Source organism: Microbacterium sp. oral taxon 186 str. F0373 (assembly GCF_000411455.1).
Lineage (GTDB): Bacteria > Actinomycetota > Actinomycetes > Actinomycetales > Microbacteriaceae > Microbacterium.
The window spans coordinates 122,401-178,507 of sequence record NZ_KE150457.1 but is presented as its reverse complement, the minus strand read 5'-3'; the positions used below and the strand labels follow the sequence as shown (position 1 = coordinate 178,507).

55 protein-coding genes (1 of these 55 cut by a window edge) are annotated in these 56,107 nt (G+C 69.8%); 37 read left to right on the top strand and 18 right to left on the bottom strand.

Annotated elements, in window-relative coordinates; genetic code table 11:
* The 7 genes from lysA to HMPREF1529_RS00805 form a co-directional block, all read left to right on the top strand.
* On the top strand, positions 1–1,089 hold the 3' portion of the coding sequence (lysA, locus tag HMPREF1529_RS00835) for a diaminopimelate decarboxylase (protein WP_016463321.1). The gene continues 360 nt to the left of window position 1, outside the view; the window shows 1,089 of its 1,449 coding nt (coding positions 361–1,449); its start codon lies off the left edge, out of view; it ends in the stop codon at positions 1,087–1,089.
* Entirely contained in the window at positions 1,086–2,438 is a 1,353-nt protein-coding gene (locus HMPREF1529_RS00830; RefSeq protein ID WP_005048597.1) for a homoserine dehydrogenase, read from the top strand. Before lysA ends, HMPREF1529_RS00830 begins: the two co-directional genes overlap by 4 nt.
* Positions 2,439–2,473: 35 nt before the next feature.
* Positions 2,474–3,544 carry a threonine synthase gene (gene thrC, locus HMPREF1529_RS00825; protein ID WP_016463320.1) on the top strand — a complete coding sequence of 357 codons (1,071 nt, stop codon included), beginning with the start codon at positions 2,474–2,476 and terminating at the stop codon, positions 3,542–3,544.
* Positions 3,541–4,485, top strand: a complete 945-nt coding sequence (gene thrB / locus HMPREF1529_RS00820; protein ID WP_016463319.1) for a homoserine kinase — start codon at positions 3,541–3,543, stop codon at positions 4,483–4,485. The genes thrC and thrB overlap by 4 nt, the downstream gene beginning before the upstream one ends.
* Positions 4,486–4,650: 165 nt before the next feature.
* Positions 4,651–6,717 carry a transcription termination factor Rho gene (gene rho, locus HMPREF1529_RS00815; RefSeq protein WP_016463318.1) on the top strand — a complete coding sequence of 689 codons (2,067 nt, stop codon included), beginning with the start codon at positions 4,651–4,653 and terminating at the stop codon, positions 6,715–6,717.
* 11 nt (positions 6,718–6,728) lie between these two features.
* Complete coding sequence (gene prfA / locus HMPREF1529_RS00810) at positions 6,729–7,805, top strand: peptide chain release factor 1 (RefSeq protein WP_016463317.1); 1,077 nt, start codon at positions 6,729–6,731, stop codon at positions 7,803–7,805.
* A gap of 31 nt (positions 7,806–7,836) precedes the next feature.
* Complete coding sequence (locus tag HMPREF1529_RS00805) at positions 7,837–8,241, top strand: phage holin family protein (RefSeq protein WP_016463316.1); 405 nt, start codon at positions 7,837–7,839, stop codon at positions 8,239–8,241.
* 18 nt (positions 8,242–8,259) lie between these two features.
* Here HMPREF1529_RS00805 and epsC read toward each other — a convergent pair whose 3' ends face one another.
* Complete coding sequence (gene epsC / locus HMPREF1529_RS00800) at positions 8,260–8,865, bottom strand: serine O-acetyltransferase EpsC (RefSeq protein ID WP_016463315.1); 606 nt, start codon at positions 8,863–8,865, stop codon at positions 8,260–8,262.
* A gap of 8 nt (positions 8,866–8,873) precedes the next feature.
* Positions 8,874–9,812: a cysteine synthase A gene (cysK, locus tag HMPREF1529_RS00795; protein WP_005048617.1), complete on the bottom strand. Its 939-nt coding sequence runs from the start codon at positions 9,810–9,812 to the stop codon at positions 8,874–8,876.
* 177 nt (positions 9,813–9,989) lie between these two features.
* Between cysK and prmC the strand changes: the two genes are divergently transcribed.
* The 13 genes from prmC (at position 9,990) to yaaA (ending at position 21,071) form a co-directional block, all read left to right on the top strand.
* Positions 9,990–10,871 (top strand): peptide chain release factor N(5)-glutamine methyltransferase, encoded by an 882-nt coding sequence (gene prmC, locus HMPREF1529_RS00790; RefSeq protein WP_016463314.1) that lies wholly within the window; start codon positions 9,990–9,992, stop codon positions 10,869–10,871.
* Positions 10,872–10,924: 53 nt separating this feature from the next.
* On the top strand, positions 10,925–11,620 hold the full coding sequence (locus HMPREF1529_RS00785; protein ID WP_016463313.1) for an L-threonylcarbamoyladenylate synthase: 696 nt from the start codon (positions 10,925–10,927) through the stop codon (positions 11,618–11,620).
* On the top strand, positions 11,617–12,798 hold the full coding sequence (locus HMPREF1529_RS00780; RefSeq protein WP_016463312.1) for an MraY family glycosyltransferase: 1,182 nt from the start codon (positions 11,617–11,619) through the stop codon (positions 12,796–12,798). The genes HMPREF1529_RS00785 and HMPREF1529_RS00780 overlap by 4 nt, the downstream gene beginning before the upstream one ends.
* Positions 12,795–13,331 carry a hypothetical protein gene (locus tag HMPREF1529_RS00775; RefSeq protein WP_005048627.1) on the top strand — a complete coding sequence of 179 codons (537 nt, stop codon included), beginning with the start codon at positions 12,795–12,797 and terminating at the stop codon, positions 13,329–13,331. The genes HMPREF1529_RS00780 and HMPREF1529_RS00775 overlap by 4 nt, the downstream gene beginning before the upstream one ends.
* A 45-nt stretch (positions 13,332–13,376) precedes the next feature.
* Positions 13,377–14,246, top strand: coding sequence for a F0F1 ATP synthase subunit A (atpB, locus tag HMPREF1529_RS00770; protein WP_005048630.1), 870 nt, complete (start codon positions 13,377–13,379; stop codon positions 14,244–14,246).
* A 49-nt stretch (positions 14,247–14,295) separates the two neighbouring features.
* Positions 14,296–14,529, top strand: a complete 234-nt coding sequence (gene atpE, locus HMPREF1529_RS00765; RefSeq protein ID WP_005048632.1) for an ATP synthase F0 subunit C — start codon at positions 14,296–14,298, stop codon at positions 14,527–14,529.
* 31 nt (positions 14,530–14,560) lie between these two features.
* Positions 14,561–15,097 (top strand): F0F1 ATP synthase subunit B, encoded by a 537-nt coding sequence (locus tag HMPREF1529_RS00760; RefSeq protein ID WP_005048635.1) that lies wholly within the window; start codon positions 14,561–14,563, stop codon positions 15,095–15,097.
* Positions 15,097–15,885: a F0F1 ATP synthase subunit delta gene (locus tag HMPREF1529_RS00755; RefSeq protein WP_005048637.1), complete on the top strand. Its 789-nt coding sequence runs from the start codon at positions 15,097–15,099 to the stop codon at positions 15,883–15,885. The genes HMPREF1529_RS00760 and HMPREF1529_RS00755 overlap by 1 nt, the downstream gene beginning before the upstream one ends.
* Before the next feature lie 15 nt (positions 15,886–15,900).
* Positions 15,901–17,541, top strand: coding sequence for a F0F1 ATP synthase subunit alpha (gene atpA, locus HMPREF1529_RS00750; RefSeq protein WP_005048638.1), 1,641 nt, complete (start codon positions 15,901–15,903; stop codon positions 17,539–17,541).
* A 29-nt stretch (positions 17,542–17,570) separates the two neighbouring features.
* Complete coding sequence (locus tag HMPREF1529_RS00745; protein ID WP_005048639.1) at positions 17,571–18,485, top strand: F0F1 ATP synthase subunit gamma; 915 nt, start codon at positions 17,571–17,573, stop codon at positions 18,483–18,485.
* 24 nt (positions 18,486–18,509) lie between these two features.
* A complete protein-coding gene (atpD, locus tag HMPREF1529_RS00740; RefSeq protein ID WP_005048641.1) occupies positions 18,510–19,964 on the top strand; it encodes a F0F1 ATP synthase subunit beta in 1,455 nt (484 codons plus the stop codon).
* Position 19,965: 1 nt separating this feature from the next.
* Positions 19,966–20,226: a F0F1 ATP synthase subunit epsilon gene (locus HMPREF1529_RS00735; protein ID WP_005048643.1), complete on the top strand. Its 261-nt coding sequence runs from the start codon at positions 19,966–19,968 to the stop codon at positions 20,224–20,226.
* 95 nt (positions 20,227–20,321) lie between these two features.
* Positions 20,322–21,071 (top strand): peroxide stress protein YaaA, encoded by a 750-nt coding sequence (gene yaaA / locus HMPREF1529_RS00730; RefSeq protein WP_016463311.1) that lies wholly within the window; start codon positions 20,322–20,324, stop codon positions 21,069–21,071.
* On the opposite strand, the gene HMPREF1529_RS00725 is transcribed toward yaaA, so the two are convergent.
* Positions 21,072–21,533, bottom strand: a complete 462-nt coding sequence (locus HMPREF1529_RS00725) for a DUF4282 domain-containing protein (protein ID WP_005048648.1) — start codon at positions 21,531–21,533, stop codon at positions 21,072–21,074.
* Between the two features lie 178 nt (positions 21,534–21,711).
* On the opposite strand from HMPREF1529_RS00725, the gene HMPREF1529_RS00720 reads away from it, so the two are divergent.
* From HMPREF1529_RS00720 to HMPREF1529_RS00710, 3 genes are all read left to right on the top strand, one after another.
* The gene (locus HMPREF1529_RS00720; protein ID WP_016463310.1) at positions 21,712–22,380 is read left to right on the top strand and encodes a DUF5684 domain-containing protein; all 669 of its coding nucleotides are present in this window, start codon (positions 21,712–21,714) and stop codon (positions 22,378–22,380) included.
* A gap of 187 nt (positions 22,381–22,567) precedes the next feature.
* Positions 22,568–23,356 carry a PP2C family protein-serine/threonine phosphatase gene (locus HMPREF1529_RS00715; RefSeq protein ID WP_005048651.1) on the top strand — a complete coding sequence of 263 codons (789 nt, stop codon included), beginning with the start codon at positions 22,568–22,570 and terminating at the stop codon, positions 23,354–23,356.
* A gap of 66 nt (positions 23,357–23,422) precedes the next feature.
* Positions 23,423–26,182, top strand: a complete 2,760-nt coding sequence (locus HMPREF1529_RS00710) for an FtsK/SpoIIIE domain-containing protein (protein ID WP_016463309.1) — start codon at positions 23,423–23,425, stop codon at positions 26,180–26,182.
* Between the two features lie 57 nt (positions 26,183–26,239).
* On the opposite strand, the gene HMPREF1529_RS00705 is transcribed toward HMPREF1529_RS00710, so the two are convergent.
* On the bottom strand, positions 26,240–27,265 hold the full coding sequence (locus HMPREF1529_RS00705; protein WP_016463308.1) for an asparaginase: 1,026 nt from the start codon (positions 27,263–27,265) through the stop codon (positions 26,240–26,242).
* Between the two features lie 64 nt (positions 27,266–27,329).
* Between HMPREF1529_RS00705 and HMPREF1529_RS00700 the strand changes: the two genes are divergently transcribed.
* A complete protein-coding gene (locus tag HMPREF1529_RS00700) occupies positions 27,330–28,121 on the top strand; it encodes an MBL fold metallo-hydrolase (protein WP_016463307.1) in 792 nt (263 codons plus the stop codon).
* Entirely contained in the window at positions 28,118–28,630 is a 513-nt protein-coding gene (locus tag HMPREF1529_RS00695; protein WP_005048662.1) for an OsmC family protein, read from the top strand. Before HMPREF1529_RS00700 ends, HMPREF1529_RS00695 begins: the two co-directional genes overlap by 4 nt.
* On the opposite strand, the gene HMPREF1529_RS00690 is transcribed toward HMPREF1529_RS00695, so the two are convergent.
* Entirely contained in the window at positions 28,599–29,429 is an 831-nt protein-coding gene (locus HMPREF1529_RS00690; protein WP_016463306.1) for a lysophospholipid acyltransferase family protein, read from the bottom strand. The two genes, HMPREF1529_RS00695 and HMPREF1529_RS00690, sit on opposite strands and share 32 nt — an antisense overlap.
* Positions 29,430–29,551: 122 nt before the next feature.
* Between HMPREF1529_RS00690 and HMPREF1529_RS00685 the strand changes: the two genes are divergently transcribed.
* Both HMPREF1529_RS00685 and HMPREF1529_RS00680 read left to right on the top strand, forming a co-directional pair.
* The gene (locus HMPREF1529_RS00685; RefSeq protein ID WP_232212024.1) at positions 29,552–30,469 is read left to right on the top strand and encodes an FKBP-type peptidyl-prolyl cis-trans isomerase; all 918 of its coding nucleotides are present in this window, start codon (positions 29,552–29,554) and stop codon (positions 30,467–30,469) included.
* A gap of 23 nt (positions 30,470–30,492) precedes the next feature.
* Complete coding sequence (locus HMPREF1529_RS00680; RefSeq protein WP_016463304.1) at positions 30,493–31,575, top strand: 1-deoxy-D-xylulose-5-phosphate reductoisomerase; 1,083 nt, start codon at positions 30,493–30,495, stop codon at positions 31,573–31,575.
* A 142-nt stretch (positions 31,576–31,717) separates the two neighbouring features.
* Here the strand turns inward: HMPREF1529_RS00680 and pflA are convergent, their stop codons facing one another.
* The 4 genes from pflA to HMPREF1529_RS00660 form a co-directional block, all read right to left on the bottom strand.
* Positions 31,718–32,656: a pyruvate formate-lyase-activating protein gene (pflA, locus tag HMPREF1529_RS00675; RefSeq protein ID WP_016463303.1), complete on the bottom strand. Its 939-nt coding sequence runs from the start codon at positions 32,654–32,656 to the stop codon at positions 31,718–31,720.
* Positions 32,657–32,705: 49 nt separating this feature from the next.
* Positions 32,706–34,967 carry a formate C-acetyltransferase gene (gene pflB, locus HMPREF1529_RS00670; RefSeq protein ID WP_036282581.1) on the bottom strand — a complete coding sequence of 754 codons (2,262 nt, stop codon included), beginning with the start codon at positions 34,965–34,967 and terminating at the stop codon, positions 32,706–32,708.
* Between the two features lie 579 nt (positions 34,968–35,546).
* Positions 35,547–36,242, bottom strand: a complete 696-nt coding sequence (locus tag HMPREF1529_RS00665) for a DUF1775 domain-containing protein (protein ID WP_016463301.1) — start codon at positions 36,240–36,242, stop codon at positions 35,547–35,549.
* 89 nt (positions 36,243–36,331) lie between these two features.
* On the bottom strand, positions 36,332–36,928 hold the full coding sequence (locus HMPREF1529_RS00660) for a hypothetical protein (RefSeq protein WP_232212023.1): 597 nt from the start codon (positions 36,926–36,928) through the stop codon (positions 36,332–36,334).
* Between the two features lie 83 nt (positions 36,929–37,011).
* On the opposite strand from HMPREF1529_RS00660, the gene HMPREF1529_RS00655 reads away from it, so the two are divergent.
* The gene (locus HMPREF1529_RS00655; RefSeq protein WP_016463299.1) at positions 37,012–38,322 is read left to right on the top strand and encodes a M50 family metallopeptidase; all 1,311 of its coding nucleotides are present in this window, start codon (positions 37,012–37,014) and stop codon (positions 38,320–38,322) included.
* 1 nt (position 38,323) lies between these two features.
* On the opposite strand, the gene HMPREF1529_RS00650 is transcribed toward HMPREF1529_RS00655, so the two are convergent.
* Complete coding sequence (locus HMPREF1529_RS00650) at positions 38,324–40,243, bottom strand: anthranilate synthase family protein (protein WP_016463298.1); 1,920 nt, start codon at positions 40,241–40,243, stop codon at positions 38,324–38,326.
* 230 nt (positions 40,244–40,473) lie between these two features.
* Here HMPREF1529_RS00650 and ispG point away from each other — a divergent pair, with 230 nt between their 5' ends.
* The gene (gene ispG / locus HMPREF1529_RS00645) at positions 40,474–41,604 is read left to right on the top strand and encodes a flavodoxin-dependent (E)-4-hydroxy-3-methylbut-2-enyl-diphosphate synthase (RefSeq protein WP_016463297.1); all 1,131 of its coding nucleotides are present in this window, start codon (positions 40,474–40,476) and stop codon (positions 41,602–41,604) included.
* A 98-nt stretch (positions 41,605–41,702) separates the two neighbouring features.
* Entirely contained in the window at positions 41,703–41,861 is a 159-nt protein-coding gene (locus HMPREF1529_RS16010) for a hypothetical protein (RefSeq protein ID WP_005048687.1), read from the top strand.
* A 24-nt stretch (positions 41,862–41,885) separates the two neighbouring features.
* Here HMPREF1529_RS16010 and HMPREF1529_RS00640 read toward each other — a convergent pair whose 3' ends face one another.
* Complete coding sequence (locus HMPREF1529_RS00640; RefSeq protein WP_005048690.1) at positions 41,886–43,082, bottom strand: trans-sulfuration enzyme family protein; 1,197 nt, start codon at positions 43,080–43,082, stop codon at positions 41,886–41,888.
* A 114-nt stretch (positions 43,083–43,196) separates the two neighbouring features.
* Here HMPREF1529_RS00640 and HMPREF1529_RS00635 point away from each other — a divergent pair, with 114 nt between their 5' ends.
* On the top strand, positions 43,197–43,724 hold the full coding sequence (locus tag HMPREF1529_RS00635; protein WP_005048692.1) for an Lrp/AsnC family transcriptional regulator: 528 nt from the start codon (positions 43,197–43,199) through the stop codon (positions 43,722–43,724).
* On the opposite strand, the gene HMPREF1529_RS00630 is transcribed toward HMPREF1529_RS00635, so the two are convergent.
* From HMPREF1529_RS00630 to HMPREF1529_RS00620, 3 genes are all read right to left on the bottom strand, one after another.
* On the bottom strand, positions 43,678–44,715 hold the full coding sequence (locus HMPREF1529_RS00630) for a 1-aminocyclopropane-1-carboxylate deaminase (protein WP_005048694.1): 1,038 nt from the start codon (positions 44,713–44,715) through the stop codon (positions 43,678–43,680). The two genes, HMPREF1529_RS00635 and HMPREF1529_RS00630, sit on opposite strands and share 47 nt — an antisense overlap.
* Positions 44,712–45,377 carry a GntR family transcriptional regulator gene (locus tag HMPREF1529_RS00625; protein ID WP_005048696.1) on the bottom strand — a complete coding sequence of 222 codons (666 nt, stop codon included), beginning with the start codon at positions 45,375–45,377 and terminating at the stop codon, positions 44,712–44,714. The genes HMPREF1529_RS00630 and HMPREF1529_RS00625 overlap by 4 nt, the downstream gene beginning before the upstream one ends.
* Positions 45,378–45,485: 108 nt before the next feature.
* Positions 45,486–46,277, bottom strand: a complete 792-nt coding sequence (locus HMPREF1529_RS00620) for an NADH:ubiquinone oxidoreductase subunit 4 (chain M) (protein WP_232212022.1) — start codon at positions 46,275–46,277, stop codon at positions 45,486–45,488.
* A 65-nt stretch (positions 46,278–46,342) separates the two neighbouring features.
* Here HMPREF1529_RS00620 and HMPREF1529_RS00615 point away from each other — a divergent pair, with 65 nt between their 5' ends.
* The gene (locus HMPREF1529_RS00615) at positions 46,343–48,100 is read left to right on the top strand and encodes a proline--tRNA ligase (RefSeq protein ID WP_016463295.1); all 1,758 of its coding nucleotides are present in this window, start codon (positions 46,343–46,345) and stop codon (positions 48,098–48,100) included.
* A 94-nt stretch (positions 48,101–48,194) separates the two neighbouring features.
* Here the strand turns inward: HMPREF1529_RS00615 and HMPREF1529_RS00610 are convergent, their stop codons facing one another.
* Positions 48,195–49,583: an HNH endonuclease signature motif containing protein gene (locus HMPREF1529_RS00610; protein WP_232212021.1), complete on the bottom strand. Its 1,389-nt coding sequence runs from the start codon at positions 49,581–49,583 to the stop codon at positions 48,195–48,197.
* A gap of 184 nt (positions 49,584–49,767) precedes the next feature.
* On the opposite strand from HMPREF1529_RS00610, the gene HMPREF1529_RS00605 reads away from it, so the two are divergent.
* Complete coding sequence (locus HMPREF1529_RS00605; protein ID WP_005048707.1) at positions 49,768–51,390, top strand: cellulase family glycosylhydrolase; 1,623 nt, start codon at positions 49,768–49,770, stop codon at positions 51,388–51,390.
* 57 nt (positions 51,391–51,447) lie between these two features.
* On the top strand, positions 51,448–52,503 hold the full coding sequence (locus HMPREF1529_RS00600; protein ID WP_016463293.1) for a TIGR00730 family Rossman fold protein: 1,056 nt from the start codon (positions 51,448–51,450) through the stop codon (positions 52,501–52,503).
* A 32-nt stretch (positions 52,504–52,535) separates the two neighbouring features.
* Here the strand turns inward: HMPREF1529_RS00600 and HMPREF1529_RS00595 are convergent, their stop codons facing one another.
* The 3 genes from HMPREF1529_RS00595 to HMPREF1529_RS00585 form a co-directional block, all read right to left on the bottom strand.
* Positions 52,536–53,036 (bottom strand): pyridoxamine 5'-phosphate oxidase family protein, encoded by a 501-nt coding sequence (locus HMPREF1529_RS00595; protein WP_016463292.1) that lies wholly within the window; start codon positions 53,034–53,036, stop codon positions 52,536–52,538.
* 62 nt (positions 53,037–53,098) lie between these two features.
* A complete protein-coding gene (locus tag HMPREF1529_RS00590) occupies positions 53,099–53,647 on the bottom strand; it encodes a DUF1206 domain-containing protein (protein ID WP_016463291.1) in 549 nt (182 codons plus the stop codon).
* Positions 53,648–53,691: 44 nt separating this feature from the next.
* On the bottom strand, positions 53,692–54,318 hold the full coding sequence (locus tag HMPREF1529_RS00585) for an acetate uptake transporter family protein (RefSeq protein WP_005048717.1): 627 nt from the start codon (positions 54,316–54,318) through the stop codon (positions 53,692–53,694).
* A 106-nt stretch (positions 54,319–54,424) separates the two neighbouring features.
* Here HMPREF1529_RS00585 and nusA point away from each other — a divergent pair, with 106 nt between their 5' ends.
* The 3 genes from nusA to HMPREF1529_RS16230 all read left to right on the top strand — a co-directional run.
* The gene (nusA, locus tag HMPREF1529_RS00580; protein WP_005048719.1) at positions 54,425–55,411 is read left to right on the top strand and encodes a transcription termination factor NusA; all 987 of its coding nucleotides are present in this window, start codon (positions 54,425–54,427) and stop codon (positions 55,409–55,411) included.
* A gap of 69 nt (positions 55,412–55,480) precedes the next feature.
* Positions 55,481–55,732, top strand: coding sequence for a YlxR family protein (locus HMPREF1529_RS15465; RefSeq protein WP_082230606.1), 252 nt, complete (start codon positions 55,481–55,483; stop codon positions 55,730–55,732).
* Positions 55,733–55,824: 92 nt separating this feature from the next.
* On the top strand, positions 55,825–56,107 hold a 283-nt coding region (locus tag HMPREF1529_RS16230), incomplete at its 3' end, for a translation initiation factor IF-2 N-terminal domain-containing protein (RefSeq protein ID WP_016463290.1).

The following is a 56,107-nucleotide window of genomic DNA, read 5'->3' as shown; positions in this document are numbered from 1 at the left end:
CTGGCCGTCGCGCTCGCCGCGGGCGCCGACCCCTCCCGCCTCGGCCTGCACGGCAACAACAAGTCGGTCGCCGAGCTCGAACGTGCCGTGGAGATCGGCATCGGCTCGATCGTGATCGATTCGCGCATCGAGCTGGAGCGACTCGCCGCCATCGTCGAGCACCGCGTCGCGCCGGATGCCGCACCGCAGGCGGTCCTGGTGCGCGTCAACAGCGGTGTCCACGCCGAGACCCACGACTTCCTGGCCACCGCCCACGAAGACCAGAAGTTCGGCTTCGCCCTGTCCGACGCCCCCGCGGTCGTCGCGCGCATCCGCGAGCTTCCGGGCCTGCGGTTCGTCGGGCTGCACTGCCATATCGGCTCGCAGATCTTCGGCACCCGCGGGTTCCAGGAGTCGGCCGCGCGCGTCGTCGACCTCCACGCCGAACTGCTCGCCGGCGGCGACATCCCCGTGCTCAACCTCGGCGGCGGGTTCGGCATCGCCTACACCTCCGTCGACGAGCCCACGCCGATCGCCGATCTCGCCGAGGGCATCGTCGAGGCCGTCGCGCGCGAATGCGACCTCCGCGGCATCCCCCTGCCGAGTCTCGCGTTCGAGCCGGGGCGCACCATCGTCGGACGCGCCGGCGTGACCCTCTACGAAGTCGGCACGGTCAAGCCCGTCCGCGCCAGCGACGACCTCACGCGCCTCTACGTCAGCGTCGACGGGGGAATGAGCGACAATGCGCGCCCGGCGCTCTACGGTGCGCAGTACTCCGCCCGCCTGGCCTCCCGAACCTCGGATGCCGCGCCCGCCCTCGCCCGCGTCGTCGGGCGTCACTGCGAGTCCGGTGACATCGTCGTCGACGCGGAGTATCTGCCCGGCGACGTCACGCCCGGCGACCTCCTCGCGGTGCCGGCGACCGGTGCGTACTGCTTCTCGCTGTCGAGCAACTACAACTTCGTGCCCCGTCCGCCCGTCGTCGCGGTGCGCGGCGGCGCGGCCCGCGTGATCGTCCGCGGTGAGAGCATCGACGACCTGCTGGCGCGCGATGCGGGGGTCGCGTCCCCCGCATCCCTCGTGACGTCCCCGGCTGAGGAGAACGAATGACCGACTACCGTCGACTGCGCGTGGCCCTGCTCGGAGCCGGAGCCGTCGGATCCCAGGTGGCCGACCTCCTGCGCACGCACGCGGACGAGCTCTCCGACCGTGCCGGCGCCGCCCTCGACCTCGTCGGCATCGCGGTGCGCAACCCCGACGCCCCGCGCGAGACCGACCTGCCGCGCGAGCTGTTCACCACCGACTCCGAGCAGCTGATCGTCGGCGCCGACATCGTCATCGAGCTCATGGGCGGCATCGAGCCGGCGCGCACCGACATCCTGCTCGCGCTCTCGTCGGGTGCCGACGTCGTCACCGCCAACAAGGCGCTGCTGGCCACCCACGGCCCGGAGATCTTCGACGCCGCCGACCAGGTCGGCGCCTCCGTGTACTACGAAGCCGCAGCCGCCGGTGCGATCCCGATCATCCGTCCCCTGCGCGATTCGCTGGCCGGTGACCGCGTACAGCGGATCATGGGCATCGTCAACGGCACCACGAACTACATCCTCGATCGCATGGACGCCGAGGGCAGCGAGTTCGCGGACGTCCTCGCCGACGCGCAGCGACTCGGTTACGCCGAAGCCGACCCTACGGCCGATGTCGAAGGCTACGACGCGGCGCAGAAGGCCACCATCCTCGCGTCTCTCGCGTTCCACACGGCCGTGCCCCTCGAAGCGGTGCACCGCGAGGGCATCACCGGCATCGACCGCCAGACGATCGACGCGGCTCGCCACGCCGGCTACGTCATCAAGCTGCTCGCGGTGTGCGAGCGGATCACGGATGCCGAGGCGCACTCGCCCACCGGCGAAGCCATCTCGGTGCGGGTGTATCCCGCGCTGATTCCGCGCGAGCACCCGCTGGCGAGCGTGCACGGCGCCAACAATGCGGTGTTCGTGCAGGCCGAAGCCGCCGGCAACCTCATGTTCTACGGCGCGGGTGCCGGCGGCGTGCAGACCGCGTCGGCGGTGCTCGGCGATGTCGTCTCGGCCGCCCGCCGCCACATCGCCGGCGGTGTGGGCGTCGGTGAGTCCACGCGCGCCAATCTTCCGGTCGTGCCGATCGGCCGCGTGACGACGCGCTACCAGATCACCCTCGAGGTCTCCGACCAGCCGGGCGTTCTCGCCACCGTCGCGGGCATTCTCAGCGAGGGTCGGGTCTCGATCGCGACGGTCGAGCAGACCATCGAACCGGCTGCTGAGCAGAGCCTCGTCCCCGCCGAACAGGGCATCGCGGGCATTGCGCGCCTCGTCATCGGCACCCACACGGCCCGCGAGCAGGATCTCAGCGACACCGTCGACCGTCTCGCCGCCAGTGGCGTGGTCGACCGGGTCGTATCGGTCCTCCGCGTCGAAGGCAACTGAACTCGCGGTCGCGGCACCGCAAGAAGGAGATGGAGATGGCACACGTCTGGCAGGGAGTCCTGCGCGAATACGCCGACCGGCTCGGCGTCACCGAGGCGTCCACGGTCGTGACGCTCGGCGAGGGAGGCACGCCGCTGATTCCGGCCGCCGCGCTGTCGCAGCAGACCGGCGCGAACGTCTTCATCAAGTTCGAGGGCATGAACCCGACCGGCTCGTTCAAGGACCGCGGCATGACCGTCGCGCTCTCGCGCGCCGTCGAGCACGGTGCGAAGGCCGTCATCTGTGCCTCGACCGGCAACACCTCGGCATCCGCCGCCGCTTACGCGGCCCACGCGGGCATCACCGCGGCCGTGCTGGTGCCGGAGGGCAAGATCGCGATGGGCAAGCTCAGTCAGGCGGTCGTGCACGGCGGTCGGCTGATCCAGGTGCGCGGCAACTTCGACGACTGCCTGGAGATCGCTCGCGAGCTCGCCGACAACTACCCCGTCCACCTCGTCAACTCGGTCAACCCCGACCGCATCGAGGGTCAGAAGACGGCCGCCTACGAGGTCGTCTCGCAGCTCGGCGACGCCCCCGACTTCCACCTGATCCCGGTCGGAAATGCCGGCAACTACACGGCGTACTCGCGCGGGTACCGCGAAGAGGCGGCGCGTGGCGTGGCGACCAAGGTGCCGCGGATGTTCGGCTTCCAGGCTGAAGGCTCGGCGCCTCTCGTGCGCGGCGAGGTCGTCCGCAACCCCGAGACGATCGCCTCGGCCATCCGCATCGGCAACCCCGCGTCGTGGGAGCTCGCGCTCGAAGCCCGCGATGCGACGCAGGGCTGGTTCGGCGCGATCGACGATGCACGCATCCTCGCGGCGCAGAAGCTGCTGGCCAGCACGGCCGGCGTCTTCGTGGAGCCGGCGTCGGCCATCGGCGTCGCGGGTCTGCTCGACCGTGCCGAGGCGGGCGTCATCCCCGCGGGCGCCACGATCGTCATCACGGTCACCGGCCACGGCCTGAAGGATCCCCAGTGGGCCCTGCGCAAGGCCGACGGCACCGAGGTCGAGCCCACGGTCGTCGATGCGACGACCAGTGAGGTCGCCTCCGTCCTCGACCTGGCATGACGGCCATGGCTTCGGCGGGACGTTCCGTCGCGGTACGTGTTCCCGCCACGAGCGCCAACCTCGGTCCCGGCTTCGACACGCTCGGACTCGCGCTGAGCTCGTACGACGAGTTGACCGTCACCGCGTTGGCGGACAGCGCTCTGGAGATCGTCGTGTCGGGGGAGGGGGCGGGCGAGGTGCCGACCGACGCCTCACACCTCGTCGTGCGCTCGATGGCGTACGCCTTCGAGGCCGTCGGCCGTGAGATGCCCGGCATCCGCCTCGAGGCGCACAACACGATTCCACACGGGCGGGGCATGGGATCGTCCGGCGCCGCGGTCGTTGCGGGCCTGCTGGCAGCGAAGGGCCTGCTTGCCGGCGACGTCGAGATCGGTCCCGACGCGCTCCTGCGCCTGGCGACCGAGCTCGAGGGTCACCCCGACAATGTCGCTCCCGCACTGTTCGGCGGATTGACGATCGCGTGGATGGACGAGAACGGTCCGCAGCACAAGAAGCTGCTCGTGCATCGGGGCGTTTCTCCTCTCGTGTTCGTCCCCGACTTCACGATGTCGACCGCCGTCGCTCGGGGCCTCGCGCCCCTGCAGGTGCCCCGCGAGGATGCCGTGTTCAACGTCTCGCGCTCGGCGCTGCTGATCGCGGCACTCACGCAGAGCCCCGAGCTGCTGATGGCCGCCACCGAGGACAAGCTCCACCAGTCGTACCGCGCGCAGGCGATGCCGGCGACCGACGAGCTCGTCCGTGCGCTGCGCGCGCACGGCTTCGCCGCCGTCGTCTCCGGTGCCGGACCCAGCGTGCTCGTGCTCGCCGACGGGCCGGGGCAGCGTCTGGAGGCGGCGGAGGTCGCGGCATCCGTCACGGACACCCCGTGGGAACCGCGCATGCTCGCCGTCGACGTCAAGGGTGGTACAGTGAGGAACCATACGGAGGGTGCCACGGCGTGACCGTGAATCTGGCCTCCGTCGCAATTCTGCGAACCACCGCATAACCCTCACGTTGCACCATCGCGCGTCTGAGCTAGACGTGCATGCGCGCACGAGAGCGGTAGCGCCTGTCGTGGACGGCGCGATGCGGACGGTATCCGTCCACATGCCTACGAAGGAGAACTCGTGGAGTCCCTCTCCGAGATCCAGACCGAGAACACCGAGAACGTCGAGAGCGCGCAAGCCACCGGCGTCGAGGAGAACACCGCCGAGGCGACCCCGGTCGCCGAGAGCACCGAGACCGCTGAGGTCGAGGCTCCCGCCGAGGAGTCCGCCGCCGCTGCCGCCGAGGCCGTTCAGACCGAGGCCCCCGACGTGGAGGTGCCGTCGGATGCCGAGGCTCCCGCCGCCGCCGAGGTCGAACCCGCCCCCGTGGAGGCCGAGCCCGCCCCCGTGGAGGCTGAGCCCGCTGCGGCGGAGGCGGCGCCCGTCGTCGCCGAGGAGAAGCCCGCGAAGGCTCCCCGCAAGCGTGCGCCGCGCCGCGCGAAGAGCGCCGATGTCGCGCCCGCCGAGCCCACCGCTGAGGATGCCGCCACGGACGCCGTCACCGAGGTCCCTTCCGCCGCAGAACCCGCCGCCTCGACGCCGACGGCGGCTGGCGAGACCCCGGCTGACGAGAACCCGGTAGCCGAGACCCCGGCTGACCAAACCCCGGCCTCCACCCCCGCGAACGACACCGCCGCTACCGGCGACGCGTCGGGTGCCGAGACCACGGACAGTGCCGCGACAGATGCGGCAGGCGCCGCCGACGGCACGGCCGAGGGCGAGACCCCCAGCCGCAGCCGCTCGCGCAGCCGCAGCCGCAGCCGCAACCGCGGTCAGCGCGGCGAGAACGCCCAGAACGGTCAGGGCGCGCAAAACGCCCAGAACAACGCTCCGGCCGCTCCGGCCGCCGAAGAGAGCGCAGACGGCGACGACGAGCAGGCCCAGGGCCGCGGTCGACAGCGCAACAAGCGTCGGGGCCCGGCGCAGAACGGCGACGAGTTCGAGACCGAGATCGGCGAGGACGACGTCCTCATCCCGATCGCCGGCATCCTCGACGTCCTCGACAACTACGCTTTCGTGCGCACCACCGGCTACCTGCCGGGGGCGAGCGACGTCTACGTGTCGCTCGGCCAGGTCAAGAAGTACAACCTTCGCAAGGGCGACGCCGTCGTCGGCGCCATCAAGCAGCCGCGCGAGGGCGAGCAGTCCAGCCGTCAGAAGTACAACGCGCTGGTCAAGGTCGACGCCATCAACGGCCTGTCGGTCGACGACGCCGCCGAGCGCGTCGAGTTCGGCCAGCTCACGCCGCTCTACCCGCAGGAGCGCCTGCGCTTGGAGACGGCGCCCGAGAAGCTCACGCAGCGCATCATCGACCTCGTCGCGCCCATCGGAAAGGGCCAGCGCGGTCTGATCGTCGCGCCGCCCAAGGCCGGCAAGACGATCGTCCTGCAGCAGATCGCGAACGCGATCGCGACGAACAACCCCGAGGTCCACCTCATGGTCGTGCTCGTCGACGAGCGCCCCGAAGAGGTCACCGACATGCAGCGGACCGTGAAGGGCGAGGTCATCGCCTCGACCTTCGACCGGCCCGCCGAAGACCACACCACGGTCGCCGAGCTCGCCATCGAGCGTGCGAAGCGTCTCGTCGAGCTCGGCCGTGACGTCGTGGTGCTGCTCGACTCGATCACCCGCCTGGGCCGCGCGTACAACATCTCTGCGCCCACGAGCGGTCGTGTGCTCAGCGGTGGCGTCGACGCCTCGGCTCTCTACCCGCCCAAGCGCTTCTTCGGGGCAGCCCGCAACATCGAGAACGGCGGATCGCTCACGATCTTCGCCACCGCACTCGTGGAGACCGGTTCCAAGATGGACGAGGTCATCTTCGAAGAGTTCAAGGGCACGGGCAACAGCGAACTGCGTCTGTCGCGCCAGCTCGCCGACAAGCGGATCTTCCCCGCCGTCGACGTCAACGCGTCGTCCACCCGCCGCGAAGAGATGTTGCTGAACCCCGACGAGGTCAAGATCACCTGGAAGCTGCGTCGCGCCCTTGCGGGCCTCGACCCGCAGCAGGCCCTGGAGGTCGTGCTCGGCAAGCTCAAGGAGACGAGCTCCAACGTCGAGTTCCTCTACCAGATGCAGAACGTGCAGATGAAGTCCGCGCCCGCAGCCGGCGCGGGCCACAGCAACGGGCACGACAACAGCATCCGCTGAGCGCTCTCGCCGTGTTCGAGTCCGTCCAGGCGCTGATCGACGAGCACCGCGCGGTGCAGGAGGAACTCTCCGACCCCGCGGTGCACGCCGATGCCGCGCGCGCCAAGCGCGTCAACCGGCGTTACGCCGAGCTGTCCAGGATCGTCGCGGCCCATGACGCATGGCGGGCGGCGGACGACGATCTCGCGGCGGCGCGTGAACTCGCCCGCGAGGACGCCGCCTTCGCCGAGGAGGTCCCGACGCTCGAAGAGCGGGTCGCCGCGGCGCAGGAGAAGCTGCGGCGCCTGCTCATCCCGCGCGACCCCGACGATGCGCGCGACGTGATCCTCGAGGTCAAAGCGGGGGAGGGTGGCGCCGAGTCGGCGCTGTTCGCGGCAGACCTGCTGCGGATGTATCTGCAGTACGCGGCATCCATGGGCTGGAAGACCGAGCTGCTGGAGCGCAACGAGTCCGACCTCGGCGGCTACAAGGACGTCCAGGTCGCCATCAAAGGCAGCTCGACTGATCCGGCGCAGGGCGTGTGGGCTCACCTCAAGTACGAGGGCGGCGTGCACCGCGTGCAGCGGGTGCCCGCGACCGAGTCGCAGGGACGCATCCACACCTCGACGACCGGGGTGCTGGTCTTCCCGGAAGTCGATGAGCCCGAAGAGGTGCAGATCGACGCCAACGACCTGAAGATCGACGTGTTCCGCTCCTCGGGGCCGGGCGGTCAGTCGGTCAACACGACCGACTCTGCGGTGCGCATCACGCACGTTCCGACCGGCATCGTGGTGTCGATGCAGAACGAGAAGAGTCAGCTGCAGAACCGCGAGGCGGGCATGCGCGTGCTGCGTGCGCGGCTGCTCGCCAAGCAGCAGGAGGAACGGGATGCCGCGGCATCCGACGCCCGTCGCTCGCAGATCCGGGGGATGGACCGTTCGGAGCGCATCCGCACATACAATTTCCCGGAGAACCGCATCGCGGACCACCGCACGGGCTACAAGGCCTACAACCTCGACCAGGTGATGGACGGCGCGCTCGGCCCGCTCATCGACTCGGCGATCGCCGCCGACGAAGAGGCGCGGCTCGCGGCGCTGGGCGCCGACTGATCGCGGACGAGAAGGGCGCTACGCTCGCGTCATGATCACGCTCCTGTTGCGCGCCGTCGTCTTCCTCGCATCCGCCGCGGTCGGCCTCATCGTCGCCGACATCGTGCTCCCCGGCTTCACCATCGACTGGCGGAGCCCGGTGGGGTTCCTTCTCGCGATCGTCATCTTCGCCGTGCTGCAGAGCGTCCTCGCCCCGTGGCTGGCCCGGGTGGCGCAGCGCAACGCGCCCGCGTTCCTCGGCGGCATCGGAATCGTCTCGACCTTCGTCGCGCTGGTGGTCACGGCGCTCATCCCCGGCGCCGGACTCACCATCGGCCTGCCGTGGTGGACCTGGATCGTCGCGCCGATGATCGTCTGGGTCGTCACCGCGATCGCGGCGTTCCTGCTGCCGGCCGTGCTGCTGAAGAAGAAGGTGGAGGCCCGACGCGAGGGCTGAGCCGCCGCGCCCGGTGCCTCAGATGAAGTACTCGGGCGTCGTCAGCAGCGCGCGGCTCTCTTCTCCCGCCCGGCGGGCGCGTGCCGTGGCGGGGACGCCGACGAGCACCGAATCCGCGGGAGCGTCGCGAGTGACGACCGCGTTCGCGCCGACCACCGATCCGGCACCGATCGCGATCGGGCCGAGGATCTTCGCACCGGCACCGACGGCGACGCCGTCGCCGAGAGTGGGATGCCGCTTGCCGGCGTCGCGTGTGCGTCCGCCTAGCGTGACGCCGTGGTAGAGCATCACATCGTCGCCGATCTCGGCGGTCTCTCCGATCACGACGCCCATGCCGTGGTCGATGAAGAAGCGCCGTCCGATCGTCGCGCCCGGGTGGATCTCGACGCCCGTCAGCCACCGCGTCAGCTGAGACAGGGCGCGGGCCGGGAAGCGCCAGCCGCGCCGCCACAGGGCGTGCGACAGGCGGTACGACCAGATCGCGTGCAGGCCGGAGTAGAGGACGGCGATCTCCGCCGCGCCGCGGGCCGCGGGATCGCGCAGCTTCGCGGCCGCGATGTCTTCGCGGACACGGGCGAACGCCCCGAGTCGCGGCGCGGCGGAGGAACCGATGGTGCGGGTCACGTGCGGGATCAGTCCTCGCGCAGGTGCTCGTACAGCGCGGTCGAGAGGTACCGCTCGCCGAACGACGGGATGATCACGACGACGTTCTTGCCGGCGGCCTCGGGACGCGCCGCGACCTGCAGCGCAGCCCAGATCGCCGCGCCCGACGAGATGCCGACGAGGATGCCCTCGGTGGTCGCGACCTCGCGGGCGACGCGGATCGCGTCGTCGAACTCGACGTCGACGACCTCGTCGATGACACCCTGGTCGAGGATCTCCGGGATGAAGTTCGGACCGATGCCCTGGATCTTGTGCGGTCCGGGGGTGCCCTTCGTCAGCAGCGGCGAGTCGGCCGGCTCCACGGCGATGACCTTGGCATCCGGCACCCGCTCCTTGAGGACCTGTCCGACACCGGTGATCGTGCCGCCGGTGCCGATGCCCGCGACGAAGTAGCCGATCTCGCCGTCGGTGTCGCGGAGGATCTCCTCGGCCGTGGTCTTGCGGTGGATGGCGGGGTTGGCCTCGTTGGCGAACTGCTTGGCGAGGACGGCGCCGGGCGTGGCGGCGGCGATCTCCTCGGCCTTCGCGACCGCGCCCTTCATGCCCAGCGACGGCTCGGTGAGGACCAGCTCGGCCCCGTATGCCTTCAGAAGCATGCGGCGCTCGACCGACATGGAGGCGGGCATGGTGAGGATCACCTTGTAGCCGCGCGCGGCGCCGACCATCGCCAGGGCGATGCCGGTGTTGCCGCTCGTGCCCTCGACGATCGTCCCGCCGGGCTGCAGGGCACCCGACGCCTCGGCCGCGTCGACGATGGCGATGCCCAGACGGTCCTTCACGGAGGATGCGGGGTTGTAGAACTCGAGCTTGGCGAGCACCGTGCCGGGCAGGCCCTCGCTGATGCGGTTCAGACGCACCAGCGGGGTGTTGCCGAATGCGCTCGTGATGTCGGAGTGGATGCCGGACATGGCTTGCCTTTCGTGCGGGGCGGGTGGCGCCGGATCGCGCGTTCGTGCGCGCAGTCGTCAGCGTGTCGCACCAGCCTAAGCGTCCCCTCTCATCCCGGGCTGAATGTGACGAATCTTCACGCTCGGCACGGGGAGCGGCGGCGTCGCCATTCGAGCGCGGCTAGGGTGGGAAAGCTGATGACCTCTCCGCATGCTCCCGGCTCGCCCGCCGATCTGTCCGCGCTGCTGCGCGGCGCAACGGCGACCCTCGCCGCCGCCGGTGTCCCCACGCCCGACGTCGATGCCGAGCTCCTCGCCGCCCATGCTCTTTCGCTGACGCGCGGAGAGCTGCTCGCCGCGGCCCTGCGCGGGGACCGTGCACCGGAGGACACGGCCACGTTCGACGAGCTCATCCGGCGCCGGGCGACGCGTGAGCCCCTCCAGCACCTCACCGGCGTCGCACCGTTCCGTCACCTCGAACTTCGCGTCGGGCCCGGCGTGTTCGTCCCGCGTCCCGAGACCGAGATGGTCGCCCAACTCGCGATCGACGCGCTGCGCGCCATGCCGGATGCCGAGCCGATCGCGGTCGACCTCGGGACGGGATCGGGGGCGCTCGCCCTGGCGATGGCGACCGAGGTCCCGCAGGCGCGCGTACACGCTGCAGAGAATGCCGTCGACGCCTACATCTGGGCGAAGGAGAACGTCGCGACCCACGCCCCGCAGGTGCGTCTCGCGTTCATCGACCTCGCCGACGCCTTCCCCGAGCTCGACGGGACGGTCGCGGTTCTCGTGTCCAACCCGCCCTACGTGCCGGATGCCGCGATCCCGCGCGACCCGGAGGTGCGGCTCTGGGATCCCCCGAGCGCTCTCTACGGGGGAGAGGACGGCTTGGACGTCGTCCGCGTCCTCTCGGACGTCGGGCTGCGCCTGCTGCGTTCGGGCGGAACACTCGTGATCGAGCACGGAGAGTGGCAGGGCGCGCCCATCCGTGCGCTCCTGGACGCGGCCGGGTGGCGGGCGTGCGCCACGCATCCGGACCTCACCCTGCGCGACCGGGCGACGACGGCCGTACGTCCCTGACCGCTGCGGTCGTTGAGCGATCCGAGCCGCTCGAAACGTAGACTGGTGGGGATATGTCTGAGTTCTTCGACGCACGCGACGCCGAGCAGCTGCTTCCCGGGCTGCGCAAGGCGCGGCAGGCCATCGGCCGCGGCGAGCTCATCGTGATGCCGACGGACACGGTCTACGGCATCGCCGCCGATGCCTTCAGCGCCAGCGCCGTCGCGGCCCTCCTCGCCGCCAAGGGTCGCGGGAGGCAGTCGCCGCCCCCCGTGCTCGTCGCCGGTCTGTCGACCATGCGCGCGCTCGTGGCCGAGGTGCCGGCCCCCGTGGAACGGCTCGTCGAGGAGTTCTGGCCCGGGGGGCTGACGATCGTCCTGCCATCGCAGCCCTCGCTGTCATGGGATCTGGGTGACACCTACGGGACCGTGGCCGTCCGCATGCCCGCCGATCGCATCGCGCTCGAGCTGCTGGAGGACTGCGGGCCGCTGGCGGTCTCCAGCGCCAACCTGACGGGTAAGGCTGCGGCCGTCGACGCGCACAGCGCCTACAGCATGCTGCGCGACAGTGTCGCGGTCTACCTCGACGGCGGGCCCTCGACGCACGGCGTCGCCTCGACGATCGTCGATGCCACCGGCCTCGTCGGCGCGGGCGGTCGGCCCGTCCGTGTCCTTCGCGAGGGCGCCGTGTCCCGCGCGCGTCTGCGCGAGGTGCTCGGCGAGATGCTCGAACCCGATCCCGAATCGCTCGACGACGCCCCCGCGTCATGAGGTTCTATCTGCTCACCGTCGTGCTGACGGGCGTGGCGACGCTCGCCTTCACGTGGGTGGTGTGGCGGATCGGCATGCGCTTCAAGCTCTATCCGGAGATCCGCGCACGCGACGTGCACACGACGCCCAAGCCGCGCGTGGGCGGGGTCGCGATGTTCCTCGGCGTGCTCGTCGCCTTCGCTCTGTCGTCGCAGATCCCGTACTTCTCCATCTTCTGGGCCGATCCCGCCGTGATCTGGTCCCTGCTGGGCGCTTCCGCGCTGATCGTCGTGGTGGGTGTCGCCGACGACCTCTTCGACCTGGACTGGATGATCAAGCTCGGGGCGCAGTTCCTCGCCGCCGGCATCGTCGTGGGCTTCGGCGGCATCCAGATCTTCTTCATCCCCTTCGGCCAGCAGTTCGTCGTGTCGAGCTTCGCCAGCTTCGCGATGTCGGTCGTGGCCATCGTCATCGTGATGAACGCGGTCAACTTCATCGACGGCCTCGACGGCCTCGTCGCCGGTGTCGCTCTCATCTCCAACGCCGTGTTCTTCGTCTACTCGTATCTCGTCGCCCGCGACACGGGCGCCTCCAGCTACTCGAGCCTGGCCTCGTTCATCGCCGTGGCCCTCATCGGAGTGTGCATCGGATTCCTTCCCCTCAACTGGAACCCGTCGAAGCTGTTCATGGGCGACTCCGGCGCGCTGCTGCTCGGTCTGCTCATGGCATCCTCCGCGATCGTGTTCACGGGCAACCTGCCCCCTGCGCTGCTGGGCGACAACGACGTGTTCGGGCGCTCACAGCTTCTGGGCGCGTTCATCCCGATCCTGCTGCCCGTGGTCGTCGTGCTGCTGCCGCTGCTCGATTTCGGCATGGCGATCGTGCGTCGGATGGCGCGCGGCAAGTCGCCGTTCTCGCCCGATCGCAAGCACCTGCACCATCGCATGCTCGATATGGGGCACAGCGACCGTGATGCCGTGCTCATCTTCTACGCGTGGACCGCGGTCGTCTCGGTGGGCGTGCTGCTCATGTACATCGGCACGACCCAGGCGTGGCCGGGCGACTACACGGTCGGCGTCGTGTTCGTACTCATCGGCGTCGCAGCCTGCCTCGTCGTCACCCTCCAGCCGTCGCGGCGGCCCCCCGCGTCGCCGTCCGACGCCCCCACGCTGTCCGATCCGACCCCGAGGAACCCATGACCTCCCTCTCCAGCACCCCCGTCCTGCGCACCACGCTGCTGTGGTCGGCGGCGGCCACGGCCGCGCTCGCCGTCGCCGGCGCGATCGTCGGCTTCGCCGTCGCCGGGCCCTCCGGACTGTGGAGCGCGATCGTCGCGATCGTGCTGGCCGCCGTGTTCCTCGGCTTCACCGCCGGGACCATCCTCATCGCGAACCGCTGGTTCGGCGACCCCCTCTACGTACCGATCTTCTTCGGCGCCGTCATGGGCGGCTGGCTGCTGAAGTTCGTCGTGTTCCTCGTCGTGCTCTTCCTGCTGCGCGGACAGCCGTGGCTCCAACCCGGCGTCTTCTTCGTGGCGCTCGTGGCGAGCGTGGTCGCCTCGCTCATCATCGACGCCGTCGTGATGACCCGGATGCGCATCCCCGCCGTCAGCGATGTGACGCTTCCCACCCTCGCTGACGTCGCCGACGAGGCGCGTCGCCCGACACCCCCGGAGGAGGGGGATGCCGCGAGCGGGCCGCCACCCGCGGACGATAACGCCCCTCGGGGCTGATAGGCTGTCTCTGCGCCCGTTCGCGCTCCGCGAAACGCGTGCGCAGTGACGCTCACACCGACCATCGTCGCACCGGATCACTCCGGTGCCCCGAAGCTGGAGCCAGCGCTGTTTACCCAAGCTGCGACACTGATCGCCAAGACCGCCGAAGACGGCGGCTTCCACGGCCCGTCCATCGATGAGTTCTTCCCGGACGTCCTTTTCAGCGTCCTGGGTGTCCCCGTCACGCGGATCCACCTCATCCAGTTCATCGCGACGATCGGTCTCGTGCTGTTCCTGTGGCTCGGCACCCGCCGCATGCGCGTGGTTCCCGGCCGGTTCCAGAGCATCGCCGAGATGGGCCTGGACTTCGTGCGGGTCAACATCGCCGAAGACCTCCTGGGCAAGAAGGACGGGCAGCGCTTCCTGCCGATCCTGACGACCCTGTTCTTCATGATCCTGTTCTTCAACATCACAGGCATCATCCCGTTCATGAACCTGGCGGGAACGAGCATCATCGCCGTCCCGCTGATGCTCGCGGTCATCAGCTACGTCACGTTCATCTACGCCGGTATCAAGAAGAGCCCCAAGAACTTCTTCAAGAACGCCCTGTTCCCCTCGGGCGTGCCGCCGTTCCTCTACATCATCGTCACGCCGCTCGAGTTCCTCTCGACGTTCATCATCCGCCCCGTCACGCTGACGCTGCGACTGCTGATGAACATGATCGTCGGCCACCTGATGCTCGTCCTGTTCTTCTCGGCGACGCAGTTCTTCCTCATCACCCTCGGCGGCTGGTGGTCGGCTCTGGCGGCGGGTTCACTCGCCTTCGGCCTCGCCTTCACGCTGTTCGAGATCCTGGTGGCCTTCCTCCAGGCCTACGTCTTCACCATCCTCACCGCGGTCTACATCCAGCTCGCGGTCGCAGAAGAGCACTGAGCGGGAGCGGCTTCCGCCTCTCCCACCCAACCCCGAAAGGAAACACCCCGTGGACGCAATTACGGTTCTCGCCGAGCTCAAGGGCAACGTCGCGACGATGGGCTACGGCCTCGCCGCCATCGGCCCCGCCATCGGCGTGGGTATCGTCGTCGGCAAGACGATCGAGGGCGTCGCCCGTCAGCCTGAGCTGGCCGGTCGCCTGCAGGTCCTCATGTGGATCGGTATCGCCTTCACCGAGGCGCTCGCCTTCATCGGCATCGCCGCCGGCTTCATCTTCGTCTGATCGCCCGCACCAGTTCTTTTAAGGAGACAGGATGCACAATCTTGTCGCGTACGCCGCGGAGGAGACGGGCCACAACCCGCTCATCCCGGCCTGGTACGACATCATCTGGTCGGGTGTCTGCTTCATCGTCATCCTCATCGTTGTGTGGAAGGTCGCCCTCCCCAAGATGAAGGTGCTGCTGGACCAGCGCGCCGCCGCCATCGAAGGCAACATCGCCAAGGCCGACGAGGCCCAGCGAAAGGCCGAGGCCGCCCTCGAGGAGTACACGGCGCAGCTCGCCGAGGCTCGCAAGGAGGCCGGAGAGATCCGCGATGCCGCCCGTGAGGACGGCAAGAAGATCGTCGCCGAGGCCAAGGACACGGCATCCGCCGAGGCTGCCCGCCTCACCGCCACCGCGCACACGCAGATCGAGGCGGAGCGTCAGTCGGCACTCGTCTCGCTGCGCAGCGAGGTCGGCACGCTGGCGCTCGACCTTGCCGGCGGCGTCATCGGCGAGTCGCTCACCGACGACGCCAAGGCGAAGGGCGTCGTGGACCGCTTCCTCGCCGACCTCGAGAAGGCGAAGTAATGGGCAGCGCGACCACTCAGGCACTGGCGACGACCACGGCGGAGCTGACGACGGCGAACGTGGGTGACCTCACGGTCGCTCGCGAGCTGTTCGCAGCCGCGCGCGAGATCGCCGACTCGGCGCAGCTGAGCGGCGCGCTCTCCGCATGGGGCGCGCCCGCAGAGGCGCGCGCTCAGGTCGCCACCGTCGTCTTCGCCGCGTACAGCCCCGTCTCGGTCCGACTGCTGAGCTCCGCGGTCTCGCAGCGCTGGTCCTCCACGGAGGATCTCGTCTCGGGCATCGAGGAGCTCGCGATTCGCGCGGCCGCGATCGGTGCCCCGTCGACCGATGTCGAAGGCGAGCTGTTCCAGCTCGTCGGCGTCGTCGCCGCCAACCCGGAACTCGAGCTCGCGCTCGGCAGTCGGCTCGGCGACGCTGCGGCCAAGGGCGCTCTCATCGAGAAGCTGCTGGGCGGCCGGGCGGGAGAGGCGACGGCACTCGTCGCGTCGCAGCTCGTGCAGCAGCCCCGTGAGCGTCGGGTGCGCTTCCTCCTGAACCGCGCGCTGCATCTGGTCGCAGACCAGCGCGGCAAGAAGGTCGCCACGGTCCGCGTCGCAAACGCCCTGGATGCCACGCAGCAGGAGCGCCTCGCGAGCGCGCTCAGCACCCGCTACGGCGTCGATGTGACGGTCAATGTCATCGTCGACCCGCAGGTGCTCGGCGGCATGCGCGTGGAGATCGGTGACGACGTCATCGACGGGACCGTCTCCTCTCGAATCAACGACTTGCGCCAGCGCCTCGCTGGCTAGAACAGAAGGAACACCATGGCAGATCTGACCATCAGCCCCGACGTCATCCGTGACGCGCTGAAAGACTTCGTCGCCGCCTACGAGCCCACCGGTGCCGCCGCCACCGAGGTGGGCACGGTCGTCGACGCCGCCGACGGCATCGCGCACGTCGAGGGTCTTCCCGGCGTCATGGCGAACGAGCTCGTCCGGTTCGACAACGGCGTCGAGGGTCTGGCGCTGAACCTCGACGAGAACGAGATCGGTGTCGTCGTGCTCGGAGAGTTCTCCGGTATCGAGGCGGGCCAGAAGGTCACCCGCAGCGGCGAGGTGCTCTCGGTCGCCGTCGGCGACGGATTCCTCGGTCGTGTGGTCGACCCGCTCGGCAACCCGATCGACGGCCTCGGCGAGATCGCGACCGAGGGACGTCGTGCCCTCGAGCTGCAGGCCCCCGGTGTCATGCAGCGCAAGAGCGTTCACGAGCCCATGCAGACCGGCATCAAGGCGATCGACGCCATGATCCCCGTCGGTCGCGGCCAGCGCCAGCTCATCATCGGCGACCGCCAGACCGGCAAGACCGCGATCGCGATCGACACCATCATCAACCAGAAGGCCAACTGGGAGTCCGGCGACGTCAACAAGCAGGTGCGCTGCATCTACGTCGCGATCGGTCAGAAGGGCTCCACGATCGCGTCCGTGAAGGGTGCGCTCGAGGATGCCGGCGCGATGGAGTACACGACGATCGTCGCTGCCCCGGCATCCGACCCGGCCGGCTTCAAGTACCTCGCCCCGTACACCGGCTCGGCCATCGGCCAGCACTGGATGTACGGCGGCAAGCACGTCCTGATCATCTTCGACGACCTGTCGAAGCAGGCCGAGGCCTACCGCGCCGTGTCGCTGCTGCTGCGCCGTCCGCCGGGCCGTGAGGCCTACCCCGGCGACGTCTTCTACCTGCACTCGCGTCTGCTGGAGCGTTGCGCCAAGCTGAGTGACGAGCTCGGCGCCGGCTCGATGACGGGCCTGCCGATCATCGAGACGAAGGCCAACGACGTGTCGGCCTACATCCCGACCAACGTGATCTCCATCACCGACGGCCAGATCTTCCTGCAGTCCGACCTGTTCAACGCCAACCAGCGTCCCGCGGTCGACGTGGGCATCTCGGTCTCGCGCGTCGGCGGTGACGCTCAGGTCAAGTCGATCAAGAAGGTGTCGGGAACGCTCAAGCTCGAGCTCGCCCAGTACCGCTCGCTCGAGGCGTTCGCGATGTTCGCCTCCGACCTCGACGCCGCCTCGCGCCGTCAGCTCGAGCGCGGTGCGCGTCTGACCGAGCTGCTCAAGCAGCCGCAGTACGACCCGTACCCGGTCGAAGAGCAGGTCGTGTCGATCTGGGCCGGCACCAACGGCAAGCTCGACTCGATCGCCGTCGAGGACGTGCTCCGTTTCGAGCGTGACCTGCTGGACTACCTCAAGCGCAACACGACGATCCTCGACACGCTGCGCGACACGAACGTGCTGGACGACGCGACGGCCGCCGAGCTCGAGAAGGTGACCGACGAGTTCATCCTCGAGTTCCAGGGCGGCAAGGGCCAGGCGATCAACAAGCCGGGCCACGAAGAGGTCGCCGCCGCGCACGAGGAGGACGTGAACCAGGAGCAGATCGTCAAGGGTCGCCGCGGCTGACGCCGGGCGCAATCTGAGACAGAGAATCCATGGGAGCACAACTCAGGGTCTACAAGCAGAAGATCTCTTCTGCTCAGACGACCAAGAAGATCACGAAGGCGATGGAACTCATCGCGGCTTCGCGTATCCAGAAGGCGATGGCGCGCGTGCGCGCGTCCTCGCCCTTCGCGCGGGCCGTGACGCGTGCCGTCTCCGCCGTGGCGACGCACTCGAACGTTCAGCACCCGCTGACGACCGAGCGTGAGACGATCCGCAGATCCGCGGTCGTCATCTTCGCCTCGGACCGGGGCCTGGCCGGCGCGTTCAACTCGCAGATCCTGCGCGAGGGCCTGCAGCTCGGCGAGCTGCTGCGTTCGCAGGGCAAGGAGGTCGAGTACTTCCTCGTCGGGCGAAAGGCGGTGGGCTACTTCCAGTTCCGCCGCATGGCGTCGGCGGGGGAGTGGGTCGGCGACACCGACACTCCGCACTTCAACACGGCGGAGCAGATCGCGGGCGCACTTCTGGACGCGTACGACCGCGGCGGCGAGGAACAGGGCGGCGTCGATGAGATCCACCTCGTCTTCAACCGCTTCGTCAGCATGATGACCCAGGAGCCGCAGACCGTGCGTCTGCTGCCGCTGGAGGTCGTCGAGGCGGACGAGGTCGTGGAGTCAGCCGGCGCGAGCAGCCAGGTCTACCCGCTGTACGAGTTCGAGCCCAGCCCCGAGGTCGTCCTCGACGCGCTGCTTCCGGTGTACGTGCAGAGCCGTGTGTTCAACGCGCTCCTGCAGTCCTCCGCCGCCAAGCATGCCGCGACCCAGAAGGCGATGAAGAGCGCGAGCGACAACGCTGACAAGCTCATCACCGACTACACCCGCCTGCGCAACAACGCGCGCCAGGCGGAGATCACTCAGCAGATCGCCGAGATCGTCGGCGGCGCCGACGCCCTGGCGTCCGGCAAGTAACGACCACACCGAAAGAGACAGACAATGACTGCCACCGCCACCGCCGAAAAGGCCGAGACGACGGTCGTCGGGCGCGTTGCACGCGTCACCGGCCCGGTCGTCGACATCGAGTTCCCGCACGATGCGATCCCCGACATCTACAACGCGCTGAAGACGACGATCACGATCGGCGAGGACTCGACGGAGATCACGCTCGAGGTCGCGCAGCACCTCGGCGACGACCTCGTGCGCGCCATTTCGCTGAAGCCGACCGACGGTATGGTCCGCGGCCAGGAGGTGCGCGACACCGGCGGCCCCATCACCGTGCCCGTGGGCGATGTCACCAAGGGCAAGGTGTTCAATGTCACCGGCGACGTGCTGAACGCCGCTCCCGGCGAGACCATCGAGATCACCGAGCGCTGGGGCATCCACCGCCAGGCGCCGAACTTCGACCAGCTCGAGTCCAAGACCGAGATGTTCGAGACCGGCATCAAGTCCATCGACCTGCTCACCCCGTATGTGCAGGGTGGAAAGATCGGCCTGTTCGGCGGCGCCGGTGTCGGCAAGACCGTCCTGATCCAGGAGATGATCCAGCGCGTCGCGCAGGACCACGGCGGCGTGTCGGTGTTCGCCGGTGTCGGCGAGCGCACCCGTGAAGGCAACGACCTCATCGGTGAGATGGAAGAGGCGGGCGTCTTCGACAAGACCGCGCTCGTCTTCGGCCAGATGGACGAGCCGCCGGGGACGCGTCTGCGCGTCGCCCTGTCGGCCCTCACGATGGCGGAGTACTTCCGCGATGTGCAGAAGCAGGACGTGCTGCTGTTCATCGACAACATCTTCCGCTTCACGCAGGCCGGTTCCGAGGTGTCGACGCTTCTCGGACGCATGCCGTCGGCGGTGGGTTACCAGCCCAACCTCGCCGATGAGATGGGTGTGCTCCAGGAGCGCATCACCTCGACGCGCGGCCACTCGATCACCTCGCTGCAGGCGATCTACGTCCCGGCCGACGACTACACCGACCCGGCGCCGGCGACGACCTTCGCGCACCTCGACGCGACGACCGAACTGTCTCGCGAGATCGCGTCGAAGGGTCTGTACCCGGCCATCGACCCGCTGAGCTCGACCAGCCGCATCCTCGACCCGCGTTACATCGGTGAGGATCACTACCGCGTCGCCACGGCCGTGAAGCAGATCCTCCAGAAGAACAAGGAACTGCAGGAGATCATCGCCATCCTCGGTGTCGACGAGCTCTCCGAAGAGGACAAGATCGTCGTGTCGCGTGCGCGCCGCATCCAGCAGTTCCTCTCGCAGAACACCTACATGGCGAAGAAGTTCACGGGTGTCGAGGGCTCCACGGTCCCGATCAAGGAGACCATCGAGTCGTTCGACGCCATCGTCAAGGGTGACTTCGACCACGTCGCCGAGCAGGCCTTCTTCAACGTCGGTGGCATCTCCGACGTCGAGGAGAAGTGGGCGAAGATCCAGAAGGAGAACAGCTGACATGGCGCTGACCGTCACCCTCGTCTCCGCGGAGGAGGAGGTCTGGCACGGTGAGGCGAACCTCGTCGTCGCCAAGACCGTCGAGGGCGAGATCGGCTTCATGACCGGCCACGAGCCCGTTCTCGCGATCCTCGCCGAAGGGCAGGTGCGCATCACGCAGTCCGACGGCACGAAGGTCGTCGCACGTGCGCAGGACGGCTTCCTCTCGATGGAAGGCAATGAGCTGACCATCGTGGCCGGTCACGCCGCTCTCGAGTCCTGATCGCCCGCTGAGTACCGCCAGCATCCACTCCCCGCTCGAGGACGCATTGTTTCTCGGGCGGGGAGTGGTTTTCGTTGTGCGCGAGGAGACCACCCATGCTGATCCTGTTGCCGCCGTCGGAGACCAAGCGTCCCGGCGGGCGGGAGCGAGCTCTCGACATCGGCGCGCTCGCGCTCCCCGAGCTGCGCGCGGCGCGCGACGCCGCGGTGGACGCGCTCGTCGCATTGAGTGGCGACGAAGAGCACGCCGCGCGCGTGCTGAAGCTGTCTCCGCGCCAGCGCCCGGACATCGCCCACAACGCCACGCTGCGCACCGCCCCGACGTTGCCCGCGGTCGACCGGTACACGGGAGTGCTCTTCGATGCGCTGGATGCCGCCACCTTGGACGCGGCGTCGCGGCGTTGGCTGGGCGCTCACGTGCTCATCCACTCCGCGCCCTTCGGGCCGGTCGGCGCTCTCGACGCCATCCCGGCCTATCGGCTCGCCGCCGGAACGGCGCTTCCCGGCATCCCGCCCCTGCGACGACACTGGGCGGGTGAGGTCACCGAGGCTTTACGTGCCGCCGCGCCCTCATTCATCCTGGATCTGCGCTCCGAGGCCTACGTCGCCCTCGGCCCCGTTCCCGCGGAGGTGGATTCGGCCTACCTGCGGGTGGTGACGATCGGTGAGGACGGCGTGACGCGCGCGCTCAACCACTTCAACAAGCACGGCAAAGGCGCCGTGGTCAGACGGCTCGCGCAGACCCGCCCGCGCATCGCGACGCGCAAGGCGCTGATGGCGTGGGCCGACACGGCCGGCGTGGCTCTGCGCGACGGTGCGCCGGGAGAGATCGACCTCGTCGTCTGATCAGTCGTGTTCCGTGTTGGCGGCGGTCCGCTCGGTGTTCTCGGCGATGGCCACGAGGGCGACCCCCGACTCGATGACGAAGCGCAGCACGACGACGGCGAGGAACGCGACGACGGGGACGACGATCAGGGTCGACAGGATGAGCGCGATGCCGCCGCCGAGGTTCCACCCGAGCGATCCGATGCCCGAGATCAGGCCCCAGAGGAACGTCGCGATGAAGGCGATGCCGATCGCGACGAGCCCCACGAGGTAGAAGACGCTCGCCAGTCGACGGGTGATGAACCGCGTGAAGGTCAGGTCGAACAGGGCGGAGAGGAAGCCGCGACCGATGTCGTCGAGGTCGCCGACGAGGCGTGGAACCCCGGTGTCGTCGACGCCGGCGATGCCGGGCGCGGATGCCGCGTCGCGCGCGACCTCCTCTGCGGGACGTTCCGGCAACGGCGGCAGTGCGGGCTCGTTCATCGGCGGATCCTTCCGGCGCGGGCGGGGGTGGCCCCAGGCTAGCGCTCCGGCCGACGCGCGATGCGACGAAACGCTCCGCGGGATCCCTCGCGCCTGTGGCTCCACTACCAATACGATGTGAGCCGGAGCCGGCCACGGTGGTCGTGCTCGACGGCGAGAATCGCCGGGGGAGGTACTCATGGGTGATTACTCGGGCGGGAGTGCTGCGGCCGCCGCAGCTGCCCTGATCGTGTTTGCGTTCTTCATCTTCATCTTCGCGGTGATCGGCTACGTGATCAGTGCGTTCTTCCTGATGAAGATCTTCGACAAGGCGGGAGTCCAGGGCAAGTGGCGCGCCTGGGTGCCGATCTACAACTTCATGGTGTTCGCCAAGCTCGGCGACGTCAGCCCGTGGGTCATGCTGGGCGCCATTCTCGTGTCCGGCGTGCTGAACCAGGTCCCGGTTCTCGGGTGGATCATCGCGCTGCTCCCGGTCGCTGTGGGTGCATTGGCCGCGTGGCGAGTAGGGCAGAAGCTGCAGAAGGAGACGCCCTGGGTCATCCTCTATGTGCTTCTCGGGCTGGTCTGGCTCGGCATCCTCGCCTTCGACAAGTCGCGCTGGAACACGAACGTGCCGCCCGCGCCGTGGGCGGCGAACGGCTTCCTCGCCGATCGCACCGTCTGGCAGGGCGTTCCCGTTCAGGCGTCGGCGGCGCCCGGAGGGTACACGCCTCCGGCGGGTTACCAGCCGCCGGCGCCTCCGGCGGGCTACCAGCCGCCCGCCCCGCCCGCCCCGCCCGCGCCTCCCGCGGACACCGAGCCGCCGACCACGGAGCCGCCCAGCGCTCCGGAGCCGCCGCGCTCCTGAGCAGCATCGACCTTCCTCGACCGCCCGGGTGCGCTGACAGCGCACCCGGGCGGTCGAGCGTGGCGGGCCGGGGGCCCGATGCTCGATCTCCTCATTCGATGCCCCCGCCGGTGCCGAGGCGGACTCCGCCCCGGCTGCGCAGCCTGTCGGCGGGGTGCAGACCCGACCCGTCCACTAGAGTGGGATCGTGCCCGAAGCCGCGACTCACTCGCGCACCCTCCCGCTCGCGGACGGTGCGATCGAACTGCAGTGGGCGGAGCTGACCCACACGGGCCGTCGGCGAGAAGTCAATCAGGACGCGGTCCTCGCACGCTATCCGCTGTTCGTGGTCGCCGACGGGATGGGCGGTCACATCGGTGGCGAGATCGCCAGCAGCAGCACGATCGCACGCCTGGAGTCGATGGTCGGCAAGGGTGAGGTCACCCCCAAGAACATCGAGAAGGCGCTCTCCAAGGCGGTCGGGGACATCGCTTCGCACCCTGAAGCCACCGATGACGGCACCGGGACGACGGTGACCGGGGTCTACCTCGACACATCTACCGCCGAACCCACGTGGGTGACTCTCAACATCGGCGATTCGCGGGTCTATCTCTTCCGCGACGGTGGGCTCGCCCAGGTCACGACCGATCATTCCGTCGTCCAGGAGCTCATCGCTGCGGGACGTCTCAGCCCTGAAGAGGCCGAGAACCACCCATACGGAAACGTGATCACACGCGCCGTCGGTCCTTCCGACGGCGTCGCGCCCGACTACGTGCGACTCGAGGTCGTCGACGGCGATCGTTTCGTGATCTGCAGCGATGGCCTCACGAAAGAGCTGACGGACTACGGCATCCTGCACTTCCTTCTGCAGCACGACGATCCGGCCGCCGCGGCGGCGGACATGCTCGACGCCGCGCTGGAGAACGGCGGTCGCGACAACATCACGATCATCGTCCTGAACGTGCACCGCACCGGCTCCTCCCCAACGGTCGACTGACGTCCGTCGTGCACCGGTCGACCCGGTGCGCGTCGCACCGGGTCGCCGCCCCGCTTGACTGCCCGTATGACCGATGTCGACGATCTCGACGACGAGCCGCTCCGCCTGCCGCCCGCTCCGACGCCGCCGGCGCGGGCACCGCTGCCGATCCTGACCGCCATCGTTCCCGTCGTCGGTGCGCTGGTGCTCTGGCGCATCACGGGGTCGGTTCATTCCCTCTGGTTCGCCGCGCTCGGACCGCTCGTCGCGGTGGCGTCCTTCGTCGACGGGCTGCGGACGGCCCGGCGTGCCCGACGGCGTGCCCGGCGTGAGGACCTCCGTGCGCTGGCGCACCTGGAGGATGCGGTCGCTCGGCGGCACGAGGCGGAGCGGCGCAGCGCGTGGCAGCGTACCCCCGACGTGGCCACGCTGTGCGCCGACGAGGCAGAGGTGTGGCGCTCGGTGCCCGGACGTGACGAGGCGCTGGTGGTCGGTCGCGGGGAGGGGGTGAGCAGTCTGCGGATGGAGGGCGAGCCCGCCGACGACGCCGCGCGCGCGTTGCGACGGCGGGCCCGGCGCCTGGAGGACGCGCCCGTGACCGTGCCTCTGCATGCGGGGCTCGCCGTGCGTGGCCCCGCGACACAGGCCACGGCGGTCGTCCGGGCGCTCGTGATGCAGATCTGCCTCGCACGTGCTCCCGGTCGGGTCCGGATCCCCGACCCCGAGGCCGTGGGGGCGATCCTGGGCGACGTGTCGCCTCTCCCGCACGCGTTCGCGAGTGCCGGGGATGCCCTGGTGCTCGCCGACGGCGCGGCTCGCCTCGCCTCGGAAGCCGATATCCCGATCGTCGTCCTGGCCGACGACGCCCCGCCGCCGACGCGCTGTCGCGCCGTCCTGACTCTCCACGGTGGTGATGAGGCCGTCCTTGACCACGAGGGCTCCACGCGTTCGGTGCGCATCGAGGCGTTGTCGGAGCCGCAGGCATCCGAGGTGGCGGCCATGCTCTCGGAGCGAGCTCGCGAGCTCGGTCACCGCGGTGACGCTCCCGTCGCATTCGAGGAGCTCGTCGACGATCGCTCCGGCGCGGGACTGACCGCCGCCATCGGCGTGAGCGCGGGAGAGGTCGTCACGGTCGACCTCGTGGCCGACGGGCCGCACGCGGTCGTGGTGGGCACGACCGGCTCCGGCAAGAGCGAGCTGCTCGTCACCTGGGCGGCCGGCCTGTGTCGCGGACGACACATCGGTGAGGTCTGCCTGCTGCTCATCGACTTCAAGGGCGGCCGGTCCTTCGACGCCCTCGCGGCGCTCCCGCACGTCGCCGGGATCGTGACCGACCTGGATGACCGCGCGGCGGTGCGTGCGGTGGAGAGCCTGCGGGCCGAGATCCGGCGTCGAGAACGCGTTCTCGCCGAGCACGGTGCTCGTGATGTTGAAGAGGCCGCGGGAGCGCTGCCGCGGCTCGTCGTGATCGTCGACGAGTTCGCCGCGCTGGTGGCCGCGCACCCCGAGATGCACGAGCTGTTCTCGGATGTTGCGGCGCGTGGCCGGGCACTCGGCATCCACGCGATCCTGGCATCCCAGCGCGCAGCCGGCGCGTTCCGCGATGGGCTGCTGGCCAATGCGCCGCTGCGGATCGCACTGCGCACCCTCGACGCCGCAGACTCGCGCGCCGTGATCGGGGTCGATGACGCCGTGCGGCTACCCGGCCGCGCCGAGGCACGGGGGACGGCGCTCCTGCGGCGTGCGGCTGACGTCGATCCACAGCGCGTGCGGATGGCGCGATGCTCCCCGGTCGCGCTCGCGGCGATCAGCGATGCCGCAGGAAGCGACCGCGCGACGGCACCGTGGCTGCCCCCGCTTCCTCCCGTCGTGGAGCTGGATCGGGTCGCGGTGACCGGACGCATCGCGCTGGGGCTCTCGGACGAACCGGAGCATCAGCGGCAGGCGCCCGTGCTCCTGCCCCTGGCGGCGACGGCGCTGGCGGTGATCGGCGCGCCGGGAAGCGGACGCTCCTCGTTGCTGCGCGCGATCGCCCGTCAGCTGCCGCAGCACCCGACGTGGGTTTCCGACGACCCCGAGGCGGCATGGGATGCCGTGGGCGCCGCCGTCGGCCGGCGCGACGGGGCGGGCGTGGTGGTCGACGACGTCGACGCGCTGCTGGCGCGCTATCCCGCGGAGTACGCGGCGGAGATGGTGGTGCGCATCGAGCGGCTCGTGCGGGACGCAGGACAGAGCGGAGGCCCCGTCGTGCTCTCCGCGGCGAGATGTGCGGGGCCGCTCGTCCGTCTGTTGGAGCTGATCCCACATCGCGCCATCCTGCCGCTGGCGACGCGCGCCGACCATGTGGCGGCCGGGGGCGACGGATCCGACCACGTCCGCGACCAGCCCCCCGGGCGGGGGCGCTGGGGACGCGTGCTGGTGCAGTTCATCCGTGACGACGCACCCACGACACCGACGGTGGTCGGCTCCCCGCCGCCGACCTGGACTCCCGGTGAGGCCGACACGGCCGGTCTCGTGGTCGCTCACGGTTTCGCCCGTGACGGCCTGCATCGCGCGAGCGCGGCACGCGATGTTCCGATCATCAGTGTCGATGAGGCGGCCACCCGCGGCGCCCCGTCTCCGCGGACGCTCGTGGTCGGCACGCCGGAGGAGTGGCTTGCCCAGTGGAAGCTCCTGGGCGAACTTCGCATGCGTCACGAGTTCGTCGTCGCCGCCGAGTGCAGCGCGGAGTACCGCGCGCTCACCGGTAGACGGGATCTTCCGGTCTACGCCGCTGCACGGGCCGACCGTGCCTGGCGCCTCGTGCCGGACGACGCCGCACAGCGCGTGCTGCTGCCCTGGTCGTGACCAGCCGAGGAGGAGACGCCAGCACGCCACAACGCCGGAACGCCCGAACGAGTCGGATCAGACGGTGGGGCGGATGCGTCCCACCTCGCGGCCTCCGCCGGTGATCTCCAGCGGCAGCTGGTCGAGCGTCGCGGCGACGTCCGCCGACGACAGAGCGCCCACGCGCTCCAGCAGACGGATCGCGACGGCGGTCGCCACCCGGCCGCTGCCGTCCAGCGTCTTGAGTGCGACCGTGGCGCCGTTGGGTGCCGTCATGACCATGATTCCCTCGGCGCCTCCCTTGGCGAACACGCCGAGCCGCTCGATGGCGATGGTGTCCGGCCGCCCGGGTCCGTCGATCGCCCACGGGTTCTCGCGGACCGCGCGCACCAGGGCTCCGGCGAGACGGTGGAGGGCGAAGGGGGAGCGCTCCGAGGCGGTGCCGATCCGATGCGCGGCGCGAGCGAGGGCCGTCAGGCTCATGGCGTACACGGGCGCGCCGCAGCCGTCGATCGCGGTCGTGGAGATCTTCGTCCCCGTGAGGCGTTCGATGACCTCACGGATATGCACCTGCAGCGGATGCTGGGGATCGAGATAGCTGTCGGTGTCCCAGCCGTTCGCGGTGCAGGCCAGCAGCATGGTCGCGTGCTTGCCGGAGCAGTTCATGCGGACGCGCGCCGGCTGTCCGAGCTCGCGGACGAGCTCGTCGCGCGTGGCGGTGTCACCGGGCCACGCCGGCGGGCACTGCAGGTGATCCTCGCCGAGACCGGCTGTCGCAAGGATCTCGCGGACGACGCCGGCGTGTCGGTCGGTGCCGCTGTGGCTGGCGGTGGACAGGGCCAGCTGCTCGCCTTCCAGCGTGACGCCGGCGGTCAGGCAGCCGAGCGCCTGCAACGGCTTCATGCTCGAGCGCGGCAGGATCGGCGTGTCGACGTCACCGAGGCTGAGTTGGATCACACCCTCGGGGTCCAGCACGATCGCCGCTCCCGCATGTCGCGACTCGACGAAGCCACTGCGCTCGACGACGGCGAGTTCCACCGCATCGGCGACCGCGATGGTGCCGGACGGTGCGGAGGGACGGGACACGGTGAGAGGATCTGACACGCAGAAGAGCCTACTTCGCCGCGCACCGCGCAACGGGTCGGCTGGGACCACCGAGGAGATGGGCATGCGCCAGCTGGACGAGGTCGCCGACGGCATCTGGGTCACGACGAGCCGGCGCATGGCCACCACCAGCACCGTCATCGTGGGCGGCGCAGAAGCTCTGCTCGTGGATCCCGCGTGGGACGCCGACGAACTCGACGCCCTCGCCGCCGCGCTGCGCGCCCGCAACCTGCACGTGCGCGCGGGCTTTGCGACCCACGCCCATCACGACCATCTGCTGTGGCATCCCGCGTTCGGGGACGTCCCGCGGTGGGCCTCCCGCGCCACGGCTGCGCTCGCCGTCTCGGAGCGCGCGGACCTGGTCGCCGCGCTGGGCGACGACGCACCGCCGTGGCTCGTCGAGCTCATGGGGCGGGTCGACGGGATCGGCGACAGCTTCCCCTCCGACAGCGCGCCGGCCGGTGTGCAGATCGAACCGGTCTTCCATGACGGGCATGCGCCGGGGCACACGGCCCTCTGGCTGCCGGAGCGGCGGGTGCTGATCGCCGGCGACATGCTCAGCGACATCGAACTGCCCCTGCCGTTCTTCCCCGACGACCTGCCGGCGTACCTGGACTCCCTGGACCGCCTCGCGCCTCTCGCGTCCCGCGCCGCCGTCATCGTGCCCGGTCACGGGACGGTGGGCGCGGACGCGCTGGTCCGACTCGACGCCGACCGGCGCTACCTCGACGACATGATCAACCGCGGCCGCTCCGACGATCCGCGTGTCGCGAACCCCGGCATGACCGAGGAGCACGCGCATCTGGCGGAGCTCGCGGCCGCCTACCGCGGTACGGATGGCAGACTGGCGAGATGATCGGCGAACACCGCTACGCACTCCACGCCCGCTGGACAGGCAACCGCGGCACCGGAACGAGCGGCTATCGCGATTACGACCGTTCGGTCACGCTGGCCGTCGACGGCAAGCCCGCACTGGATGCCTCGAGCGATCGGCCGTTCCGCGGTGATCCCTCGAAGTGGAACCCGGAGGACATGCTGTTGGCCGCGCTGTCGGAGTGTCATCTGCTGTCCTACCTCCACGCGTGTGTGCAGGCGGGTGTCGTCGTCGTGTCCTACACGGACGACGCGACGGGACGGATGATCGAGGACGGTCGAGGTGGCGGCGCGTTCGCCGAGGTGGTGCTGCGACCGCGGGTCGAGGTGGCCACGGCCGCCATGGTCGCCGCTGCAGAGGCCGCACACGCGCAGGCGCACGAGTGGTGCTTCATCGCGAACTCAGTCAACTTCCCGGTTCGTCACGACGCCATCATCACGGTGGCCCCGGATGCCGCCCTCAGCGGCGTTCGTGCGGAAGAACCTGCTTGAGGCGTTCGACGGGATTGGATGCCGGGGCCTCGTTGTACGCGTTGGCCAGCTCCTGGCCGGAGAGCGCATGGATCGCGGCCATGATCTCGTCGGTCGCCTGACGGCGGGCGCGCCCGGAGTCGGCGGAGCCGTGGTGCGACAGGTCGAGCGGCTCGCCGAAACGCACCGTCACGCGCGGACGAAGGCGCGGGAACTTCGCTCCGACGGGCATGATCTCGTTGGTTCCGACCAGGCCCACCGGAATCACGGGTGCGCCGGTCTGCAACGCGAGGAACGCGACACCGGTGCGGCCTTTGTACAGGCGGCCGTCCAGCGAGCGCGTTCCCTCCGGGTACAGCGCCGTCGACCACCCCGCGTCGAGCATCCGTCGCTGCTGCTCGAGAGCATCGAGGGCCGCCTGGCCCGCCCCGCGCTGAACGGGGAATGCGCCGACAGCGTAGAAGAACTGCCGCGAGAACCATCCCTTCAGCCCCGGACCGTCGAAGTAGCTCGACTTGGCGAGGAAGCGCACCGGGCGAGGAGCGGCCATCGGAATGACGAAGGAGTCGATGAACGACAGATGATTGCTGGCGAGGATCACCGCACCTTTGCGGGGGAAGTTCTTGCGCCCCTCGATGCGCGGGCGGTACAGCAGCCGCGCGAGCGGGGCCACGACCCACCGGCCGATGATGTAGGTGGGGCCGATTCCGGTGACGTCGTGGGCGCCGTCCGGGGGCTGCAGCTCGCCGGCGGCGTCGGGGGCGGGCTCTGCGGATGTCACCAGTCGAGGGTACTCCCGATCGCATGCCGCGTTGAGCATGGCGACACGGGGCGCTCCCAGCGCACGCAGAACTAAGTAGGGGAGGATGGAGCGAATCCGTCTTCCATCTGTGAGGTCTTATCGTGCGCCTGCGCCCGCTCGTCGCTGTTTCCGTCGCCGCCGTGTCCGTCATCCTGCTTGCGGGCTGCTCCGGTTCCACCGGGGCCACCGCGTCGGGGAGCCCGACCGCCGCGCCGGCTGCGGACCTCTGTGACGCGCAGGTCTCCTCGGGCGCGGCCGCCGACGCCGTGACGGTCAGCGGGGACGCGGGAGTGGCTCCCACGCTGTCGTTCACGGCGCCGATCCAGATCGACACCCTGCAGGCCAAGACCATCGACAAGGGCTCGGGTACGCCCGTGACGGCGGGGCAGTTCATCTCCTACGCCATGACGGCGTACGACGCCGAGAGCGGTCAGAAGCTCGGCGACATCGGCTACAAGCCCGGGCAGCTGCTTCCCGCGCAGATCTCGGCATCCAGCCCTCTCGGCCAGGTTCTCGGCTGCGGCGCGCCGGGCGAGCGCGTCGTCGCGACCTTCCCGGCGAGCGAGCAGGGTGCGGCGCAGGTCTACGTCGTCGACCTGCTCGGCATCGTCCCGAGCGCCGCATGGGGCGCCGAGCAGGCGCCCGTGGCGGGGATGCCGACGGTGTCGCTGGCCGACAACGGAGCGCCCACGATCACGCTGCCGGGCGGCAACCCGCCCACCGAGACGCAGATCGCCACGCTGAAGAAGGGCGACGGAGCCGCGGTCCAGAGCGGCGACCAGGTGCTGGTGCAGTACACCGGCGTGCGCTGGTCGGACGGCAAGACCTTCGACTCGACCTGGGACAAGGGCGGCGTACCGACGAGCTTCAGCACCACGGGCGTCGTCCCCGGCTTCCGCAAGGCGCTGGAAGGCCAGACCGTGGGTTCCCAGGTGCTCGTGACGATGACCCCGGCGGACGGCTACGGCGAGGGCGAGATCAACGCGAACGACCTGAAGGGCGAGACCCTGGTGTTCGTCGTCGACATCCTGGGCGCGCAGACCTCCGCGGCCCAGTAGGAGCCCGCCGGTAGGCTGGCCGCATGCGGCGCATCCTGATCCTCGGTTCGACCGGTTCCATCGGCACCCAGGCTCTGGATGTGATCCGCACCCGTCGCGACCAGTTCGAGGTGGTGGGACTCGCCGCGGGAAGTGACGCGGCGGGCGTCGCCGCGCAGGCGTCCGAGTTCCGGGTCGAGCACACGGCACTCGGCGCCGACGAAGCAGAACAGCTCGTGCGGGATGTGGATGCCGACGTCGTACTCAACGGCATCACCGGATCGGTGGGCCTCGGCCCCACGCTGGCCGCGCTCGAAGCCGGACGTACGCTCGCGCTGGCCAACAAGGAGTCGCTCATCGTCGGCGGCGATCTCGTCACCGCCATCGCGGCCCCGGGACAGATCGTCCCGGTCGACTCGGAGCACTCTGCGATCGCGCAGGCCCTGCGCGCCGGCACGAGTGACGAGGTGCGCAGGCTCGTGCTGACCGCCTCGGGCGGCCCCTTCCGCGGCCGCTCCCGCGGCGAACTCGAGGGAGTGACTCCGGCCCAGGCTCTCGCGCACCCGACCTGGGACATGGGTCGGGTGGTCACCACCAACTCGGCGACGCTGGTCAATAAAGGGCTCGAGGTGATCGAGGCCCATCTGCTGTTCGGCGTGGATTACGACCGCATCGACGTCGTCGTTCATCCCCAGTCGATCGTGCACTCGATGGTCGAGTTCATCGACGGATCGACCATCGCGCAGGCATCGCCGCCCGATATGCGGCTGCCGATCTCGTTGGGGCTCGACTGGCCTCACCGCGTCGGCGGTGTCGGTGCGCCGCTGGATTGGACCCGGGCGGCCTCGTGGAGTTTCGAGCCTCTCGACGAGGAGGCCTTTCCGGCGGTCGCGCTGGCCAAGCAGGTGGGGCGCGCCGGCGCGACCTACCCCGCCGTGTTCAACGCGGCCAACGAGCAGGCGGTCGATGCATTCCACGCAGGACGCTTGAGCTTTCCCGGCATCCTGGATACGGTGCAGCGGATCGTCGATGCGCACGACGCGCCGCCGGTGCTCTCACGCGCAGCGCTGGCCGACGCGGAGTGCTGGGCCCGCACCGCCGCTGACGCGGCCATCGCCGCAGCCTGACGTCGACGCGTCCCCCCCCGTACGACGAAGGGGACCGGACCGCCCGCAGAGGATGGGGCGGGCGGTCCGGTCGGCGCCCGATTCGGGGGAGATCGGGGGATGCGGCCGCGGGGAAGCGGCGGCCGGGGCAGGGGTGAAACGGTCAGTACGTGAGCAGGCCGTGTGCGCGGAACTGATCGCGGACCCGGTCGACGAGGTGCACCGAGGGCGGTTCGGTCTCGGCAAGACGGTAGTCACGCCCGAGCGTGTCCCACTTGTCTCGGCCCATCTGGTGGAACGGCAGCACCTCGACGCGGGTGACCGTATCGGGGCGGATCTCATTGAGTGACGCCGCGTACGCAGCGACTGCCTCGACGTTGTCGATGTCGTCGGTCAGGCCCGGAACGAGGACGAAGCGGATCCACACTTCCGGCCCCCCGGGCCGAGCGGCGAGGCGGCGACCGAACGCCAGCGTGGGCTCGAGCTCGCGCCCCGTCACCGTGCGGTAGGTTTCGGGGTTGCCGCTCTTGACGTCCAGCAGGACGAGGTCGACGTCGTCCAGCAGGGCGTCGGATGCCGCGGCGCCGAGGTACCCGGACGTGTCGATGGCGGTGTGGATGCCGAGCTCCTTCGCGCCGCGCAGGATCCGCGCTGCGAAGGCAGGCTGCATGAGCACCTCGCCGCCGGAGAGGGTGATGCCGCCGCCGGTCGCCTGGAACACTGCGGTGTAGCGCGCGATGCGGGTGAGCAGCTCATCGCTCGTGACGGGCTGACCGTCCTTCATCGCGAGGGTGTCAGGGTTGTGGCAGTAGAGGCACTGCAGCGGGCATCCGCTGAGGAACGTGGTCAGCCGCGTTCCCGGCCCGTCCACGGCGGTGACGAGCTCCCACGAGTGCACGGAGCCGAGCCGGCCCTCGCGCATCGCGGTCAGTCGCTCGTGACGATCGACGTCCGAGACCGCGAGCCCGTCGAGGCCGGCGCCCGCGCGCCGGTGGGCGGGCGCCTGGAGGGGAACCTCCAGGCGCACCGCGTCATCGGGGAGTGCGGGAAGGGTGGACGGCACCGCGTTGCACGGGTGGCGACGGAGCATCGCCCTGGCCATTGTCCTCAGCTTCTCTCTGCGTGTCGGTTCGTCTGCCGGGGGATCCGGATCACATGGAGCCGTGGAACGTACGCGACAGCACGTCGAGCTGCTGCTCGCGCGTGAGGCGGACGAAGTTCACGGCGTAGCCGGAGACGCGGATGGTCAGCTGCGGGTAGTTCTCCGGGTGCTCCATGGCATCCTCGAGCGTCTCGCGGTTCAGCACGTTGACGTTCATGTGATATCCGTGCGAGCCCACGTAGGCGTCGAGCAGACCGGCGAGGTTGCGCACCTGCTCCTCGACAGTGCGCCCGAGGCCGCTCGGGACGACGGTGTTGGTCAGCGAGATGCCGTCCTGCGACTGCGCGTAGGGGATCTTGGCGACCGACAGTGCCGAGGCGAGCATGCCGTGGGTGTCGCGGCCGTTCATGGGGTTGGCGCCCGGGGCGAACGGCTCTCCGGCGCGGCGACCGTCGGGCGTGTTACCCGTCGCCTTGCCGTAGACGACGTTCGAGGTGATCGTGAGCACCGACTGCGTGGGCAGGGCGTTCCGGTACATCGGGTGACGGCGGATCTTCGACATGAAGCTCTCCACCAGGCCGACAGCGATCTGGTCGGCGCGGTCGTCGTCGTTGCCGTAGCTCGGGAACTCGCCCTCGGTGAGGTAGTCCACCACGATGCCGCGTTCGTCGCGCACGGGGGTGACGGTGGCGTACTTGATGGCCGACAGCGAGTCCGCCGCGACGGACAGTCCCGCGATTCCGCAGGCCATCGTGCGCAGCACGTCCTTGTCGTGCAGGGCCATCTCGATGCGCTCGTACGCGTACTTGTCGTGCGACCAGTGGATGCAGTTGAGGGCCTCGACGTAGGTCTCGGCCAGCCAGTCCATCGTCTTGTCGAAGCGCTCCATGACGTCATCGAAGTCGAGCGGGCCGTCGCCGACGGGTGCCGTCACCGGCGAGACCTGCTTGCCGGTGACCTCGTCGCGGCCTCCGTTGATCGCGTAGAGCAGCGTCTTGGCGAGGTTCACGCGCGCACCGAAGAACTGCATCTGCTTGCCGACGCGCATGGGGCTCACGCAGCAGGCGATCGCGGCGTCATCGCCCCAGGCGGGGCGGATGATCTCGTCCGACTCGTACTGCACCGCCGACGTGTCGATGGACACCCGTGCGCAGTAATCCTTGAACCCCTGCGGCAGCTCGGGGCTCCAGAACACGGTCATGTTGGGCTCGGGCGCCGGACCCAGGTTGTACAGGGTCTGCAGGAACCGGAAGGAGTTCTTCGTCACGAGGGGGCGACCGTCCTCGCCCATGCCGCCGATCGTCTCGGTGACCCAGGTCGGGTCGCCGGAGAACAGGCTGTCGTACTCGGGGGTGCGCAGGAAGCGGACGATGCGCAGCTTGATGACGAAGTCGTCGATGATCTCCTGCGCCTCGGTCTCGGTGATCAGGCCCGACTGCAGGTCGCGCTCGATGAAGACGTCGAGGAACGTCGAGGTGCGTCCGAGCGACATCGCGGCGCCGTTCTGCTCCTTCACGGCGGCGAGGTAGCCGAAGTACAGCCACTGCACCGCTTCCCGCGCGGTGGTCGCCGGCCCGGAGATGTCGAAGCCGTACGCCGCTGCCATCTGCTTCAGTTCGCCGAGCGCGCGGATCTGTTCCGCGTGCTCCTCGCGCATGCGGACGACCTCTTCCGAGAACGGCGTGGTGTCCAGACCGAGCTTGTCGACCTTCTTGGCGGCGATCAGCTGGTCGATGCCGTACAGCGCGACGCGGCGGTAGTCGCCGATGATGCGGCCGCGGCCGTAGGCGTCCGGAAGTCCGGTGATGACGTGCGAGCTGCGCGCGGCGCGGACGTTCGGCGAGTACACGTCGAAGACGGCCTCGTTGTGCGTCTTGCGGTAGCTCGTGAAGATCTCCTTGAGGGTCTGGTCGACCTCGTAGCCGTAGGTCTCGAGCGCGCCCTCGACCATGCGCCAGCCGCCGTTGGGCATGATCGCGCGCTTCAGCGGCGCGTCGGTCTGCAGGCCGACGATGAGCTCGTCGTCCTTCGCGATGTACCCGGGGCCGTGGGCGGTGATGCCGGCGGGCGTGTGCGCGTCGACGTCGTAGATGCCCTTCTCGCGCTCGACCGGGAACATCGCCGACAGCGTGCTCCAGATGCGCGTGGTGCGGGCCGTGGCGCCGGTCAGGAACGAGGCGTCGCCGAGGTACGGCGTGTAGTTGCGCTGAATGAAATCGCGCACATCGATCGCGTCCTGCCACGGGCCGGCGGTGAAGCCGTTCCAGGCGACGGGCTGCGTGTCCTGTGCGGAGGGGGTGACGGTGGTCATGATTCGCTTCCTCAAATCCTCGTGGGAGCGGCCCGTCCACCCATCCGTGGGCGAGTCGTTGAGATCAGCGTAGCGCTTGTGGTCAGACCACAAAGAGAGCATGGATGCCGCCGACAATCGACTCTCCGGAAAGACGGACGCCCCTTGTGGTCAGTCCACAAGGCGTGTCCCAGGATCGAGGTATCGACGGTCTCAGGCGGGCCGGGCCAGGTCGGGCCGGGCCGGATCGGAGTCCGGCGTGGAGTCCGGCGGATCGGGCACCGCCCGCGTCGGGGCGGGCGGGTTCCACCCGGCTGCGGCGAGGGCTCGGCGCGCGATCTCTTGCGCCGAGTGCGGCATGCGCTCCGCCGATCGGCGGATTCTCATCCGTGCCGTACACGCGGGCCGAGATCTCGCTGCGCACGGTACGCGGATCGTCGACCACGACGATCGGGACGCCCGCGGTGGACGATGGTTCCGCGCAGATGGGGTCGGTGATCACGACGGCGGCGCCCGCCGTGACGGCGGTCTCGACGACGCGGGGCCCGGCCGCCGACCGTGCGGCGACCGGGCCCCGACTCAGGATGAGCCGTGTGCGGCTCAGGCGCGGCGTCGACGCACCAGCGCGACGACGAGCGCTGCGATCGCGGCGGCGAGGGCGCCACCGCTCAACCAGCGTGCGACCGGGTCGGCATCCGACGCCGCCGCGGCGGTCGTGGCGGCGTGCGCATCTGCATCGCCGTCGGTCGTCGACGCATGCCCGTGGTCGCCAGAGCCGGTCGACACGGCACCGACCGCGACGACGGGGGCAGGCGCTTTCAGATCGTCTTCGCTCTGCCCCTCGGCGGCGACCTCCGACCAGTCGGTCGACCCGGTTTCGCACGTCTGCAGGACGGGGAAGGCCACCGAGGTGTTCGCGGCGCTCGACGAGAAGATCACGTCGAGCGCGACCGAGGCCGCTACGCCGGAGTCGACCGGCGTGATCGCCGTGAACGTGACGGAGGACGGGATGCCATCCGTGTTCAGCTCGCGGGTGATCTTCCAGGCGCCGTCGAGCACCGGCTTCACGCCGTCGATGCCCTGGGGGATGGTGATCTTCACCGCGGTGGTGGGCGAGTCCTCGCAGCCGTGGCTGAACGAGAACGCGAGGCGTGTGGTCGACCCGGCATCCGACGCGTCCGGCGTGACGTGCACGTGAGCCGATGCGGCGAGGGGGGCCGCAAGCACCAGGGCGGCGCCGGCGAGGACGCCGGCGATCGTGCGTGCGCGGCGGCGGGAGGGAGGGGTGACAGTCATCAGGGTGCTCTTTCTGTTCGTTCGTGGCGCGGCGGATGCCGCGATGACGGGTGCGGCGGTGCCGCGGGGTGCCGCGGATGCGGCGGTGCTCAGCGTGCGAACGCCGGCGGACCCCGTCGAGTGAGAACGGACAGGTGGGCATCGGCACGCGCGACGCGCGGGCCGGGAGAGGGGATGACGACCCAGGGGAAGGCCTGCGGTGCCGGCGAGTGGGCGCGGTTCAGGACGCGTCGGATGCCGCGGGCCAGAACCGCCAGAAGCCGCTCGCCGTAGGCCACGAGCGCGATGGTGACGACCGCGGCCAGGGCGTGGGCGAGGAGCATCCCGACGCTGAGATGAGCGGCGGAGTGTCCGGAGCCGGCAACGGCCGGACCGATCGAGAGCGCGCCGTGCACGTGCCCGGTGCCGGCGGCGGGGAGGGAGGTGGGTCCGATCACGGCGAACATCGTGTGCAGTGCGATCTGCGCCGCCGCGATGGCCGCTGCCGTCCGAAGCAGACTCCGGCGTCGGCCGACGAGAGCGACGGCGACGGGTGAGGCGAGAACGGTGACGGCCACGATCAGCCACAGCGGGGGTGCCTGTCCGCCGCCGAACGTGTGCCCCGTCGAGGCGATCGTCGTCGCGATCGCCGCTGCGGTCGTGCCGCGCAGGGCGCGCACACGGCGGCTCGTCGATCGGTGGGGCACCTGATGAGCCTACCGGCGCCGAAAGGGGCGTGCCGCGCGAGGGCTGAGCAAACTCAAAGCGGCGACCGGTAGCCTCTTGGCTCGTGACCCTCATCGCCTTCATCGTCGGCGTCGTGCTGCTGGTCGTGGGGCTCGCGGCATCCATCGCTCTGCACGAGGTCGGGCATCTCGTGCCCGCCAAGCTCTTCGGCGTGCGAGTGGGCCGCTACATGGTGGGTCTCGGGCCGACGCTGTGGTCTCGCCGGTTCGGTGAGACGGAGTACGGCGTGAAGCTCCTGCCGCTCGGCGGCTACATCTCCATGGCGGGTATGTATCCGCCGGCCCCGCAGACCGTGGCGGCCACGGCCGCCGCGCGGGCGCGCGCCGGCTTCTTCGCGTCGATGGTGCAGGATGCGCGGGCCGCCAACGAGGAGACCCTCGACGGTGTGGACCGCACCGGAACCTTCTACGCACTCCCCGTGTGGCGGCGGATCGTCATCATGCTCGGTGGCCCGGTCATGAACCTTCTGCTGGCGATGCTCCTGTTCGCGATCGTCTTCAGCGGCATCGGCGTGCAGACCGCGACGACCACCATCGCCGCGGTGAACCAGTGCGTGCTGCCGGCAGGATCGACCCAGACCGCGTGCGCGGCAGACGATCCCGTCTCACCGGCCGCGGCGGCCGGCATCCAGACCGGTGACGTGATCGTGTCGGTCGACGGCACGTCGGTGCAGACGTTCGAGGAGGCGTCGGCGATCATCCAGGCCTCGCCCAACCGCGCCATCGCCGTCGTCGTCCGCCGCGACGGTGTCGAGCAGACCCTCCAGGTCACACCGCTGCTCGCGCAACGTCAGATCGCGGGGCCCGACGGCACCACCGTCACCGCCGACGTCGGCTTCGTCGGAATGACCGCGATGACGGACTATGTGCACCAGCCGCTGTGGGCGGGTCCCGCCGCAGCGGTGCAGCAGGCCGGTCAGGTCGTCGGCATCATGGGGCAACTGCCGGCACGCGTCTACCAGACGGCGTCCGACATGATCACCGGGGCTCCGCGCGATCCGAACGGGCCGCTGTCGGTGGTCGGCGTCGGCCGGCTCGCCGGCGAGGCCGCGGCCACCGATGCGCCGGTGCTCAACCGCGTCGCCACCATTCTCGGGCTGTTGGGCTCGCTCAACCTGGCACTGTTCGTCTTCAACCTCATCCCGCTGCTGCCGCTGGACGGTGGCCACGTGGTGATCGCCCTCTGGGAGGGCGTGAAGCGCGCCTGGGCCCGGCTGTGGCGCCGCCCGCCGCCGCGCCCCGTCGATGCGACCACGCTCGTCCCGGTGACGTTCGTCGTGGTCGTCGCGATCGTCGTGATGGGCGGCATCCTGATCCTGGCGGACATCGTGAATCCGCTCAAGATCTTCGGCTGAGTCAGTCGAGAGCCCAGGACACCAGTCGTTCGAGAGTGGCGAGGCCGTCGCGCGAGAGGATCGATTCCAGGTGCCCCTGCACCGAGGCGTAGCGCGGTCCGCGCAGGGCGTAGACGTCACCGGAGGCCCCATCCGCCGAGATCTCCGTGCGCCCGAGGCGGGCCGTTCCCGGGTTCACGCGGGCGGTGAACGTGTTGTAGAACCCGATCGACGACGCCTCACCGAAGACGTCCACGGTCTTCTGCAGGCCCTGGTGTGGTGCCGCCAGAGGAGCGAGGTCCAGGCCGAGTCGATCGGCGAGGATCTGGTGGCTCAGGCAGACAGCGAGCAGGGCTCGACCGCCGTCGAGGCGTCCCGTGACGACGTCGCGCAGGGTGCGGATGCGGGCGCTGTCGTCGTCCCGCGGGTCGCCCGGACCGGGACCCGCCACGACGATGTCGGCGGCCTCGAGAGTGTGGGCTTCTGCGGCGGCGCGGCTCCACGGCACGATCGAGGTGGCGAAGCCGAGGTGGCGCAGCTGGTGCGCGAGCATCGTGGTGAAGCGGTCCTCGGCATCCACCACCACCGCCGTTCGGCCGACGTAGGGGCCCACGACATCGGTGTGCTGCGGGTTCAGCCAGAAGGGCGCGAGACGCTCGTTGCGCGCCGCGAGCAGGGCGGCGATCGCCGGGTCGTCGGCCAGCCGTGGTGCGGCCGGTGCCGGGGCGTCCTCGTCGGCGATCGCTGCGGGCGCGGCATCGCGCGCGACCGCGCCGATGGCGCCCAGCACACCCGCCGCCTTGCCGTGGGTCTCTCCGACCTCGCCGTCGGGGTCGGAATGACGCACGAGCGTGGCGCCCACCGGAACGCGCAGTGTGCCGTCGACCAGATAGGCGGTGCGGATGAGGATGGGCGCGTCCAGATCGTGGCGACCATCGGGGGTCGGGGTGAACAGCGCCGCGACGCCGGAGTAGTACCCGCGAGGTTCGCGCTCATGCCGCTTGATGACGGTGCAGGCGTTCTGCATCGGTGAGCCGGTGACCGTCGGGGCGAACATCGTCTCGCGCAGGATGTCGCGCGGATCCATCGTGCTCGTGCCACGGAGCATGTACTCCGTGTGGGTGAGCCGTGACATCTCCTTCAGATGCGGTCCGGTGATGCGTCCGCCGTCGCTGCAGACGGCGCTCATCATCTTGAGCTCCTCGTCGACGACCATGAAGAGCTCCTCGGTCTCCTTCGTCGACGACAGGAAAGCGGTGAGCGTCTCGGCCGTGGCGCCGCCGGCGGGGTGGCGGAAGGTGCCCGAGATCGGGTTCATCGTGACGACGCTGGTGCCCGGGGTCGCGGCATCGCCGCTCTGCGCGCTGACGTGGGCCTCCGGGCTTGCGCCGACCGCGAGGTGTCCGGGCGTGGACACCAGGAAGGTCCAGTAGGCGCCGCGTTCGTGCTCCAGCAGGGCGCGGAACCACGTGAGTCCCGCGGTGAGCGCGTCGGTGTCGACGGATGCCGTGAAGTCGCGGCGGATGACGAAGTTCGCTCCTTCGCCCCGGCCGATCTCATCGGTGATGACGCGGCGGACGATCGTCGCATACTCGTCATCGCTGACATCGAATCCGGCATCGGTCAGCGGCACGGTCTCGGACGGCAGCGTCGACACCAGCGCGGCCCGCTCGAGCGTCACGTGCTCGTCGACCAGGAGACAGCGCAGGGGTGCGCCGTCGTCGTGACACGAGAAGCCGCGTTCGACCACCTGGCGGTAGGGGACGAGGGCGAGCACCTCGTGCGGGGTCCCGTCGGCGTCGGTCAGGGGGATGTCGGCCAGCAGTGGGACGTCGACCACCTCGCCGACCAGGATCTCGACGGTGTCGGCTTCCCGGGCGATCAGGGCGAACGCGCGGCCCGTGCGCAGCACGGACTCCAGCGGGGAGGGGCTCGGGGTCATCGCCGGGCCTTTCTTCAGGTCGGGCGGGCTGCATTCGTCCGGGAACGAAAAGACCGCCTCGAGGGCGGTCTGTGTCGTGGGTCGCGAGCACACCGCCTCAGCGGGTGGGCCACCAGGAGGTGTTCGCGAACATGCGGTCACGATATCAGACCGAGAGATCACGATCACTGCGCAGCCCCCGCGCAGTGTGCGCGGCGTAGTCTGGTGCAGTGCCAGCAGTGAACATCGGGATGCCGCGTGTGCCGGACGTCCTCGCCCCCCGCCGCAAGAGCCGTCAGATCAAGGTCGGGAAGGTGCTCGTCGGTGGCGACGCCCCCGTGAGCGTGCAGTCGATGACCACGACGCCGACGACGAACATCAACGCGACCCTCCAGCAGATCGCCGAGCTGACGGCATCCGGCTGCGAGATCGTGCGTGTGGCCGTGCCCAGCCAGGACGACGCCGATGTGCTGCACATCATCGCGAAGAAGAGTCAGATCCCCGTCATCGCGGACATCCACTTCCAGCCCAAGTACGTCTTCCAGGCGATCGACGCCGGTTGCGGCGCCGTGCGGGTGAACCCGGGCAACATCCGCAAGTTCGACGACCAGGTCGGCGCCATCGCGAAGGCGGCGAAGGACGCCGGTGTGTCGCTGCGCATCGGGGTGAACGCCGGCTCGCTCGACAAGCGGCTGCTGGAGAAGTACGGCAAGGCGACCCCCGAAGCACTCGTGGAGAGTGCGGTCTGGGAGGCGTCGCTGTTCGAAGAGCATGACTTCCACGACTTCAAGATCTCGGTGAAGCACAACGACCCGGTCGTGATGGTGAAGGCCTATCGCATGCTCGCCGAACGGGGCGACTGGCCCCTGCACCTCGGCGTCACCGAGGCCGGTCCCGCATTCCAGGGCACGATCAAGAGCGCCACCGCCTTCGGCATCCTTCTGGGCGAGGGCATAGGCGACACGATCCGTGTCTCGCTGTCGGCGCCGCCCGCGGAAGAAGTCAAGGTCGGTCATCAGATCCTGCAGTCGCTGAACCTCCGCGAGCGCAAGCTCGAGATCGTCTCGTGCCCCTCCTGTGGGCGGGCGCAGGTCGACGTGTACACCCTCGCCAACGACGTCACCGACGGGCTCAAGGACATGACCGTGCCGCTGCGAGTGGCCGTCATGGGCTGCGTCGTCAACGGACCCGGTGAGGCGCGCGAGGCCGACCTCGGCGTCGCGTCCGGCAACGGCAAGGGCCAGATCTTCGTCAAGGGCGAGGTCATCAAGACGGTGCCCGAGGCCGAGATCGTCGCCACCCTCATCGAGGAGGCCAACCGCATCGCGGACGAGATGGGCCCCGACGCCCCGCTCGGCACGGCGCAGGTCGTCACCGTCTGACGCCCGGCGCCTCCGTGGCGGCGCGATATGCCGTCGACGGCATGGGCGTGATCAGATCGTTGTCCGGCGGCGCGCGTCGTCCCGACGCGCGCTGACACGTGACCGCCGGCGACCTCTGGTTCCTCGCCACGGCATCCCCGATGGGCGATGACGTTCTCGCCACCGACGGGACGAACCTCATCCGTGTTCACGTCGGTTCGGGGCAGATCGCTCCGGACATCGCGGAGCGGGCGATCGCCGCTCTCGCCCAGGAGTGAGTATCGCTGATCGCCTTCGGCGCGTCAGTGCACCGTGGTCGCCGTCGGCTTCCCGTCGCGGGTGAGCGCCAGAGCCTGCGTGAGGTCGTCGAACAGATCGTCGACGTGCTCGAGACCGATCGACAGGCGCAGGATGGCGGCGTCGGGCCGGGCCTCGGGTGCGACCGGGCGGTGCGTGAGGGCGGCCGGATGCTGGATCAGCGAGTCCACGCCGCCCAGAGAGACGGCATGGGTGAACAGGCGCGTGGATGCCGCGACGCGCGCCGCGGCATCGTAGCCTCCGCGCAGGCGGAGCGACACCATCGCGCCGGTGCCGTGCTGTTGACGGGTGAGCAGCCCCCTCGGATCGCCGTGCAGGCCCGGGTAGAACACCTCGGCGATCGCGTCATCCCCGGTGAGGCGCCGCGCGATCTGCGCGGCTGTCTCCTGCTGCGCGCGCATGCGCAGGGGAAGGGTCGGCAGGCCGCGATGCAGCAGATACGCCGCGAGGGGGTGGAGGATGCCGCCGGTGATCGCTCGTACGCGTCGGAGTGCGGCGGCGCACTCGGAGCCGCATGCGATGACGCCTCCGACGACGTCGCCGTGGCCGCCGAGGTATTTCGTCGCGCTGTGCAGCGACATCGTCGCGCCGTGGGCGAGCGGTTGCTGGAGGACCGGCGTGGCGAACGTGTTGTCGACGAGGACCGGAACATCGTTCGCCTGCGCGACGACGGCGGCGATGTCGACGAGTTCGAGTGTCGGGTTCGCCGGCGTCTCCACGATGACCAGTCCGGTCTCCGGGCGCAGCGATGCGCCGACCTCGTCCGGACCGCAGAAGGTCGCCTGTGTACCCAGCAGGCCGCTTGCCAGCAGGTGATCGCTGCCGCCGTAGAGCGGTCGGACCGCCACGACGTGCGGACGCCCGATCGAGACCGTGTGCGAGAGGATCGCCGCCGTCAGCGCCGCCATTCCGGAGGCGAACGCCACGGAGGCCTCTGCCGCTTCGAGCGTGGCCAGGGCCTCCTCGAAGCGGGACACCGTCGGGTTCCACAGGCGGGCGTACACGTGGCTGCCCCCGGGGATCGGCGTTCCGCCGGTCGCGAGCGCCTCGTACGAGTCCCCGCCGCGCTCGACGTCGGGCAACGGGTAGGTCGACGACAGATCGAGCGGCGGGGTGTGCACGCCGAGGGAGGCGAAGTCCGCGCGTCCGGCGTGCACGGCGAGCGTGTCGAAATGGTCCATGGCGCGAGTATGGAGGAAAGTGCGGCAGAGGTTCGGCGCAATTGTGAAATCCGCAATCACCTGATCGAATTGTGCCGAACTGAGCAACCCGAGACGACCGTTCAGGAGGCGCACTTGGCTGAACAGCAAAGCACGGCATCCGCCCTCGATGAGCTCGACCTGCGGATCCTCGCAGCCGTGGTGCGCGCCCCCGGCCGCCCCAACAAGGCGCTCGCCGAAGAACTCGGCGTCGCCGAGTCGACGTGTGCCTATCGCATCCGCTCGCTCCGTGCGCGCGGTGTGCTCACGGGCGTGCGCGTGCTGATCGATCCGGCATCGCTCGGGCTGCCGCTGCAGGCGGTGATCCGCGTACGCCTCGGCCGGCACACGCGCGAGGGTGTCGGACAGCTGTTCGAGGCGATCGTGGCCACGCCCGGCGTGATCGAGGCCTTCCACGTGGCGGGTGAAGACGACTTCCTCGTGCATGTGGCCGTGGAGGATGCCGCGGCGCTGCGCGACATCGTCCTGCAGCACATCACGGTGCACGAGGCGGTGCTCACGACCGAGACGCACCTCGTGTTCGAGCGGCGCGAGGGTGTCGGGCCGCTCGCCCGCGTCACCGGGAGGGAGCGGCCGGGTCCCAGAGCGAGTGGTACGCGTTGATCGCCGGCTGTCCGCCGAGGTGGGCGTAGAGCACGGTGGATGATGGCGGGATGTCGCGGGAGCCGACGAGGTCGATCAGTCCGGCGAGAGACTTTCCTTCGTACACGGGATCGGTGATCATCGCTTCCAGCCGTGCACCGAGTTCGATGGCCTCCATCGTCGAGTCGACGGGGATGCCGTACAGCTCACCCGCCCACCCCTCCAACACCTGGATCTCGTCGTCGCGCAGATCGCGGCCGAGTTCAATGAGCTCCGCCGTGTTCCGAGCGATGCGCGCGACCTGATCACGCGTCTTCTGGAGGGTCGCCGACGCATCGATCCCGAGCACGCGACGCTTCACGCCGGTCGCCTCTTCGAGGGCGGCGAACCCCGCGATCATTCCGGCATGCGTCGACCCGGTCACCGTGCAGACGATGATCGTGTCGAAGAAGACGCCGAGCTGCTTCTCCTGCTCGGCGACTTCGAACGCCCAGTTGGCGAAGCCCAGACCGCCCAGCGGGTGCTCGCTCGCTCCGGCCGGGATGGGGTAGGGCGTACCGCCGCCGGCTTCGACCTCGGCCAGCGCCTGCTTCCAGGAGTCACGGATGCCGATGTCGAAGCCGGCATCGTCCAGACGCGAGTCGGCGCCCATCATCCGGGAAAGGAGGATGTTGCCGACTTTGTCGTTGGTCGGGTCGTCCCACGGAACCCATTTCTCCTGCACGAGTCGCGCCTTCAGCCCGAGATGCGCGGCGACGGCCGCGACCTGACGGGTGTGGTTGGACTGGTACCCGCCGATCGACACGATCGTGTCGGCTCCCGAGGCGAGGATGTCGGGAACGATGTACTCGAGCTTGCGCACCTTGTTGCCGCCGAACGCCAGCCCGCTGTTGACGTCCTCACGCTTCGCCCAGATCTGTGCGCCTCCGAGGTGGCCGCTCAGGCGGGGAAGGTGTTGCAGCGGGCTCGGCCCGAAGGTGAGCGGGTGGCGCGGGAACTCCTGCAGCTTCATGCGTGGTCCTGTTCGGTCGGGGCGGGCGAAAGGGTGAGGGATTGCCAGGTGCTCTCGGCGAGGCGGGCGGCGCCGTCGGCGTCGCCGGCGGCGCACAGCGCGATCAGGCGGTCGTGACGCTCTGCCGACGCGGCACCTTCGTGAGACGCGAAGCGCAACCGCTCCACGCGCCGCAGCACGGGCTCGTAGCGGGCGATGACGGCGATCGCGGCGGCGTTGCCGCACGCCTCGAGTGCGACACGGTGGAAGCGGGCGTCGGCCTCCATCGCGCCGTTGACGTCGCGCTGCGACAGCGCCGCGCGGAAAGCGGCGTTCGCGGCGCGCATCTCGTTCAGCTGCGCGGCGGTGAGCCGCGGCACCGCGGCGCGGACGGCGAGAGCATGCAGGGCGCCGACGACCGCTTGAGCGTCGCGGACGGCAGCCTCCTCGAGTGGGGCGACCACCGTCGAGCGGCCCGGCGTGGCCTGGACGAGGCCGACCTGCGCCAGCTCCAGAAGCGCTTCGCGCACCGGAGTGCGGCTGACGCCGAGCCGCTCGGCGAGTTCTCCGTCGCGCAGCTGCTCGCCGGGAGCGAGACTGCCGTCCACGATCGCGTCCTGCAGGCGCGCGTGCACATCGTCGCGAAGCAGTCCGCGGGCGACTGGGGCGGGGGAGAGGGGCACGATATGCAATATATCGCATGGGATGACATGAGACCGCCAAGAGGTGCGCGCAAGCGGGGATGTGGCCGACGCCGTCGCCGCTGGCAGCGCCTCGCGCGCAGTATCGGCCTAGCGTCCGAGGGCGGTGCGGATGCGTGTGGCCTGGGCAGCCCAGGACGGGTGTGCGTCGAAGAAGGCCATCTTGGCGCCGATCGGGCTCGAGGCGTCGGCAGGAGCGGTCTCGAGCACATACGTCATGAACGTCTCGGCGAAGTCCTCGACGACGTTGGTCGCGGCATACGCGCTGACGAAATCCGCCTCGTGGGCGGCGTAGAAGGCATCGGCGACCGCACTGTCGTCGTTGTCCGGGTTCGGGGCGTCGGCATAGGCGGCCCAGAACTGCCGCTGGAAGTCGAGGATCGCCGATCCGGCGCGAGCGCACCCCTCCGACACCGCGAGCGTCGGGCAGGGCCCGGAGTCGGCGTCGATCTCGGTCGTGTTCAGGCTCAGCACGTGCGCGAACTCGTGGACGAGCGTCGAGGTGAGCAGGTCGCGGTCGTCGGCGAAGGCTTCGTTGGCGGCCAGCGTCCACCGCCCCGGGGCATCCGGGTCGGGGGAGACATACGCGAGCGTGTCGCTGTCGGGCGCGTTGCCGACCCGATACGAGCTCATCATCGTCGCGGCGTACTCGCGCGTGGCGATGCGCGCGTACAGCTCCCAGATTCCCTCCGCCGCGGCATCCGGTGTGGGGTTCAGCGTGCCGTCCTCGGTGACGGTGAAGGCGCGTGCCGTTCCGAAGTCGTCGTCGTGCACACCGGTCGGGTCGGTCGAGGTGTGCCCCGCGGCGCAGCCGACGAGCGTGAGAGCGAGGACGAGCAGGAGCGGCAGACTGCGTGACAGGCTTCGCGAGGGAGGGCGCACGCGCACACGCTACCGGCTCCACGACGAGCCGTGAGTCCGAGTCCTGCGGACTAGGCTTGACGCTCGTGGTCACCCGTCTGTCGAAATTCTTCCTCCGCACGCTTCGCGAAGACCCCTCGGATGCCGAGGTCACGAGCCATCGCCTGCTCGTGCGCGCCGGCTACATCCGCCGTCAGGCGCCGGGGATCTTCGCGTGGCTGCCGCTGGGCCTGCGGGTCAAGTCTCGGATCGAGACCATCATCCGCGAGGAGATGGCCGCGGCCGGCGCGCAGGAAGTGCACTTTCCGGCCCTGATGCCGCGCGATCCCTACGAAGCGACGGGTCGCTGGGAGGAGTACGGCGACGGCATCTTCCGCCTCAAGGATCGCAAGGGCGCCGACTATCTGCTCGCCCCCACGCACGAAGAGGCGTTCACGCTGCTCGTGAAGGATCTCTACGGTTCGTACAAGGATCTGCCGCTGACGATCTACCAGATCCAGGACAAGTACCGCGACGAGGCACGTCCGCGCGCGGGCCTTCTGCGCGGCCGTGAGTTCACGATGAAGGACGCGTACTCGTTCGACTACACCGACGCCGGGCTCGACACCAGCTACATGGCCCAGCGCGACGCCTACGAACGCATCTTCCAGCGCCTCGGACTGGAGTACGTCATCGTCCAGGCGGATGCCGGCGCGATGGGCGGCTCGCGCAGCGAGGAGTTCCTGCACCCGACGGCCATCGGCGAGGACACCTTCGTGCGCTCGGCGGGCGGCTACGCCGCGAACGTCGAGGCGTTCGAGACGCTCGTGCCCGAAGCCATCCCCTTCGACGGTCTCGCCGAGCCCGTGGTCTTCGACTCCCCGAACACCCCCACGATCGACACGCTCGTGGCGCACACCAACGCCGTCCTGGATGGCGAGTACACCGCGGCCGACACTCTCAAGAACGTCGTGCTCGCGCTCACCCACCTCGACGGCACCCGCGAGCTGGTCGTCATCGGCCTGCCCGGCGATCGCGACGTCGACGACAAGCGCGTCGAGGTGGCGTTCGCTCCGGCCGAGGTCGAGCCGGCCACCGCGGATGACTTCGAGAAGCAGCCGCTGCTGGTCAAGGGCTACATCGGCCCGTGGACGCCGCAGGGCGCGATCCTCGGGGAGGAGTCCGCGACCGGCATCCGCTACCTGCTCGATCCCCGCGTCGTCGATGGCACGAGCTGGATCACCGGCGCGAACATCGACCAGAAGCACGTCCACTCGCTCGTCGCCGGGCGCGACTTCACCGCCGACGGGTACGTCGAGGTTGCGACCGTGCGGCCCGGGGATCCGGCGCCCGACGGTTCCGGACCGGTCGAGCTGGCGCGCGGCATGGAGATCGGTCACGTCTTCCAGCTGGGCCGCAAGTACGCGGACGCGCTGGGGCTGAAGGTGCTCGACGAGAACGGCAAGCTCGTCACGGTCACGATGGGCTCGTACGGCATCGGTGTCACGCGGATCCTCGCGATCATCGCCGAGCTGAACAACGACGACAAGGGCCTCATCTGGCCCGCAGCCGTCGCGCCGTTCGACGTGCAGGTCGTGGCGACGGGGCGGGATGCCGCGGCCTTCGAACTCGCCGAGAAGCTATCGGCGGATCTCGATGCGGTCGGTCTCGACGTGCTCTACGACGATCGACCGAAGGTCTCGCCCGGCGTCAAGTTCGGCGACGCCGAGCTCGTGGGAGTGCCGCAGATCGTGATCGTCGGCCGGGGCGCCGCCGAGGGCGAGGTGGAGCTCTGGGATCGTCGCTCCGGCGAACGCACGCTCGTCTCGGCCGCCGAGGCCGTCACCCGCCTCGCCGCGCGCTGACCGTCGCTCGCACTGCTCGCACCGCTCTTCGAGGGGCCCTCGTGAGCCGGCCTGCGTGGCGCACGTGTGCGCACGTGCGTGTGGCGTGTGCGGGTCAGAACGGTGCCGCGCGGTCGTCCGACGGTGCTGCGCGCTCTGAGGGTTCCGCCGCTCGGAACACCGGCATGCGTCGTTCGGGCTCCACGAGATAGCGCCGGCCGTACGGCGACGTCCACTCCACGACACCGCCGCTGTCGGGGAGCTGCACCACCGTCCAGCCGCCGTGATGCTTCACCGTGTGGTGCCCGGCGCACAGGGGTGCGAGATTGTCGGCGGAGGTGTTCCCGCCGTCGAACCAGGCCACGGTGTGGTCGATGTCGCATCGCGAGGCGGGCATGATGCAGCCCGGAGCCATGCACCGTTCCGCCCGCCACTTGACCAGCCGGCGCAACTCAGGCGGCGGGTCGTAGCGGTGGCGCCCGACCGACAGCACCGCGCCCGTCTCGGGGTGGGTCAGAACGCGCAGCCAGCTCGTGGCGCCGCCGCTGAGTCGTCGTGCCTGGTCGATCGGAACGGGACCCACACCTTCGACGGTGGCCGGCTCGGACGCCGCGTGGGAATCGTCGAGCAGCGACAGCACCGGCACTGTCACGACGACTGTCGGACGGATGCCCGCCACAGCCGGAGCGTGGCCGTCGCAGCGACCGTCGATGAGCAGATCGCCCAGAATGTCCGCGCGTACCTGGTCGAGCGTTCGCTCGTCGGGCGGAACCTCGTCTGCGGACGCGGCGCCGGGGGTCGCCAGCGCGGCATCCGCCCCGCCGCGACCGGTTCGACGGCCCGCGATGGCCTTTCCCATGCGGGTGAGGCGGTCGAAGATGGCGTGTGCTTCGACGCTCGGCAGATACGCGGTCAGGAGGGACATGCCGTCGCCGGCGGGGGCGACGGACACCCGCCGCTCGTCGACGGCGCGCGCATGCTTGTCGGCAAGGGTCTCTGCGGTCGCCGCGGTGGCCAGATCGCGCAGCCGGCGGCGGAAGGTTCCCGCGGGGAGGCGTTCGGCCAGCGACACCGCGTCATCGATCAGCCGCGACCCGATCGCGGGATCGACGCTGTCGAGCGCGTCCACGAGGAAACGTGCGTGCTGGTCGGTGATGCGTGCCCCGTGAAGTGCATCCCATGCCGCCGGGTAGCGCTCGACCAACGCCGTCGCGCGGGCCATCAGATCGCCGGCCGCGTACTCGGTGATCCGAAGCGCCGCCGCCAGCTCGAGTCGCAGCGACCGGTCGATCATGTCGTCGGTGCACGCGTGCGGCGCCGCGGCGGCCATCGCATCGCTTCGCGCGGCGGCGACGCAGGCGTACTGCTCCGCCGTGTGGACCGCGACCACCGCGGCGATATCGGTGACCTGCGCGACGGGATCGCGTGGCGGCAGTGACGACTCGATTGCCACGATGTCCGCCCAGAAGCCGGGGTCCGGCTCGAGGTCGGTGTCGATGTTCATGATCCGAGTATAGAACATATGTTCTAATATGGGAAGCATGTTGAGCCATGGTCGAGCAAGCGTTTGGGGACCAGCGGCGACGCGGCGAGAGCCGGGTCGCTACTCTGGGGGCGGCGAGATCGTCGACGATGCCACCTGTCGCGAGACGCCGACCGCCCCGCAGTTGGCATCGAAAGGAATGCGCATGCGCGATCGTCGTCGTCCCCTCGGCATCCGCCGCCTCATGAGCATCGCGGCGCTCGCCGTCAGCGCGGTGCTGGCCGTCGGCGCCGTGGCCCCGCTGTCGGCGCACGCCGCTGCGGACGGGTGGTGGCACACCTCGGGCTCGCGCATCGTCGCCGCGGACGGAAGCACCGTCACCATCAAGGCGGCGAACTGGTTCGGGCTGGAGACTCCCAACTGCGCGCCGCACGGGCTGTGGTCGATCACCCTCGACGAGGGCCTCGCGCAGATCGCGGACATGGGGTTCAACACGGTGCGACTGCCGTACTCGAACCAGTGCCTCGCGGCATCCACGACATCGTCCATCGACGCCTCGCGCAATCCCGACCTGGTCTCGCTGACGCCGTTGCAGCTGATGGATGCGGTCATCGCCAAGGCGCGCGCCCACGGGCTGCGCGTCATCCTCGACCGTCACCGCATCGAGTCGTCGGGGCAGTCCGAGCTCTGGTACACCTCGACCTACAGCGAGAAGCGCTGGATCGACGACTGGGTCATGCTCGCGAACCGCTACCGCGACGACCCGACGGTGGTCGGCGCCGACCTCCACAACGAGCCGCATGGTTCCGCCTGCTGGGGGTGCGGCGATGCCTCCCGTGACTGGCAGGCGGCGGCGACGCGCGCCGGCAACGCCGTGCTCGCCGCCAACCCGCGACTGCTGATCGTCGTCGAAGGCGTGGAGCGCCAGAACGATGCCAGCACGACCTGGTGGGGAGGCGGCCTGAGGGATGCCGGCGCTACGCCGGTGGTCCTTGCGACACCGAACCGGGTCGTCTATTCGCCGCACGACTATCCCGCCTCGGTGTACGGGCAGTCCTGGTTCTCGGCGTCGAACTACCCGGCCAACCTCCCATCGGTCTGGGATGCGAACTGGGGGTACCTGGCCCGCACGGGCACCGCGCCGATCTTCGTCGGGGAGTTCGGCACGAAGCTCGAGACGACCAGTGACGCCCAGTGGCTGAAGAGCCTGGTCTCATACCTCGGATCGACCGGCATGAGCTTCGGCTACTGGTCGTTCAACCCGAACAGCGGCGACACGGGCGGGCTGGTCGCCGACGACTGGAAGACGACGCAGACAGCCAAGCTCGCCGCGCTCGCGCCGCTGCTCGCCGGAGGCTCCCCTCCGCCGACGCCCACGGCATCGCCGACGCCCACGGCATCCGCCACTCCGACGCCGACGGCCGCCCCGTCGGCGACACCGACGGCATCGCCGACAGCGACGCCCACGCCCACGACGACGCCCGCTCCGACGCCGAGCCCGACGCCGACGCCCACCCCAGCTCCGGCCCTCGCCCCGGTCACCGCCACTTGGATGCTGCAGAGCGCGTGGCAGGACGGCTATGTGGCCGAGTTCACGGTCACCGCTTCGCGCCCGGTCGGCGGCTGGACGATCTCCTGGTCGAGCCCGCAGGCGACGCAGGTGGTCAACGCCTGGGGCATGTCCTGTGCGGTCGCTTCCGGCTCGATCAGCTGCACCGGAAAGGACTGGGCGGGCGCGCTCGCCCCGGGACAGAGCGTCCGCGTCGGCCTCCAGGTGGCCGCCGGCTCCGCCCCGACGAACCCGTCCCTGACGGTGACGGGGAAATAGCGACCCGCGTTCGGTGATCGTTCACCCGATGCTGCTCGAGGATGCGAGGGTGGGGACATGGTAGAAAGCTCCACTCTCCCTCCTGCCGTGACCGACGGCATCCGGCATCTGCTGGATGACGCCGGCATCGTCGCCGACGCAGACCTCATCGCCCGTATTCTCGCGACGGGCGTCGGCATGGGTGTCGACCGCGCCGACCGCCTCGATCTCAAGATCACCTCGGCCGCCCTCACCGAGATGCGTGCCGCGTTCCAACTGTTCGAACCGTTCCGCGGCATCCCCAAGGTGACGGTGTTCGGTTCGGCGCGGACGGCGCCGGACTCGCCGCTGTACCGGCTGACGGTGCAGCTGACCGCGGCGCTCGCCGCCCGCGGCTGGATGACGGTTACGGGCGCGGGACCGGGAATCATGCAGGCCGCGGCCGAAGGCGCAGGGCCCGCGCACTCGCTCGGCGTCTCGATCCGGCTGCCGTTCGAGGAGAAGCCGAACGCGATCATCGCCTCGCATGAGCGCAGCGTGGCGATGAAGTACTTCTTCACCCGCAAGCTCATGCTCGTGAAGGAGTCCAGCGGCTTCGTCTGTATGCCGGGCGGGTTCGGCACGCTCGATGAGATGTTCGAGCTGCTGACCCTGCAGCAGACCGGAAAGGCCGTTCCCACTCCCATCGTGCTGCTCGATCGCCCCGATGGCTCCTTCTGGGACGGGCTGCGCCGCTTCGCCGACGAGCAGCTCATTCCCGACGGCGTCATCTCTGCCGACGACCTGGACCGTGTGGTCATGACGGATTCGGTGGACGGGGCGGTCGAGGAGATCACGGGGTTCTACCGCAACTACGTCTCGCTGCGATGGGTCGGGCGGCGCCTTGTGCTGCGGCTGCGCGCCGAGCCCACGGATGCCGAGGTCGCTGCGCTCAACGACAGGTTCGCGCATCTGCTCGCCGACGGCGAGATCGAGCGCCGCGGCCCGCTGAAGGCGGAACGTGAGGACGACGACGACCTTGCCGCGCCGCGCCTCGTCATGAGGTTCGCTCAGCGCCGTGTCGGCGACCTGCATCACCTGATCCGGGCCGTCAACGCCCTGCCGAGCGCGCCCGCCGAGGCGTATCCGGCCTGATCAGGCCGGCCCGCGTCGGCGGGATGCGGGCCTCAGCGCACCAGTTTGCCGTGGTTCATCGTGTCGTCGGGGGTGTCGCGTGTGACCAAGGCCTTGAGCATGCCGGCCGCCATGACGAGCTTGCCGTGTGCGGGCTCCCAGAACTCCGTCTCGACGGGGGTCACTTTCAGCAGTGCGATGTCGGGCGTATCGAGCCCGTTCTCGAACCAGATGTCCAGCGACGGGGACCACAACTGCTCCATGCGGGCGCGGTCGTGCACGAGGGCGGCCCGGCCGGCCACCGACACGTAGCGCATGCCCTTCGCGTCGCAGTACGCCAGGTTGACGTCACGGTCGGCCTCGACCTCCTCCGCCTTCTTCGTCTCGTCGGACGTGAAGAACCAGATGTCGCCCGCCTCGTCCATCTCGCGCGTGCTCATCGGCCGACTGACGAGTCGCCCGGCCGCGTCCACGGTGGTGAGCATGGTGATGTCGATGTCCTCGACGAGCGCCTTCACGCGGTCGCGGGCCTCGGTTCCAGTGATTTCGGTCATGCCGCGAGCTTGCCCGCCCGCCCACGGCCGGCCCAGGGCCTTGACAGCGCGCCCCGCAGGCCTCAGAGCCGCGCGTAGCGCGCCCGAAAGCCGCAGAAGACGCCGTAGGCCACCAGCCCGATCCCGAGGGCCACGGTGATGGCGCGCCCAGCCGGCAGTGTGAGCAGTCCGTCGACGGCGCTGTCCAGGCCGCCCGCGCGTGCGGCATCCGCATGGGCGGCGGCCACGAGCAGCAGGACGCCGAGGATGCCGCGACTAGCCACCCGCGCGGTCCCATCGGCATCCGGCGCCGCGCCCAGAGCGATCGAGGCGGCGAGCGTACCGACGGCGGCGAAGACGACGCTCTGGCCCCACTGCGCTGCACGTCGCCCCCAGCGGCCGTCTCCGCGAGCCGTGATGCCCGCGGCCAGATGCCACAGCGCCAGCCCCCAGAGGCCGATCGCGATCGCCCACACCACCGCGGCGCCCCACGGCACTGCGGCGACCGTCCGGAGCGCGCCGACCCGATCGGCCTCGCCCCGACCGCCGGCCGCGATGGCGACGACCAGGGTGCCGATCAACGCATGGACGACGCCGTTGGCGACGAAGCCGGCCCGAGCGAGTGCGTGCACCAGCGGGTGGCGCCGTGTCGCGGCAGCAGAAGGGTGAGCCTCTGTCACGGGCGTCCGGCGGGCGCGTCGTCGCGGCGGATCCACGGGGGCCCGAGGGGCACCACGTGGCGACCCATCGTGCGCCAGGCGAACTTGTCCACGAGCATGTAGAACGCGAGCGCCGACGCGCCGATCAGCAGCCACGCGCCGACCGTGCCCAGCGTCGCCGCACCGGCGAAGGCGGCGACGGCTTCGAGGGCCAAGCCTGCCGCCACGAGCAGCAGGGTCATCGGCAGCGCCGAGTTGTGGGTGGCGCCGGCGAACATGAATCCGAGCGCGAGCACCGCGAACATCATCGAGAACAACGGGCGCGCCGGGCCCGACACCTCGAAGAAGCCGAGCTCTCCGCCGAGGAGGAATCCGGGCATGCAGATCCAGTACCACCCGAAGGCGTTGTAGACGACGAAGTGGAAGTCGTCGCCGACGAAGTAGGAGAGCATCCCCGCGATCACCTGGACGAGGCCCCCGAACACCGCGCCCACCCAGAACACCGCGCTCTCGTTCTGAACGCCCAGATGCGCCAGCTGAGCGGTGAGGGTCGCGATCACGAACCCGAGCAGACCGATCAAACCGGGATCCGCGCGCCGCGGCTCCGGGATCACGTGTGCGAGTGGGGGGACTGCGGCATCCATTCCGTCAGTATGCACGGCCGCGGAGTCCGGCAGCGGAGGCCATCGGGTAAAATCGGCCGGGTGACCGAGGGTGACCTCGCGTCGAGAGCTGAATAGGGAGGCACCTGTGGACATCGATCTGGGACTGCTACGGACGGTCGAGCGCGAGAAGGAGATCCCGTTCGACGAACTGGTCGGGATCATCGAGCAGGCGATTCTCACCGCCTACGCCAAGCACACCTCTCCCGACGGGGAGCTTCCCGAGGGCGCACGTGCGCTCCTGGACCGCAAGACCGGTCACGTCGCCGTCTACATTCCGCTGCGCGACGAGGACGGCGCGATCATCGGCGAGGAGGAGTCGACGCCCGAGGACTTCGGCCGCATCGCCGCCTACGCCGCCAAGCAGGTGATCGGCCAGCGTCTGCGTGACATCGCCGATGACGCCATCCTGGGCGAGTTCCGGGGCAAGGAGGGCGACATCGTCGCCGGTGTGATCCAGCAGGGGCCCAACCCCCGCATGGTCCACGTCGACCTCGGCACCGTCGAGGCTATCCTTCCGCCCGAGGAGCAGGTCGCCGGTGAGCAGTACGCCCATGGCTCACGTCTGCGCGTCTACGTCACGTCGGTGTCGAAGGGCACCAAGGGTCCGCAGATCACCGTCTCGCGCACCCACCCCGGCCTTGTCCGCAAGCTCTTCGCCCTCGAGGTGCCGGAGATCGCGTCGGGGCTCGTGGAGATCACCTCTCTCGCACGTGAGGCCGGCCATCGCACCAAGATCGCGGTCACGGCCAAGGATCCGGCGATCAACGCGAAGGGTGCCTGCATCGGCGAGCTCGGACGACGCGTGCGCGCCGTCACCGAAGAGCTGGGCGGCGAGAAGATCGACATCGTCGACTACGACCCGGAGCTCGCGAAGTTCGTCGCCAACGCCCTGTCGCCCGCCAAGGTCACGTCCAGCTTCGTGCTGGACGCCGGCACCAAGGCGGTGCGTGCGCTGGTTCCCGACTACCAGCTCTCGCTCGCCATCGGCAAGGAGGGCCAGAACGCCCGTCTGGCCGCGAAGCTCACCGGCGCCAAGATCGACATCCAGCCCGACTCGATCCTCGAGTCGTGACCGAGAGATCCGGCCCGGCTGCTCGCTCTCGCCCCGCATCGCAATCTCCGCGTGGCGAGTGGGGGTAAGATGGATCCTGTTCGAACGTGCGTGGGATGCCGCGCGCGCGTCTCCCGGTCCAGCCTCCTGAGAGTGGTGGACAGGGACGGTGTCCTCGTCGCCGACGAGAAAGCCGTCCTCCCCGGGCGAGGTGCGTGGGTGCATGACACGGATGCGTGTGTGGATGCCGCGATCCGGCGCCGCGCCTTCGGACGAGCATTGCGTGTGTCGGGACCACTCGACACGCAGACCTTTCAACACACCCACCAGCGAAACGGCTGAACGGCTATGGACACAAAGTGAACGGCTCGAAATGAGACCCGTCCGCAAGTAACGGTCTGCCCTGTCCGGGGGAGACCTCAGACAGGAGAATTGTGGCAAACCCACGCGTGCACGAGATCGCTTCTGAGATCGGCGTCGACAGTAAAGTCGCCCTCGCGAAGCTGAAGGAGCTCGGCGAATACGTCAAGAGCCCCTCATCGACCATTGCGCCCCCGGTGGCGCGCAAGCTCCGCGCGGCCCTCGAGGCCGAGGGCGCAGCGAAGAAGCCGGCGGACTCCGCTGCCGCCCCGGCGGCGGGCGCGGCTCCCAAGGCCCCCACGCCGGGCGCCCGCCCGGCGGCGCGTCCCGGACCGGCGAAGCCCGCCGCACCGGTCA

Bases quoted from the DNA above. Each gene is read 5' to 3' on its own strand.
- HMPREF1529_RS00775 (WP_005048627.1), top strand. From the start codon at position 12,795: ATGACCTCCCTCTCCAGCACCCCCGTCCTGCGCACCACGCTGCTGTGG.
- HMPREF1529_RS00830 (WP_005048597.1), top strand. From the start codon at position 1,086: ATGACCGACTACCGTCGACTGCGCGTGGCCCTGCTCGGAGCCGGAGCC.
- HMPREF1529_RS00605 (WP_005048707.1), top strand. From the start codon at position 49,768: ATGCGCGATCGTCGTCGTCCCCTCGGCATCCGCCGCCTCATGAGCATC.
- thrC (WP_016463320.1), top strand. From the start codon at position 2,474: ATGGCACACGTCTGGCAGGGAGTCCTGCGCGAATACGCCGACCGGCTC.
- HMPREF1529_RS00720 (WP_016463310.1), top strand. From the start codon at position 21,712: ATGGGTGATTACTCGGGCGGGAGTGCTGCGGCCGCCGCAGCTGCCCTG.
- pflB (WP_036282581.1), bottom strand. From the start codon at position 34,967: ATGACCACCGTCACCCCCTCCGCACAGGACACGCAGCCCGTCGCCTGG.
- HMPREF1529_RS00805 (WP_016463316.1), top strand. From the start codon at position 7,837: ATGATCACGCTCCTGTTGCGCGCCGTCGTCTTCCTCGCATCCGCCGCG.
- HMPREF1529_RS00630 (WP_005048694.1), bottom strand. From the start codon at position 44,715: ATGAAGCTGCAGGAGTTCCCGCGCCACCCGCTCACCTTCGGGCCGAGC.
- atpA (WP_005048638.1), top strand. From the start codon at position 15,901: ATGGCAGATCTGACCATCAGCCCCGACGTCATCCGTGACGCGCTGAAA.
- pflA (WP_016463303.1), bottom strand. From the start codon at position 32,656: ATGGCCAGGGCGATGCTCCGTCGCCACCCGTGCAACGCGGTGCCGTCC.
- HMPREF1529_RS00610 (WP_232212021.1), bottom strand. From the start codon at position 49,583: ATGAACATCGACACCGACCTCGAGCCGGACCCCGGCTTCTGGGCGGAC.
- HMPREF1529_RS00680 (WP_016463304.1), top strand. From the start codon at position 30,493: ATGCGGCGCATCCTGATCCTCGGTTCGACCGGTTCCATCGGCACCCAG.
- HMPREF1529_RS00665 (WP_016463301.1), bottom strand. From the start codon at position 36,242: ATGACTGTCACCCCTCCCTCCCGCCGCCGCGCACGCACGATCGCCGGC.
- yaaA (WP_016463311.1), top strand. From the start codon at position 20,322: ATGCTGATCCTGTTGCCGCCGTCGGAGACCAAGCGTCCCGGCGGGCGG.
- HMPREF1529_RS00760 (WP_005048635.1), top strand. From the start codon at position 14,561: ATGCACAATCTTGTCGCGTACGCCGCGGAGGAGACGGGCCACAACCCG.
- HMPREF1529_RS00785 (WP_016463313.1), top strand. From the start codon at position 10,925: ATGTCTGAGTTCTTCGACGCACGCGACGCCGAGCAGCTGCTTCCCGGG.
- HMPREF1529_RS15465 (WP_082230606.1), top strand. From the start codon at position 55,481: ATGGATCCTGTTCGAACGTGCGTGGGATGCCGCGCGCGCGTCTCCCGG.
- cysK (WP_005048617.1), bottom strand. From the start codon at position 9,812: ATGTCCGGCATCCACTCCGACATCACGAGCGCATTCGGCAACACCCCG.
- HMPREF1529_RS00585 (WP_005048717.1), bottom strand. From the start codon at position 54,318: ATGGATGCCGCAGTCCCCCCACTCGCACACGTGATCCCGGAGCCGCGG.
- HMPREF1529_RS00735 (WP_005048643.1), top strand. From the start codon at position 19,966: ATGGCGCTGACCGTCACCCTCGTCTCCGCGGAGGAGGAGGTCTGGCAC.
- HMPREF1529_RS00640 (WP_005048690.1), bottom strand. From the start codon at position 43,082: ATGGACCATTTCGACACGCTCGCCGTGCACGCCGGACGCGCGGACTTC.
- HMPREF1529_RS00690 (WP_016463306.1), bottom strand. From the start codon at position 29,429: ATGCTCAACGCGGCATGCGATCGGGAGTACCCTCGACTGGTGACATCC.
- HMPREF1529_RS00700 (WP_016463307.1), top strand. From the start codon at position 27,330: ATGCGCCAGCTGGACGAGGTCGCCGACGGCATCTGGGTCACGACGAGC.
- HMPREF1529_RS00780 (WP_016463312.1), top strand. From the start codon at position 11,617: ATGAGGTTCTATCTGCTCACCGTCGTGCTGACGGGCGTGGCGACGCTC.
- ispG (WP_016463297.1), top strand. From the start codon at position 40,474: ATGCCGCGTGTGCCGGACGTCCTCGCCCCCCGCCGCAAGAGCCGTCAG.
- HMPREF1529_RS00695 (WP_005048662.1), top strand. From the start codon at position 28,118: ATGATCGGCGAACACCGCTACGCACTCCACGCCCGCTGGACAGGCAAC.
- HMPREF1529_RS00725 (WP_005048648.1), bottom strand. From the start codon at position 21,533: ATGAACGAGCCCGCACTGCCGCCGTTGCCGGAACGTCCCGCAGAGGAG.
- HMPREF1529_RS00710 (WP_016463309.1), top strand. From the start codon at position 23,423: ATGACCGATGTCGACGATCTCGACGACGAGCCGCTCCGCCTGCCGCCC.
- prmC (WP_016463314.1), top strand. From the start codon at position 9,990: ATGACCTCTCCGCATGCTCCCGGCTCGCCCGCCGATCTGTCCGCGCTG.
- HMPREF1529_RS00755 (WP_005048637.1), top strand. From the start codon at position 15,097: ATGGGCAGCGCGACCACTCAGGCACTGGCGACGACCACGGCGGAGCTG.
- HMPREF1529_RS00595 (WP_016463292.1), bottom strand. From the start codon at position 53,036: ATGACCGAAATCACTGGAACCGAGGCCCGCGACCGCGTGAAGGCGCTC.
- HMPREF1529_RS00745 (WP_005048639.1), top strand. From the start codon at position 17,571: ATGGGAGCACAACTCAGGGTCTACAAGCAGAAGATCTCTTCTGCTCAG.
- thrB (WP_016463319.1), top strand. From the start codon at position 3,541: ATGACGGCCATGGCTTCGGCGGGACGTTCCGTCGCGGTACGTGTTCCC.
- atpD (WP_005048641.1), top strand. From the start codon at position 18,510: ATGACTGCCACCGCCACCGCCGAAAAGGCCGAGACGACGGTCGTCGGG.
- HMPREF1529_RS00600 (WP_016463293.1), top strand. From the start codon at position 51,448: ATGGTAGAAAGCTCCACTCTCCCTCCTGCCGTGACCGACGGCATCCGG.
- HMPREF1529_RS00650 (WP_016463298.1), bottom strand. From the start codon at position 40,243: ATGACCCCGAGCCCCTCCCCGCTGGAGTCCGTGCTGCGCACGGGCCGC.